Genomic DNA, 54,766 nt, shown 5'->3' with positions numbered 1-54,766 from the left:
CTCGTCGATGCTGCCGTACTGCAGGTCGGCGCGCAGGCGGCCCGCGCGCCGCACCGTCTCGCGCGACTGCTCGTTGGCGACCCGCCTCAGGTTCTCCAGCACCTCCTCGACGCAGGCCGCCAGCGAGCGCGGCATGTCCGAGCGCAGGATCAGCAACTCGGCCACCTTCTCCGGCTCGACCACCGAGCGGTAGACCTTGCGGTAGACCTCGAAGGCGGACACCGAGCGCAGGATCGCCGACCAGTGATAGAAGTCGTACTCGAGGTCCTTCTCGCTCGCGGCGCCGTAGAAGTCGGTCTGCAGCGCGTGGAACTTCACGTCGAGCAGCCGCGCGGTGTTGTCCGCGCGCTCGAGGAAGGTGCCCAGGCGCAGGAAGTGGAAGGACTCGTCCTGCAGCATCGTGCCGAGCGTGACGCCGCGCGACATGTGCGAGCGGAACTTCACCCACTCGAAGAATTCCGCCGGATCGCGCTGCAGGCTGCCGGAAGCGAGGCGGCGCCGGAAGTCGAGCCAGGTGTGGTTCTGCGTCTCCCAGACCTCGGTGGTGAGCGTGCCGCGCACCGCGCGGGCGTTCTCGCGCGCATGGCGCAGGCAGTTGTAGATGCTCGAGGGGTTGCGCTCGTCGCGCACCATGTAGTCCATCACGCCGCGCGCGCTCACCGCGCCGTAGCGCGAGGCGTAGTCGCCGCTGAGCTCGGAGATGCTCAGCAGCCCCTTCCAGCCGGCCTCGGCCACCGCGGCCGACTGCGGCAGCAGCGCGGTCTGGTAGTTGACGTCGAGCATGCGCGCGGTGTTCTCCGCCCGCTCCATGTAGCGGGCCATCCAGAACAGGTGGTCCGCGGTTCGTGAAAGCATTCAGGTCTCCGTGCAGCGTTCTCAGGCCTCGAGCACCCAGGTGTCCTTGGTGCCGCCGCCCTGCGAGGAATTGACCACCAGCGAACCCTCCTTGAGCGCGACGCGGGTCAGGCCGCCCGGCACCATCTGCACCTTGTCGCGGCCCGACAGCACGAAGGGCCGCAGGTCGATGTGGCGCGGCGCGATGCCGGACTCGACGAAGGTCGGGCAGCTGGAGAGCGCGAGCGTGGGCTGCGCGATGTAGCCGCCCGGGTTGCTCATCAGCTGCTCGCGGAAGCGGTCGATCTCGGCACGCGTCGCGGCCGGGCCGACCAGCATCCCGTAGCCGCCCGCGCCGTGCACCTCCTTGACCACCAGGTCCGGCAGGTGGTCGAGCACGTACCTCAGGTCCTCCGGTTCCCGGCACAGGTAGGTCGGCACGTTCTCGAGGATCGGCTTCTCGCCGAGGTAGAACTCGATCATCCTGGGCACGTAGGGGTAGATCGACTTGTCGTCGGCAATCCCGGTGCCGATCGCGTTGCACAGCGCGATGTTGCCGCCGCGGTAGGCGTCGAGCAGCCCGGCGCAGCCGAGCGTCGAGTCGGGCCGGAAGGCCTTCGGGTCGAGGAAGTCGTCGTCGACGCGGCGGTAGATCACGTCCACGCGCTTCGGGCCCTGCGTGGTGCGCATGTAGACGAAGCCGTCCCGCACGAACAGGTCCTGGCCCTCGACCAGCTCGACGCCCATCTGCTGCGCGAGGAAGGCGTGCTCGAAGTAGGCCGAGTTGTACATGCCGGGCGTGAGCACGACCACGGTCGGCTCGTTGACGCCGGCCGGCGCGACCGAGCGCAGTGTGTCGAGCAACAGGTCCGGGTAGTGGGCCACCGGCGCGACGCGGTGCTCGCCGAACAGCTCGGGAAAGAGTCGCATCATCATCTTGCGGTTCTCGAGCATGTAGCTCACGCCGCTCGGCACGCGCAGGTTGTCCTCCAGCACGTAATAGCTGCCGCTGCCGTCGGCGTTGGCCGCGCGCACGATGTCGATGCCGGCGATGTGCGAGTAGACGCCCCCGGGCACGTCCACGCCCATCATCTCGGGCCGGAACTGCGCGTTCTTCAGCACCTGCTCGGCCGGCACGATCCCGGCCTTGAGGATCTCCTGCCCGTGGTAGATGTCGTGCAGGAAGCGGTTGAGCGCGGTGACGCGCTGGCGCAGGCCCCTCTCCATCTCCCGCCACTCCTGCGCCGGGATGATGCGCGGGATCAGGTCGAAGGGGATGAGCCGCTCGGTGCCGGCCTCGTCGCCGTACACCGCGAAGGTGATGCCGACGCGACGGAAGATCATCTCGGCCTCGTCGCGTCGCGCCTGCATCAGCTCGCGCGGCTGTCGGCCCAGCCACTGGTCGTAGGTCTGGTAATGGTCGCGCACCGCGGTGCTGCTGGCCTGCATCTCGTCGAAGCTCTGTTTCATGGTTCGCTCTCCACGCCTGCCTGAAGAGCAACTTCCAGGCCAGTGCCACCGGTCGCCGGAACGGCCGCACCGGAGTGGTGCCAGTAGCGGCGCGCGCGCTCGCGCTCGCAGCGCCCCTGCCCGGCCGACCAGCGGTAGGCGCCGCAGCTGCTCGTCTCGACCACCGGCACGCCGCGCGCGCGCAGCCGCTCGAGCACCTCGCGGCTCGGGTGGCCGAAGCGGTTGCGGTAGCCGGCCTGCACCACCGCGACGCGCGGCCGCACCGCGTCGAGCCAGGCGGCGCTGCTCGACGTGCGGCTGCCATGGTGCGCGAGCAGCAGCCAGTCCGCGCGCAGGCTCGGCGCCGCGGAACGCACCAGCGCCAGCTCCTGCGCCGCCTCGATGTCGCCTGGCAGCAGCGCCGCGTGGCGTTCGTTGCTCACGCGCAGCACGCACGAGACCTGGTTCGGCGCGAGCGGCGGGCTGCGCTGCCCCTCGGCCGGGTGCAGCAGCTCGAAGCGCACGCCGTCCCACTCCCAGTGCCGGCCGGCGACGCAGGGCTGCTGGACGCGGCCGTCGAGCAGCGGGTGCCGGGGCTCCAGCGTGCCGTGCAGCGCCGCATGCGGCCAGGCGGCGAGGACGGCCGCGGCGCCGCCCGCATGGTCGCTGTCGCGGTGCGAGAGCATCAGCACGTCGAGCCGGCGCTCGCCGAGCGCGCGCAGCAGCGGCACCAGCACGCGCTGCCCCGCGTCGCTGCCGGGAGAGTAGCGCGGGCCGGCATCGAACAGCAGCGTGTGGCGCGCGGTGCGCACCAGCACCGCCGAGCCCTGCCCCACGTCGGCGGCGAGCAGCTCGAACTCGCCGGGCGCGGGCCGCGGCACCGGCGGCCACAGCAACGGCAGCATCAGGGGCAGCGCCAGCAGCCGCAGGCGCTGCGGCAGCGGCAGCACCGCGAGCGCGCCGCCGGCGAGCCCCGCGAGCACCGCCCACGGCGGCGCGGCGGCGGTGAGCCACTGCGCCATCGGCCAGCCCGCGAGCAGCTCCAGCCCCGCGGTGAGCGCCTCCACGCCGAGCGCCGCCACGTTCCACAGCGGCGGCAGCAGCACGCCGAGCAGCGCCAGCGGCGTGACCAGCAGCGTCACGACGGGAATCGCGACCAGGTTGGCGAGCAGCCCGACCAGCGAGACCTGGCGGAAGAACAGCAGCGTCAGCGGCGCGAGCCCGAGGGTGGCGCGCCACTGCGTGTGCAGGCCGCTGGCGGCGAGCGCGAGCAGCCGCGCACCCGCCTGGTGCAGCCGCGTGTCAGCAGGGCCGCCGGGCAAGACGGCGCCGACTGCGGCGCCCCAGTCCTGTGCGCCGTCCGAGGCCATCAGCAGCGCCACCGCCACGAAGGACAGCCAGAAACCGGGCTGCAGCAGCGCCCAGGGATCGAAGGCGAGCACGCAGGCAGCGGCGAGCAGCAGCGCCAGCGGCCAGGGCCAACGGCGGCCGAGCTGCGCGACCGCGGTGACGACGGCGAGCATCGCGACGGTGCGCTGCGCGGGCACGCCCCATCCGGCGAGCAGCGCATAGCCCGCGGCCAGCAGCAGCCCGCCCCAGCGCGCCGCCACCGGCGCCGGCAGCGCGAGCATCAGCCGCGCGTCGAGCCGCCACAGCCGGCGCAGCAGCGCCGCGCCGAGCCAGGCGAACATCGTCACGTGCAGCCCGCTGATCGCCATCAGGTGCGCGACGCCGGTGACGCGGAACACCTCCCAGTCCTCGCGCTCGATCGCTCCCTGGTCGCCGACCGCGAGCGCCGCGAGCACGCCCGCCGCGCGGGACTGCGGCACCTGCGCGAAGATCGCGTCGCGCACCTGCTGCCGCAGGCGGTCCACCGGCTGGCCGGCCCGATCGGACAGCCGCTGCGCCGGGCTGCGGGGCGAGGCGCGCACGTAGCCGCTCGCGCGCAGCCCCTGCTCGAACAGCCACAGCTCGTGATCGAAGCCGTGCGGGTTGAACAGCCCCTGCGGTCGGCGCAGCCGCACCGTGAAGCGCCAGCGCTCCCCCGCCCGCAGCGCGTCCATCGGCCCGGCCGCGCCCGCGTCCTCCCCCCAGCCCCGGTACCAACCGAGCGATACGCGCGGCGGCACCCGCACCGCGGCGCCCGCGCGCTGCGCCGACTCGACCTCGAAGTGGAAGCGCACGCCCGAGGGGCCCGGCTGCGGCAGGCTCGCGACGACGCCGGTGAGCTGAAGGTCCACGCCCTCCAGCGCCGGGTCGAGCGCCTGCGCGAGGCGCTCGCCGGCCCGCCAGCCGGTGAGCGCCCAGGCCGACAGGGCGGCCGCGGCGAACAGCAGCGCCGTCCCCGCCGCGCTGCGGCGCGCCCGGCGCCCCCCCGCCAGCAGGCCGAGCAGCAGCAGCGCGAGCGCGGCCGCCGCGGCATGCGCGAGCGGCGGCGGCAGCTCGCGCTGCTGCAGTTGCAGCGCGACGCCCGCGAGCCAGCCGAGCAGCCCCCAGAGCCACCATCCGCCCATCCCATCCCCCCGGACGCGTGTAGGATCGGCCGCGCCAGGCCGCCCCCGGCGGCCGGCCCGAACCCTCACGCAACTTTCCAGGAGAAGCCCGCATGTCCGTCTACGACCGGCTCAAGGAACTCGCCATCGAACTGCCGCCGGTGGCCACGCCCGCCGCCGCCTACCTGCCCTTCGTGCGCACCGGCAACCTCGTCTTCCTGTCCGGCCACATCGCGAAGAAGGACGGCAAGCCCTGGGTCGGCCAGCTCGGGCTGACGATGGACACCGCCGAGGGCCAGACGGCCGCGCGCGCGGTGGCGATCGACCTGATGGGGACGCTGCACGCCGCCGTCGGCGACCTGAACTGCGTGCGCCGCATCGTCAAGCTGATGAGCCTCGTCAACAGCACCGGCACCTTCACCGAGCAGCACCTGGTGACCAACGGTGCGTCCGAGCTGATCGGCCAGGTGTTCGGCGAGCGCGGCACGCACGCGCGCAGCGCCTTCGGCGTCGCGCAGATCCCGCTGGGCGCCTGCGTCGAGATCGAGCTGATCGCCGAGGTCGACTGACCCCCTCGTTCCGGGGTGCGGCAGGGCGCGCTGTGCCCGGCTGTTTCTGAAGTTCACACCCTCGGTCGCGCGCGCTGACATGATGGAGCGATGACCCTCCATGCTCCGTCGCGCACAGCCTCGCCGGACCGAGACCGCGCCGGGCCGCTGCGCGAGGCGCTCGCGGGGCGCTACCGGGCCTGCCGCGCGCTGACCGAGCGGCTGAGCGCGCCGCTCGGCGCCGAGGACCAGCAGCTGCAGTCGATGCCCGAGTGCAGCCCGACCAAGTGGCACCGGGCGCACACCACCTGGTTCTTCGAGACCTTCGTGCTCGCGCCGCAGGGCGTCGCGCCCTGGCACGAGGCCTTCGGCTTCCTGTTCAACTCCTACTACGAGGCGGCGGGCCCGCGCCACGAGCGGCCGCGCCGCGGCCTCGTGTCGCGGCCGGACGTGCAGACGGTCGGCGCCTACCGCCGGGCGGTCGACGAGCGCCTGCTCGAGCTGCTCGAGCGTTGCAGCGACGCCACGCTCGCCGACCTCGCGCCGGTGATCGAGCTCGGCATCGCGCACGAGCAGCAGCATCAGGAGCTGATCCTCTCCGACATCCTGCACGCCTTCTCGCTGAACCCGCTGCAGCCCGCCTACCGCGGTGCGGCGCTGCTGCCGGAGGCGGGCGACACGCCGGGGCCGCTGCAATGGACCGGGCATCTCGGCGGCGCGGTCGAGATCGGGCATGCCGGCGAGGGCTTCGCCTTCGACAACGAGGGGCCGCGCCACTGCGTCTGGCTGCAGCCCTTCGCGCTCGCGAACCGGCTCATCACCGTGGGCGAGCTCAAGGCCTTCATCAACGACGGCGGCTACCGCACGCCCTCGCTGTGGCTGTCCGACGGCATCGACTGGGTGCGCCGCGAGGGCATCGAGGCGCCGGGCCATGCGCGGCTCGACGGCGGGGAGCTGTTGGTGTTCGGCCTGGAGGGGCCGCGCGTGGCGTCCGACGACGAGCCCGCCGCGCACCTGAGCTTCTACGAGGCCGACGCGATCGCCACCTGGATGGACGCACGGCTGCCGACCGAGGCCGAGTGGGAGGTGGTCGCCGCCCGCGCCGACCCCGGCGCCCCGGGCCTCGACGACCCGGGCGGCGACCCGCTGCATCCGCTGCCCGCGCAAGGCAGCGCGCTGCAGCAGCTCCAGGGCTGCCTGTGGCAGTGGACGCGCTCGGCCTACGCGCCCTATCCCGGCTACCGGCCCGCGGCCGGCGCGCTGGGCGAATACAACGGCAAGTTCATGGCCAACCAGTTCGTGCTGCGCGGCGGCTCCTTCGCGACGCCGGCGGGGCACGTGCGCATCGGCTACCGCAACTTCTGGGCGCCGGCGACGCGCTTCCAGTTCAGCGGGCTGCGGCTGGCGAAGGACCTGTGAACGGCCCGCATCCCCACAACGAACCACGAACCAGGAACCGGAGGACCCGCGATGAATGCAGCCGCACTGAAGGCCGGCGCGGAGGCGGGGGCATGAGGGCCCCGCTGCGCGTCGACACGCAGCCGCTGTGGGACCCGGCGGTGATCGAGGCGGCGCGCCGCCTGCTGCACGAGCCCAAGTCGCTGCCCGCCTGGCTGTTCTACGACGCCGCGGGCTCGGCGCTGTTCGAGCGCATCACCGAGCTGCCCGAGTACTACCTGACGCGCACCGAGGAGGCGCTGCTGGAGGCCGAGGCCGAGGACATCCTCGCGCGCGCCTTCGCCGGGCCCGACCCGGGGCGCTATCCGCGCGCGTGGCCCGAGCGCGCGCCGGTGATCGCCGAGCTCGGCGCGGGCACCGCGCGCAAGACCGAGCGGCTGCTGCGCGCGGCGCTGCGCCGCGAGCCGGCGCCCGCCTACCTGCCCGGCGACGTGTCGGGCTCGGCGCTGCGCGCCGCGTGGGAGCGGCTCGCGGCGGGCTGCCCGGCGCTGCGCGTCGCGCCGGTGTGCGGGCCGCACGAGGCGCTGTTCGCCGCGCTCGCGCGGCTGCCGCAGCGCAAGCTGGTGCTGTTCATCGGCAGCTCGATCGGCAACTACGAGCCCGACGAGGCGCAGGCGCTGCTGCGCCGCCTGCACGAGGTGCTGCAGCCGGGCGACGCGCTGCTGCTCGGCACCGACATGTGCAAGCCGCTGGAGGTGCTGCTGCCGGCCTACGACGACGCGGCCCAGGTCACGGCGCAGTTCAACCTCAACATGCTCGCGCGGCTCAACCGCGAGGCCGGCGCCCGCTTCGACCCGGGCCGCTTCCGGCACATCGCCTTGTGGAACGCCGCGGCCTCGCGCATCGAGATGCATCTGGAGAGCCGCTGCTCGCAGCAGGTGCCGGTCGCGGCGCTCGGCATCGCGCTGCGCTTCCGCGAGGGCGAGCGCATCCACACCGAGAACAGCCACAAGTACGACGCCGCGTCCGTCGACCGGCTGCTCCACGGCGCCGGCTTCCGGCGCGAGCACAGCTGGCATGACGCGAAGCAGTGGTTCGGCCTGCACCTGGCGCGCGCCTGAGCCGCGTGCCGCGCAAGGAAGGCTGAAGGGGTCCGGGTCCGCCCGGCACTTCGGCCATACTTGCGCGCGATGAATCCGACCGCCCCGTCCTTCCTGAGCGCGCCGCGCCTGCTCGGCGCCGCCGCGCTGCTGAGCCTCGCCGCCGTCGGCGCCGCCCTCGTGACGCAGCACGCCTTCGGCATGCTGCCCTGCCCCTGGTGCATCCTGCAGCGCCTGATCTTCCTGCTGATCGCCGCGGTCTGCGGCCTCGCGCTGGCGTGGCGCGCGCCGTTGCCGCGCGCACTGCTTGCCGGCCTCGGCACGCTGCTCGCGCTCGGCGGCCTGGCGGCGGCCCTCTACCAGAATCGCGTCGCGTCGCAGTCCTCCTCCTGCGCGCTGACGCTGGCCGACCGCATCGTCGGCGCGCTCGGGCTGGAGTCGGCCGTGCCCTTCGTGTTCCGCATCGAGGCCTCCTGCGCGGACGCGGCGGTGGACCTGTTCGGGCTGCCCTACGAGGCCTGGAGCGGGGCGCTCTACCTGCTGCTCGCGCTGGCCTGCAGCGCCGCAGCGGTGCGCGCGCTGAAGCGCTGATCCGGAAATACCCGGGTTCCGCACGGCTGCCCGCCAAGTGCCCGCCCCTCCGGCGGGCATGCCCCCCGGGCGAACAGGGGGTCCTCGCTAAGCTCGTCCGCGCCGACTGCCACCTCATGTCGCAGCGGATCCACGCATGGCACCCACTCTGGACGTCCTCTTCTCCCCCTGGATCGATTTCTGGAACCGCTCGGCGCAACTCGCCGCGGTGCCGGCCCGGGTCGCAGGTCCCGGGCCGGATGCCTGCTTCATGCCCTGGGGCTGGGCGCCCTCGGACCTGCTCGAGTCGCAGCAGCAGCTGTGGGAGAAGACCTTCACGGCGAGCGAGATGTGGTGGACGCTGTGGATGAACACCTGCTCGCCGACGCTGCTGCTGAGCACGCGCGGCTGGGACGGCGAGGAAAGCCCGGCGCTGCGCCTCGTGCCGAAGACGGCAGAGACGGCGCAGGGCTCGAGCGGGACGCCGCTTCCGAAGCGGCTGCGCCAGGGCTGAGCCGGGCCGCCCTCCCATCCGGGCGCGGGCCACGGGGAGTCTTCAGGCGAGCGGGACCACCCGCTGCGCCTTGATCGGCAGCTCGACCGGCCGGCCCTTGCGGGCACGCTTGCCCACGTAGGACGCGAGCGCCGCGCCCTTGAGGTCCTCCTCCTTCGCCTTGCCGCCGCGCCCGGTGCCGAGCAGCTTCAGGCCCTGCGCGAACGAGGCGGCCGACAGCAGCGGGTCCTTGTCGTCGACCTCCATCAGCGTCAGGCCGCGCCCGCCCTTGGGCTGGTGCTTCAGCTCGGCGAGCTCGAACACCAGCAGCCGTCCGGCGAGGCTCAGGCACGCGACGCGCTGGTGCGAGGGCAGCACCGCCACCGGCGGCAGCAGCCGCTCGCCGGCTTCCAGGCTCAGGAAGGCCTTGCCGCCCTTCTGCCGCGCCACCAGGTCGCCGAGGCGCGCGAGCAGCCCGAAGCCGCCGGTGTTCGCCAGCAGCAGCATCGTGTCGGCCGCACCGGCGAGGTAGTGCTGCGGCTGCGTGCCGGACTCGAGGTCGATCAGCGTCGTGATCGGCTGGCCGTCGCCGCGCCCGCCCGGCAGCGCCGCCACGGGCACGCTGTAGCTGCGGCCGTTGCTGCCGAGCACGATCAACGCGTCCACCGTGCGGCACTCGAAGGTGCCGTGCAGCGCGTCGCCGGCCTTGAAGCCGAAGCTCGCCGGATCGTGGCCGTGGCCCTGGCGCGAGCGCACCCAGCCCTTCTGGCTGACGACCACCGTCACCGGCTCGTCGACCACGCGCACCTCGGCCACGGCGCGCTTGTCCTCCTGGATCAGCGTGCGGCGATCGTCGCCGAACTGCTTCGCGTCGGCCTCGATCTCCTTGACCACCGTGCGGCGCAGCACCGACGGGTTGGCGAGGATGTCCTCGAGCTTCTTCTGCTCGGTGCGCAGGGTGGCGAGCTCCTGCTCGATCTTGATCGCCTCGAGCCGCGCGAGCTGGCGCAGCCGGATCTCGAGGATGTCGTCCGCCTGGCGTTCGGAGAGCCGGAAGCGCTCGATCAGCGCCGCCTTGGGCTCGTCCGAGTGGCGGATGATGCGGATCACCTCGTCGATGTTGAGCAGCACCAGCTGCCGGCCCTCGAGCACGTGGATGCGGTCGAGCACCTTGCCGAGCCGGTGGCGCGTGCGGCGCTCGACGGTGCGCAGCCGGAACGCGAGCCACTCGGTCAGGACCTGGCGCAGCCCCTTCTGCGTCGGGCGGCCGTCGCCGCCGATCATCGTCAGGTTGATCGGCGCCGAGCCCTCGAGGCTCGTGTTCGCGAGCAGCGTCGTGACGAGCTCCTGCTGCGGGATGCGGCTGGTCTTGGGCTCGAAGACGAGCCGCACCGGCGCGTCCTTGCTCGACTCGTCGCGCACCGTGTCGAGCACGTTGAGCACGTTGGCCTTGAGCTGCTGCTGCTCGGCGGTCAGCGCCTTCTTGCCGGCCTTGACCTTCGGGTTGGTCAGCTCCTCGATCTCTTCCAGCACGCGCTGGCTGCTCGCGCCGGGCGGCAGCTCCGTGACGACGAGCTGCCACTGGCCGCGCGCGAGCTCCTCGATCTTCCAGCGCGCGCGCACCTTCAGGCTCCCGCGCCCGGTGCGGTAGGCCTCGCGGATGTCGGCCGCGCTGCTGATGATCTGGCCGCCGCCGGGATAGTCGGGGCCGGGCAGCAGCGCGTGCAGCTCGTCGTCGGTGAGCTTGTCGTTCTTCAGCAGCGCCACTGCCGCCGAAGCGACCTCGCGCAGGTTGTGGCTCGGCACCTCGGTGGCCAGGCCCACGGCGATGCCGCTGGCGCCGTTGAGCAGCACGAAGGGCAGCCGCGCCGGCAGCTGCCGCGGCTCCTCGGTCGAGCCGTCGTAGTTGGGCACGAACTCGACCGTGCCCTCGTCGATCTCGTCGAGCAGCAGCCGCGTGATCGGCGCCAGGCGCGCCTCGGTGTAGCGCATCGCCGCCGCGCCGTCGCCGTCGCGGCTGCCGAAGTTGCCCTGGCCGTCGACGAGCGGGTAGCGCTGCGAGAAGTCCTGCGCCATGCGCACCATCGCGTCGTACGCGGCGGTGTCGCCGTGCGGGTGGTAGCGGCCGAGCACGTCGCCGACGACGCGCGCGCTCTTGACCGGCTTCGGGCCGCCGGGCGTGGTGAAGGCCAGGCCCATGCGCTGCATCGCGTAGAGGATGCGGCGCTGCACCGGCTTCTGGCCGTCGCACACGTCGGGCAGCGCGCGGCCCTTGACGACGCTCAGCGCGTATTCGAGATAGGCACGCTCGGCGTAGTTCGCGAGCGTGAGCGAGTCGCCGGCCTCGTCGGCCGGCGCGGAGAAGTCGATCGTGGTCTGTGTCATGACAGGTCAGGCCGGTGCAGCGTCATTCCGCGCGGAAGACGGCGCACCGGCACGAAACGGGGAAGGCCGGACGGGCAGCGCGGCGCTCCCGGGCGCCGCGTGCGGCCCGCCGGCCGGAAACGGATCATCAGGCGGCGGCATTTTCCTGGCCGGCCGCGCTGCGCGCGTGGTACTCGGCCTGCAGCATCGACATCACGCGCAGCGACTCCCAGCCCTCGTCGGTCTTCACGCACTCGCGCAGCAGCCCCTCCTCGACGAAGCCCTCGCTGTCGTACAGAGCCTGCGCGCGGGTGTTGTGGAGGCGCACGTCGAGCCAGAAACGGTGCGCGCCGAGGTCCTCGAAGGCGACGCGCTTGAGCAGGCGCACGCAGGCGCGCCCGAGCCCGCGGCCCTTGGACTGGATCACCAGGCGCTTGAGCTCGATCGAGCGGTTCGGGTTGCGGCAGCCGATCAGGATCACGAAGCCGACCGGCTCGCTGCGCCCGGCATCGGTCGCCTCGACGACGAAGTGGCGGAAGTCGGGGAAGCGCACCGCGGCCTCGTGCTGCGTGCGCTCCCAGGGCGTGATCCAGGGCCGGTTGGCCTCGTCCTGCTCGATGCCGACGACGAAGTCCAGGTCGTCGATCAGCGTCGGGCGCAGACGGATGCGGGCATTGCCGATCATTCGGGGCTTTCAGTGAAGGAGGGGCGCGGCGCCGAGGCGGGCCTCAGACATCGATCTCGACCTCGTTGCCGTGCAATTCCATCAGCTCGCGGCGTGCCTGCGCCTCGCCCTTGCCCATCAGCTTCGTGAAGGAGCCCTCGGTGGCCCGGAAGTCGAAGGCGCCGTAGGCGACCTGCATCAGCCGGCGCGTGTCCGGGTTCAGCGTCGTCTCCCACAGCTGCTCGGCGTTCATCTCGCCGAGGCCCTTGAAGCGGCCGATCGACCAGCTGCCCTCGCGCGCGCCCTCCTTGCGCAGCTTGTCGAGGATCGCGGTGAGCTCGCCGTCGTCGAGCGCGTAGAGCTTCACGGCCGGCTTCTTGCCACGCGCCGGCGCGTCCACGCGGTACAGCGGCGGGCGCGCGACGTAGACGTGGCCGGTCTCGATCAGCTTCGGGAAGTGGCGGAAGAAGAGCGTGAGCAGCAGCACCTGGATGTGCGAGCCGTCGACGTCGGCGTCCGACAGGATGCAGATCTTGCCGTAGCGCAGGCCGGAGAGGTCGGGTGTGTCGGACGCGCCGTGCGGATCGACACCGATCGCGACCGCGATGTCGTGGATCTCGTTGTTGGCGAAGAGGCGATCGCGCTCGACCTCCCAGGAGTTCAGCACCTTGCCCCGCAGCGGCAGGACGGCCTGGAACTCCTTGTCGCGCCCCATCTTGGCGCTGCCGCCGGCGCTGTCGCCCTCGACCAGGAAGAGCTCGTTGTGCGAGAGGTCGCGGCTCTCGCAGTCGGTCAGCTTGCCCGGCAGCACCGCGACGCCCGAGCCCTTCTTCTTCTCGACCTTCTGGCTCGCGCGCTGGCGCGTCTGCGCCTGCTTGATGACCAGCTCGGCCAGCTTCCTGCCGTAGTCGACATGCTGGTGCAGCCACAGGTCGAGCGCCGGGCGCACGCAGAAGGACACCAGCCGCACCGCGTCGCGGCTGTTGAGCCGCTCCTTGGTCTGGCCCTGGAACTGCGGGTCGAGCACCTTGGCCGAGAGCACGAAGCTCGCGCGCGAGAACACGTCCTCGGGCAGCAGCTTCACGCCCTTCGGGAGCAGCGCGTGCATCTCGATGAAGCCCTTGACGGCCTGGAACAGGCCGTCGCGCAGGCCGCTCTCGTGCGTGCCGCCCGCCACCGTCGGGATCAGGTTGACGTAGCTCTCGCGCACCGGCGCGCCTTCCTCGGTGAAGGCCACGCACCAGGCCGCGCCCTCGCCCTCGGCGAAGTTCTCGACCTCGCCGGCGCCGGCGTAGTGCTCGCCCTCGAACAGCGGGATCAGCGGCTCGGTGGAGAGCGTCTGCTGCAGGTAGTCGCGCAGCCCGCCCTTGTAGGCCCAGGTCTGCACGTCGCCGGTCTTCTCGTTCGTGAGCGTCACCGTCACGCCCGGCATCAGCACCGCCTTGCTGCGCAGCAGGTGCACGAGCTCGTTCTTCGGCAGCTCGGCGCTCTCGAAGTACTTCGGGTCGGGCCAGACGCGCACGCTGGTGCCCTGCTTGCGCTCGCCCCGCGCCGCATCGCGCGTGGCGAGCGGCTCGATCACGTCGCCACCGCCGAAGGCGAGCGTCGCGACCTTGCCCTCGCGGTGCACGGTCACCTGCAGCCGGGTGGACAGCGCGTTGGTCACGCTCACGCCCACGCCGTGCAGGCCGCCCGAGAAGCTGTAGGCGCCGCCCGAGCCCTTGTCGAACTTGCCGCCGGCGTGCAGCCGCGTGAAGACGATCTCGACCACCGGCACCTTTTCCTCGGGGTGCAGGCCGAAGGGGATGCCGCGGCCGTCGTCGTCGACGCCGATCGAGCCGTCGGCGTGCAGCGTGACGGCGATGCGCCGGCCGTGCCCGGCCAGGGCCTCGTCGGCCGCGTTGTCGATCACCTCCTGCACGATGTGCAGCGGGTTGTCGGTTCGGGTGTACATGCCCGGTCGCTGCTTGACCGGCTCCAGGCCTTTCAGGACCCGGATCGATGCCTCGCCGTAGGCGGCGGAAGGCTTGCTGGAACTCGCTTTGGTAGCCATGGCGGGCGATTCTAGGGGCCCGCGCCCGCCCGTTTCGGCGCCGGGACAAGCCGCCGGGCCTGCCCCCGCCGCCCGGCAGGGACAGGGGCTTTCCGTTACAGTCCCCGCACCATGTCGCAAGCGCCCGCCTCCCCCGCCCCGACCCTCTCGATGACGCAGGTGCTGCTGTGCGGCGCGCTGATCGTCACGCTGTCGATGGGCATCCGCCACGGCTTCGGCCTGTGGCTGCAGCCGGTCACGATGGACCGGGGCTGGTCGCGCGAGACCTTCGCCTTCGCGATCGCGGTGCAGAACCTGATGTGGGGCGCGACCGGGCCGTTCGCCGGCATGCTCGCCGACCGCTTCGGCGCCTTCCGCGTGCTGATCGCCGGCAGCCTCCTCTACGCGCTCGGCCTGGTGCTGATGGGCCTCGCCACCTCGGGCCTGGCCTTCACCGGCAGCGCGGGCCTGCTGCTCGGCATGGCCCAGGCCGGCACCACCTACGCGATCGTCTACGGCGTCATAGGCCGCAACGTCGCGCCCGAGAAGCGCTCTTGGGCGATGGGCGTCGCCGCCGCGGCCGGCTCCTTCGGCCAGTTCCTGATGGTGCCGGTCGAGAACTGGCTGATCGCGGCCTTCGGCTGGCAGGAGGCACTGTTCGTGCTCGGCTGCGCGGCGCTCGCGATCATGCCGCTGGCCTTCGGGCTCAAGGAGCCGAAGGCGTCGGGCAACGCCGGGTCGCAGCAGAGCATCGGCCAGGCGCTGCGCGAGGCCTTCGGCTACCGCAGTTTTCAATTGCTGATGGCCGGCTACTTCGTCTGCGGCTTCCAGGTGGTGTTCATCGGCGTGCACATGCCGAGCTACCTGAAGGACCACGGCCTCGCGCCCCAGGTCGCGACCTACGCGCTGGCGCTGATCGGCCTGTTCAACGTCTTCGGCACCTACACCGCCGGCGTGCTCGGCCAGAAGATGGCAAAGCGCCACATCCTCGCCGCGATCTACGCGCTGCGCTCGGTCGCGATCGTCGCCTTCCTCGCGGTGCCGCTCACGCCCATGAGCGTCTACGTGTTCTCGGCCGTGATGGGCTTCCTGTGGCTGTCGACCGTGCCGCCGACCAACGCGACCGTGGCGCAGATCTTCGGCGTGCAGTACTTGTCGATGCTCGGCGGCTTCGTCTTCTTCAGCCACCAGATCGGCTCCTTCCTCGGCGTGTGGCTGGGCGGGCGTCTCTACGACATGACCGGCAGCTACGACATCGTCTGGTGGCTCGCGGTCGCGCTCGGCGTCGCCGCGGCGCTCGTGAACCTGCCGATCCGCGAGCAGGCGATCCAGCGCGCGCCGCTGGCGGCGACCGCCTGACGGGGATGCGGCATGCGCGGGCACTGGCGCACGGCGCTGATCTGGACGGCGGTCGCGCTCGCGCTCGCCGCGGTCTTCGCGCTCTACGCCGCGCCGGAGCTGGCGCGCGAGCTCGCCGACCAGGTCTGGGCCTGCTTCTGAACTCCTTCCATCTCCTGCCATGACGCACGGTCACGAAGACGTCTCCCCCTGGGTGCGGCGCTGGTCGCACCTCGTCCCCGAGCGCGCCGCGCTGCTCGACGTGGCCTGCGGCGGCGGGCGCCACCTGCGCTGGTTCGCGGAACGCGGCGCGAACGTCAGCGGCGTGGACCGCGACGCGGCGGCGGTCGAGCCGCTGCGCGCGCTCGGCGAGATCGTCGTCGCCGACATCGAGGCCGGCCCCTGGCCCTTCGCCGGGCGGCGCTTCGACGCGGTGGTGGTGACGAACTACCTGTGGCGCGCACGGCTGCCCGACATCGTCGCCGCCGTCGCCGAGGGCGGCGTGCTGGTCTACGAGACCTTCGCCGCCGGCAACGAAACGGTCGGCCGCCCCTCGCGCCCCGACTTCCTGCTGCGCCCGGGCGAGCTGCTCGACGCGGTGCGCGGCGAATTGCGCGTCATCGCCTACGAGGACGGCTTCCTCGACGGGCCGGCGCGCTTCGTGCAGCGCATCGTCGCGGTGCGCGAGCCGTCATCCGCCGCGCCGCCCGCGCGTTATCCCCTGTGACCCGGCCTTGACGCCGGCCCCGAGACGCCACGACCGGCTGGGTAGAATCGCCGGATCCAGAGGAACCACCGCATGAAACCGATTGTTGGCAGCATCGTCGCGCTCGTGACGCCGATGCACGAGGACGGCAGCGTCGACTACGAACGCCTGCGCGCACTGATCGACTGGCACATCGCCGAGGGCACCGACTGCATCGGCGTGGTCGGCACCACCGGCGAGTCGCCCACCGTGACGGTCGAGGAGCACTGCGAGGTGATCCGCGTCGCGGTCGAGCAGGCCCGGGGCCGCGTGCCGATCATGGCCGGCGCCGGCGCGAACTCCACGCGCGAGGCGATCGAGCTGTCGCGCTTCGCCAAGGAGGTCGGCGCCGACTGCACGCTGCAGGTGGTGCCCTACTACAACAAGCCGACGCAGGAAGGCATCTACCAGCACTTCCGCACCATCGCCGAAGCCGTGGACATCCCGGTGGTGCTCTACAACGTGCCCGGCCGCACCGTCGCCGACATGCAGCACGACACCGTGATGCGCCTGGCGCAGATCCCCGGCATCGTCGGCATCAAGGAGGCCACCGGCAACATCGAGCGCGCGATCTGGCTGATCCGCGAGGCGCCCGAGGGCTTCTCGGTCTACTCCGGCGACGATCCGACCGCGGTCGCGCTGATGCTGCTGGGCGGCCAGGGCAACGTGAGCGTGACGGCCAACGTCGCGCCGCGCGCGATGCACGAGCTGTGCATGGCGGCGATCAACGGCGACGCCAGGCGCGCGGCGGAGCTGCAGATGCAGCTGATGCCGCTGCACAAGCTGCTGTTCGTCGAGCCGAACCCCATTCCCGTGAAGTGGGCGCTGGCGCGCATGGGCCGCATCGGCCCGGCGCTGCGCCTGCCGCTCACCCCGCTGTCGAGCGCGTCCCAGGCCAGCCTGGAGCAGGCGCTGGGCCAGGCCGGCCTGCTGTAAAAGCATTGCGCGGGCCGCGCGCCCGCGCCGCGTCGCCGGGTGCCGTCCCGCCGCGCCCCCGAGAACCGGAGACCTCTTTCGTGACCGTGTCCCTGACCGCCCTCTCCCGCGCCCGTGGCCCGCGCCTGGCGCTGCTGTCGCTCGCCGTCGCCGCCGTGGCCGGCTGCTCCTCTGTGGGTTCTGCGCTGCAGGGCGACCGCGTCGACTACCGCAGCGCCGGCGCGAAGTCGGTGTCGCTCGAAGTCCCGCCCGACCTGACGCAACTCGCGAAGGAGCAGCGCTACCAGACCGATCCCGGCACCGGCGCCGTCAGCGCGAGCGCCTACCAGGCCGCGCCGGTCGGCATCCCCGGGGCGAGCCCGACGCAGCAGGTCGCGGTCCAGGCGCTCGGCAATGCCCGCATTGAGCGCGCCGGCAGCCAGCGCTGGCTCGTCACCGCGCTGCCGCCCGAGCAGCTGTGGCCGCAGGTGCGCGCCTTCTGGCTCGACAACGGCTTCGCGCTGAGCACCGAGCAGCCCGAGACCGGCGTGATGGAGACCGACTGGGCCGAGAACCGCGCGAAGGTCTCCGACGGTGCGATCCGCAACGCGCTCAGCCGCGTGCTGGGCTCGCTCTACTCGACCGGCGAGCGCGACCGCTTCCGCACCCGCATCGAGCGCGCCCCGGGCGGCGGCAGCGAGGTCTACATCAGCCATCGCGGCCTCGAGGAGGTCTACACCAACGCGCAGCGCGACACCACGCGCTGGCAGCCACGCGCGGCCGACCCGCAGCTCGAGGCCGAGATGCTGTCGCGCCTGCTGGTCAAGCTCGGCGCCAAGCCCGAACAGGCGCAGAGCGTCGTCGCCAACGCCCCGCAGCCGCCGCAGCGCGCGCGCGTCGTCAACACCGGCGGCCAGCCGGCGGTGCAGCTCGACGAGGGCTTCGACCGCGCCTGGCGCCGCGTCGGCCTCGCGCTCGACCGCAGCGGCTTCACGGTCGAGGACCGCAACCGCGCACAGGGCCTGTACTTCGTGCGCTACGTGGCGCCCGACGCCGCCGACGGCGAGAAGCCCGGAGTGATCGGCCGCCTGCTGGGACGCAAGGCCGGCGAGAACCAGGCCCAGCGCTACCGCATCGCGGTGCGCGGCGAAGGCGAGCGCAGCACCGTCACGGTGCTGGACGAGAAGGGCGGCACCGCGGCGGCCCGCGCCGCGCAGCGCATCGTCTCGCGCCTCGCCGACGACCTGAAGTGAAGCGCCGCGCCGCGGCGGGCAGCGACTGCCGTCGATGATGCGCTTTTGCAGCCTCGGCAGCGGCAGCACCGGCAACGCCACGCTGGTGGAGTGCCGCAGCGGCCGCACCGTCACCCGGGTGCTGGTCGACTGCGGGCTGTCGCTGCGCGAGCTGTCGCGGCGGCTCGGCGCGCTCGGGCTGGCGCCGGACGCGATCGACGCGGTCTTCATCACCCACGAGCACGGCGACCATGTCGGCTGTGCCGCGACGCTGGCGCGGCGCCACGGTACGGCGCTCTGGACCAGCCGGGGCACCTGGGAAGCGATCGGCGAACCCGAGTTGCCGACCGCGCCGAACTTCGCCGCGGACGGCGAGGAGATCGCGGTGGGCGACCTGAAGCTCTCCCCCTACGCGGTGCCGCACGACGCACGCGAGCCTCTGCAGTTGTGCATCGGCGACGGCGCGAGCAGGCTCGGGCTGCTGACGGACGCCGGCGAGAGCACTCCGCGCCTCGTCGAGGCACTGCAGCACTGCGACGCGCTGCTGCTCGAATGCAACCACGACCGCGCACTGCTCGCCGGCTCGCGCTACCCCGCCTTCCTGAAGGCCCGCATCGCCGGCAGCCACGGCCACCTGTCCAACGACAGCGCGGCGGAGATCCTCGGCGCCTGCCTCCACCCGGGCCTGCGGCACGTGCTGGCCGCGCACCTGAGCCGCGAGAACAACACGCCGGCGCTCGCCGCCGAGGCGCTGGCCGCGGTGCTCGGCTGCGCCGCCGGCGAGGTGCCGGTGGCCGATCCGATCACCGGCTCGGGCTGGCTGTCGCTGCGCTGAAGGTCCCGGGACCCCGGCCGGCGGCGCCCTTTCCCCCCGCAGAAACAAAAAAGCCGCCCGAGGGCGGCTTTCATGGCTTTCGCTGCAGGGCTTACTGCGAAGCGCCCGAAGCGGCCGGAGCAGCAGCGGCCGGCTCGGAGGCAGCGGCAGCCGGCTCGGAAGCGGCAGGAGCGGTGGTGTCGGCGGGGGCCGAAGCAGCCGGCGCCGGCGCGGGCTCGGGAGCAGCGGCCGGAGCAGCCGGTTCATTCTTGCCACAAGCGGCCAGGGCCAGGGCAGCGATCATGGAAGCCAACAGAAGCGACTTTTTCATTGCTTATTCCTCAAAAAGGTCTCGACCAAACCGGTTGTCTCGTGGAACCCTCCCTGAGGGTGCGGAGTTCCATCTAAAGACGGGGGACGACGAATTCACGCCCCAGCCTAGTGCGAAATTATATCTGCGGGTAAACCACAATTCATAGGCCGAGCACAAAGGCCGAAAACGTAGGGCTTGCCCGTTGCGAAAATACATCGCAACGCCCGCTCCATTCGCGCATCGCGTCGGGATCGGCATCGATCACGCCCCGGAAACGCGCGGAATCCAGCAGCCGCACCATTCGCAAGCCCGGTGCGAGCCACAGCGAGGGCAGCGCGCCCTCCTCGTCCTTCGGCCAGGCCCGGCACTCGACGATGTGCGACCACGAGCGGCGCCACGCCAGGAAGCGGGCATGCCGGCGGGGAAACATGTCGAAATGGTGTGCGACCAGCGTCAGGCGCCGGTGCGCGAGGCCCCAGCGACGCAGGCTGTCGTTCACGCCCGGCTCGCTCAGCGGCCAGTGCTCGAAGTCGGGATCGACCAGCCAGATCCGCGCGCAGCCCTCGCGCGCGGCGAGCGCGAAGGCACCGCGCAGCGCCTGCTCGAAGTCGACGCGCGAGGCGAAGGGCTGTGCGGGCACCCCCGCCCCTGCGCTCGAGCGGTGCTCAGTCGGCCCCACGCGGATGCAGCCAGCCGTCGTCCGCCCAGCGCGTCAGCAGCTCCCTCGCCTCCTCGCTCGCACGGGCCCAGTCGCGCGCATCGAGCGCGCGCTCGTCGGCGAGCTTGCGCATCAGCTTCGCGTCGCGGCCGCCGGCGCGCCAGGACTCGCCGTTGATGTAGACGTGACGCTCGTCGTAGAGCATGCGCGTGCGCCGGTCGAGCACCAGGCCGCCGTCGAGCGGCTGCTCCTCGCCGGGATCGAACCAGACCTGGGGCTTGGGCTCGCTCAGGTATTCGCCGAGCGCGACGTGCAGCAGCTCGCGGTCCTTCAGCAGCTGCTCGACCGCGTCGGCGGCGAAGGCCTGCAGCGCGGCCGGCACCGCGCCGGGCGTTCCGGTGGCGGGCTGCTTCGGGTCGCGGTAGATCGGCTCGTCCTCGTCGGGCTCGAGCGCCTCGAGCGTGCGCACCATCACCTCCTTGACGAGCTCGGTGCGCTGCGGCGAGCGGAAGCCCACCGAATAGGTCATGCACTCGCCCTCGGCGACGCCGTCGTGCGCCCAGCCCGGCGGCAGGTAGAGCATGTCGCCGGGCTCGAGCACCCACTCCTGCTCGGGCTCGAAGTTGGTGAGGATCTTCAGCGGCACGTCGGGCTGCAATTGCGGGTCGGCGAGCCGCCCAATGCGCCAGCGCCGGCGTCCCTGGGCCTGCAGCAGGAACACGTCGTAGGAGTCGAAGTGCGGGCCGACGCCGCCGCCGTCGCTGGCCCAGGAGATCATCAGGTCGTCGAGCCGTGCCTCCGGCACGAAGCGGAAGGGCGCGAGCAGCGCGTGCACCGCGTCGTCGTGCAGGTCCACGCCCTGCACCAGCACGGTCCAGCCGGGCTGCGAGATCTTCGGCAGGCTGCGGCGCGCAAGCGGCCCGCGCCTGAGCGTCCAGTCCTCGCCCTTGCGCACGATCAGGCGCGACTCGACCTCCTCGCGCTCGGCGAGCGCGAACAGCTCGCCGCGGTCGAGCAGCGGCTGCATGCCGGGCACCGCCTGGCGGATCAGCAGGGGTTTCTTGTGCCAGTGGCGGCGCATGAACTGCGCCGGGCTCAGGCCGCCGAGCAGCGGCAGGGCTTCATCAATGTCCATGGGGCAATTGTGCCCGCGCGGTGTCGGCCGGACGCCACGCGCGCGTGTGCGATCATCGGCGCATCATGCAAATCACGAATCCGTGCGTCGTCAGCCTGACCTGGCGACTCGAAGACGCCCAGGGCCAGTTCATCGACGAGCTGAGCGAGCCGGTGGAGTTCCTGTTCGGCGGCGAGGACCTGCTGCCCAAGGTCGAGGAGGCCCTCGAGGGCCAGGAGGCCGGCCACGAGGTGCAGTTGCACCTGGAGCCCGAGCACGCCTTCGGCGAGTACGACGCCGACCTGGTGTTCTTCGAGGAGCGCGGCCTCTTCCCCGAGGGGCTGCAGCCCGGCGTGCAGTTCGACGGCCTGCCCGAGGGCGCGACGACGCAGGGCATGCCCAACGACGCGATCTACACCGTCACCGAGGTCTACGAGAGCCACGTCGTGCTCGACGGCAACCACCCGCTCGCCGGCATCGCGCTGCGGCTGGCGATCAAGGTGCACGACGTGCGCGAGGCGCTGGAGGAGGAGATCGAGCAGGGCTCGGTCGGCCAGCCGGTGTTCACGGTGCTCAACACCGTGCCGAGCAGCCCGCACATGCACTGAGGGCCCCGCCCTCGCCTCGTCTTCCTCGTCGGCCGGGGGCTGCGCCCCTTCAGTGCTTGCCGGTCGAGCCGAAGCCGCCGGCGCCCCGCTCGGAGGCGCCGAACTCGTCCACCACGTTGAAGCGCGCCTGCACCACCGGCACGATCACGAGCTGCGCGATGCGCTCCATCGGCTGCACCGTGAACGCGGTGGCGCCGCGGTTCCAGCAGCTCACCATCAGCTGGCCCTGGTAGTCGGAGTCGATCAGGCCGACGAGGTTGCCGAGCACGATGCCGTGCTTGTGCCCGAGCCCCGAGCGCGGCAGGATCAGCGCCGCGAGGCCCGGGTCGGCGACATGGATCGCCAGGCCCGTGGGCAGCAGCTCGGTCTGGCCGGGCTGCAGCGTCAGCGGCGCGTCGAGGCAGGCGCGCAGGTCGAGCCCGGCACTGCCGGGCGTGGCGTAGGCGGGCAGCTGGTCGGCCATGCGCGGGTCCAGCACCTTCAGATCGATCGTGGTCATGCGGTCGGGAAAAGAAAAGGAATCAAGCGGTCTCGCTCGCGAGGCGGCGGGCGATCTCGCCCATCAGCCGGCGCGCGAGCGCGAGCTTGTCGGCGCGCGCGCCCTGCGAGGCGCCCTCTGGCAGCTCGGCGTGGCCGTTCGCGTCGACCAGCAGCAGCGCGTTGTCGTCGCGGCCGAAGGTGGCCGGGCCGAGGTTGCCGACCAGCAGCGGCACGCCCTTGCGCTCGCGCTTGGCGCGCGCGTGCGCGAGCAGGTCGTGGCTCTCGGCGGCGAAGCCGACGCAGAACGGCGGCCGGGGCAGCCGCGCGACGGCGGCGAGGATGTCCGGGTTCTCGGCGAAGCCGATGTCCGGGCAGCGGCCGCTGCCGTCCTTCTTGAGCTTCTGGTCGGAGGCGCTCGCCGGGCGCCAGTCGGCCACCGCGGCGGTCGCGATGAAGATCTCGTGCGCCGCGGCCCGCGGCACGACCGCGTCGTACATCTGCTGCGCGGTCTGCACGTCGATGCGCCGCACGCCGCGCGGCGTCGGCAGGTGCACGGGGCCGGCGACCAGCGTCACGTCGGCACCGGCCTCGCGCGCGGCGCGCGCCATCGCGAAGCCCATCTTGCCGCTGGAGTGGTTGGTGATGCCGCGCACCGGATCGATCGGCTCGAAGGTCGGCCCGGCGGTGATCAGCACCGTCTTGCCGGCCAGCACCTTGGGCTGGAAGAAGGCGACCAGCTCGTCGAGCAGCTCCTCGGGCTCGAGCATGCGGCCGTCGCCGGTCTCGCCGCAGGCCTGCTCGCCGCTGCCGACGCCGAGCACGCGCGCGCCGTCGGCAGCGACCTGCGCGACGTTGCGCTGCGTGGCCGGGTGCGCCCACATCTCGCGGTTCATCGCCGGCGCCAGCAGCAGCGGGCACAGCCCCGGCGGGCGCGCGAGGCACAGCAGGCTCAGCAGGTCGTCGGCGCGTCCCTGCGCGAGCCGCGCGATGAAGTCCGCGCTCGCCGGTGCGACGAGCAGCGCGTCGGCCTCGCGCGACAGGTTGATGTGCGCCATGTTGTTCGGCGCGCGCGCGTCCCAGGTCGAGAGGAAGACCTCGCGGTTCGACAGCGCCTGCATCGTCACCGGCGTGATGAACTGCGCCGCGCCCTCGGTCATCACCACCTGCACGTCGGCACCGGCCTTCACCAGCAGGCGCAGCAGCTCGGCCGACTTGTAGCAGGCGATGCCGCCCGAGAGGCCCAGCACCAGGCGGCGCCCGGCGAGCGCGCGGCGGGAGTCGTTGTCTGTGTTCATGGCCGGCACTGTAACCGCCTCACGCCGCGCTGCGCGCCGGCCGGGGCTCAGGCGATCTCGCGCGCCGAGATCGTGTAGTGGAAGCGGTCCGGGTCGAGCGGGTCGTAGCGGCCCTGCGGGTTCTCGGCCTGCGGGTACATCAGGAAGCCGAGCCGCTCGCCACTGGAGCCGGGCAGCGCGATGTCGTGCGCGGTGTTGTAGGCGAGCCAGTTGCCCTCCCAGCCTCCGAACAGGCCGCGGCGCACCGGCACGACGAGCGGATGGTCGGGGTCCTTGATCCATTCCGCGCTCTCCGCGCGCATCACCTTGCCGACGTCGGCCGGGTCCATCGCGACCCAGCCGTGGCCCCGGAGGTGCACCTCGGCGCGGCAGTGCTGCGCGCCGGTGAGGCGCTCGGAGTCGCTGCCGAGCTGCTTGTAGCCGAAGGCCGAGGGCGCGAGCCGGATGCCGTAGACGTCGCGCGCCGGCACGTCGACCGCGCGGCACAGGCCGACGAACAGCGCGTTGATGTCGCCGCACTTGCCGCCGAGGTTGCCGGTCTCGAGCATCGCCTTGATGTCGCCGGTGCCGCAGCCGCGCACCGTCGGCTCGCGGTGGGTGTTGACGACGATCCAGTCGTAGATGCGCTGCACGCGCTCGCGGTCGCCGCGCGCGCCGCGCGTGATCTCGAGCGCGGTCTCGCGCACGATGCCGTCGGTCGGGATCAGCTCGGTGGGCTGCTTCCAGAACTCCAGCACGCCGGGGTCGGCCGGCGGCGCGCCGGGCGACGACCAGTCGGTGGCGCGGTCGCGGGTGCGCACGCGGCTCGTGAGCTCGATCACCGGCAGCGGCGTGCCGGGCACGAAATCGGCCGCCAGCATGCGCGCGCCGTAGCGGGCGTCGGCCGTCACGCGGGCCTGCGCGGCATTGCCGCGCCAGCCGCTCTCGAGCGACTGCTGCCAGTCGGTGTCGAGCGAGGGCAGCGGCAGCCACACGCGCGTGGCGAGCTCCGGCTCGGAGATCTCGATGCGGGTGACGAGCTCGAAGGTGCGCCAGGCGCCGGGCCGCGGTGCGAAGCGTGCCGGCGTGGCGGAGGCCTTTGCGGCTGCGAGGCGGGGGACGGAGACTGCAGCCAGGCCGGCTGCGCCGAGTTTCAGGAGCGTGCGACGTGCGAAACGGGGGGAGTTCATCGGAGACCTCGGGAAAACGGGGGGCCGCCGGCGCCAGTGCCTTCGACGGAAAAACCCGCAATTATCGGTGCGGCTTGCCCGACAGCCAGGGTTCGAGCAGGCGCTGCGCCTCATCGCCGTCCCAGTCGAGCTCGCCGACCACGGTGAAGCGCGGCCGCCCCTGGGCGTCCACCAGCACCGTGCTCGGCAGCACGCGTGGCGTCCAGGCGCGCATCGCGGCGCCGTCGCTGTCGAGCAGCTGAGGGAAGTCGGTGCCCACCTGCTGCAGGAAGGCGCGCACGCGCTCGGGCGACTCGCGGAAGTTGACGCCCCGGACCTCCAGCCGGCCGGCATGGCCCTGCGCCAGCCGTTGCAACGAGGGCATCTCGGCCACGCAGGGCTCGCACCAGCTCGCCCAGAAGTTCAGCAGCACGGCCTGGCCGCGCGCATCGGCGAGCGACCAGCGCCCGCCCTCGAGCACGGGCAGCGACAGCGGCGGCACGGCTTGGCCGGCGGGCCAGGGCCGCACCCGGTGGCGCGGCTGAGCGGCGCGGCCCGGCAGCCACGCCAGCGTGGCGGCAGCCGTTACGGCCTGCAGCAGGCGACGGCGCGGCAGGCCGCGGTTCGGGGGCGGGGAAGCTTTCATGTCGGGGAGGAAAAAGGACGGGCTGCGGCCGACAGGAGCCGGTCCCGGCAGAACGACTGCGGGCAGGAGGCGCATTATCCGTCGTGCGTTCGGGCGCTGCCGGCCTCCGGCCAAGTCCCCTTCCCCCGCGTGCGGCCGGCGCACACCCCAGGCCGTCCGCGGGCACCGCCCCGCCCCTAACATGCACCGCTCATCACACCGTCCGGGAGGAAGATGGCGTCGCTCGACTGGTTGCCCGAAGGCTTGAGGGAATGGCTGCCGCTGCTCGGCACGGCGCTGGTGGCGGTGCTCGTGGCGCATCTGGCGTTCCGCATCGGCCAGCGCATCGTGCTGCACGCACTGCGCCGCTCCGAGTTCGCGCTGACGGTGGCGCGCGAGATCCGCCCGCCGGCACGGCTGCTGCTGCCGCTGGTGGCGCTGAACCTGGTGTGGCACGGTGCGCCGGCGGACGTCAACGGCCTCTCGCTCGTGCAGCACTACACCGGCATCCTGCTGATCGCGGCGCTGGCCTGGCTCGCGCTCAAGATCCTGGCCGGCATCGAGCGCGCGATCGTGCAGGCCCATCCCGCGACGGTGGCCGACAACCTGCAGGCGCGCCGCATCCACACGCAGGCGCGCGCGCTCGCCAAGACGCTGGAGGCGCTGGTGCTGATCGTCGCCGGCGCGATGATCCTGATGACCTTCCCCGGCGTGCGCCAGATCGGCGCGAGCCTGCTGGCCTCGGCCGGCCTCGTCGGCATCGTCGCCGGCTTCGCCGCGCGCCCGGTGCTCGGCAACATGATCGCGGGGCTGCAGATCGGGCTGACGCAGCCGATCCGCCTCGACGACGTCGTGATCGTGCAGGGCGAATGGGGCGTCATCGAGGAGATCACCGGCGCCTACGTGGTGGTGAAGATCTGGGACCAGCGCCGCCTGGTCGTGCCGCTGCAGTGGTGGATCGAGAACCCGTTCCAGAACTGGACCCGCTCCACCTCCGAGCTGATCGGCACCGTGTTCCTGTGGGTCGACTACCGCATGCCGCTCGCGCCGCTGCGCGAGCAGCTGCAACTCGCCTGCGAGGCCTCGAAGGACTGGGACGGGCGGCTCGCGCTGCTGCAGGTCTTCGAGGCCGGCGAGCGCTGCATGCAGCTGCGCGCGCTCGTCACCGCGGCCGACGCGGGCCGAGCCTGGGACCTGCGCTGCCACGTGCGCGAATGGCTGATCGACTACATCCAGCGCGAGCATCCCGACTGCCTGCCGCGGCTGCGCGCCGAGCTCGAAGGCGAGAAGGCCGGGCCCGGGCCCGCTGCCGCTGCCCCGCGGCATCCCGGCGAGCCGGGCTGAGGAGCCGAGGGGCCGGCTTCAGCGCCGCCGCCTCGGACGCACGGAACGGTCGTAGTACTCCGGCGGCTTGCCGGCCACCCAGCGCACGAAGGCGGCGATCTCGGGGTGGGCGCGCAACGCCTCCCAGGTGTGGAACTCGCGCGCCAGCTCCTTCTCGCTGAAGGTCGCGTGGATCTTGCGGTGGCAGATGCGGTGCACCAGTACCTTGTCGCGCCCGCCCTCGCTGACCGGCACGAGGTGGTGCTCGTCGGCGCTCGGGCCCGGCACGATCGGGCGGCCGCACAGCGGGCAGACCGGCGGCCCGGCCTTCGCCGCGGGGCCGAAGGGCTCGGCGCCGCGCACGGCGCGCCGCGCCACCATCTCAGCGGGCGACCGGCGTGATCGTCTCGGCCGGGCGCGTGCCCTCGACCGGCATGCTGCTCGCCCGGGCGGGCTGCAGCGGCGCCAGGTGCAGGGCCTGCGCCGCGGGGGATTCGGTCAGCGTGGTGACGGCGCCGAGCCGGTAGTCGCGGCTGCCGGGCACGGCGCGGAAGCGGTACTCCAGCTGGCGCCGCCAGGCGCCGGCCCGCTCGAGCGTGCGGTCGGTCTCGCGCCGCAGCTGCGCGCCGCGTGCGCCCATCGACTCGAGCGCCTTCACGAAGGCGTCCTGGGTGCTCGTGCCCGCGGCGCGCTCGGCCCAGACGGTGCAGGTGTTGTCCTGCGTGACGGCCAGCAGCACGCGGGTGGCGGCCTCCGGCGTCGCGAACACGACGCCCGGGCGACCGCCGAGCAGCGCGTGACCGTCGCTGCCGTCGCGCCCCTCGGGGTCGAGCGGCTCGAAGCCGTGGTTCAGCGCCCAGTCGATCGCGGGACCCACCTCGCCCCCCTGATCCACGCAGGCCTCGACGAAGGCGCGCACCACCTGCTCGCCGGCCGTCATCTTCACCGGCGGGCGCTGTTCTGCCGCAGATTCCGCCGGGAGGTCCCCGCCTGCGGGCGCGGCCTCCGTCCCCGCCGCCGCCGGCGGGACGGCGGACGGCAGCCCCTGGGCGGCGACGGCACTGCCCGCCAGCGTCCCGGCCAGCAGCAGGCCGGCGAGCGCATGCCGCCGCAGCGGCAGATCGAAGTGGAACCACGGTTTCATCGGCACTCCCCTGCTACCTCGGAGCGTCGGCCCGGCGGGACGCGGCGGCCGCGGAACCCGCGGCTCCGCTGCGCCCAGGCCGGGCAAGTTTCGCACCCGCTTGGGCAAATCGCGATCAAGCGGTCTCGGGCGTGAGGGGCGGCGTCAGACGCGCTCGGCGACCCAGCCCTGCACCGCGGCGAGCGCCGCAGGCAGCTTGGCCGGCTCGGTGCCGCCGGCCATCGCCATGTCGGGCTTGCCGCCGCCCTTGCCGCCGACCTGCTGCGCGACGAAGTTGACCAGCTCGCCGGCCTTGACCTTGCCCGTGCTGTCGGCAGTGACGCCCGCGGCGAGCTGCACCTTGCCGCCGTCCACCGCGGCGAGCACGATCGCGGCGCTCTTGAGCTTGTTCTTGAGCTGGTCCATGGTCTCGCGCAGCGTCCTGGCGTCGGCGCCCTCGAGCGTCGCGGCGAGCACCTTGATGCCGTTCACGTCCACCGCCTTCGCGAGCAGCTCGTCACCCTGCGCGGACGCGAGCCTGCCCTTGACGGCGGCGAGCTCCTTCTCGAGCGCGCGGACCTGGTCCAGCACGCCGGCAATGCGCGAGGGCAGCTCGGCGGGCGCCGCCTTGAGCGTGCCCGCGGCGCTGGCGACCGTGGCCTCCAGGCCCTGCAGATAGGCCAGCGCGTTGTCGCCGGTGACCGCCTCGACGCGGCGGATGCCGGCCGCGACGCCGCCCTCGGCGACGATCTTGAACAGGCCGATGTCGCCGGTGCGCTGCACGTGCGTGCCGCCGCAGAGCTCCTTGCTGGAGCCGATCGTCAGCACGCGCACCGTCTCGCCGTACTTCTCGCCGAACAGCATCATCGCGCCGGACTTCTGCGCATCGTCGAGCGCCATCACCGCGGCCTGCGCCGGCGCGTTGGCGAGGATCTCGGCGTTCACCAGCGCCTCGACCTTGCGGATCTCCTCCGCGGTCATCGGCGCGTTGTGCGCGAAGTCGAAACGGGTGCGCTCGGGCGTGACCAGCGAGCCCTTCTGCTGCACGTGCGCGCCCAGCACCTCGCGCAGCGCCTTGTGCATCAGGTGGGTCGCGCTGTGGTTGCGCACCGTGCGGGCGCGCTTCTCGGCGTCCACGCGGGCGTCGAACACGTCGCCGACCCGGACCTCGCCCTCGACGACGCGGCCGTGGTGGCCGAACACGTCGGCCTGGATCTTCACGGTGTCCTCGACCTCCACGCGCGTCGTCGCGTTGCGCAGCTCGCCGGTGTCGCCCACCTGACCGCCGCTCTCGGCATAGAACGGGGTGTGGTCGAGCACGATCACCGCGTCGTCGCCGGCCTTGGCCGATTCAGCCTGCACGCCGTCGACGTAGACCGCGACCACGGTCGCGGTGTCGTGCAGCAGCTTTTCATAGCCATGGAAGGTGGTCGCCGTGCCGGAATACTCCAGCCCCTGCGCCATCTTGAACTTGCCCGCGGCGCGCGCCTGCTCGCGCTGGCGGTTCATCGCGGTCTGGAAGCCGGCCTCGTCCACCGTCACGCCGCGCTCGCGGCAGACGTCGGCCGTGAGGTCCAGCGGGAAGCCGTAGGTGTCGTGCAGCTTGAAGGCGGTCTCGCCGTCGATCACGCCGGAGCCGCTGGAGAGCGCCGCTTCCAGGATCTGCATGCCGTTGTCGATGGTCTGGAAGAAACGCTCCTCTTCCTGCTTGAGCACCTCGGTGACGCGCGATTCGTTGGCGCGCAGCTCGGGATAGGCCTCGCCCATCTCCCGGACGAGCGCCGCCACCAGCTTGTGGAAGAACGGGGTGCGCGCGCCGAGCTTGTAGCCGTGACGGATCGCGCGGCGGGTGATGCGGCGCAGCACGTAGCCGCGTCCGGCGTTGCCGGGGATCACGCCGTCGGCGACCGTGAAGGCGCAGGCGCGGATGTGGTCGGCGATCACCTTCAGCGAGGGCGAGTCCTTGTCGCAGTCGCCGGCACCGGCTGCATCGACCGCCGACTTCGCCGCGGCCAGCAGGTTCACGAACAGGTCGATCTCGTAGTTCGAGTGCACGTGCTGCAGCACCGCCGCGATGCGCTCCAGGCCCATGCCGGTGTCCACGCTCGGCTTCGGGAGCTTGTGCATCACGCCCGCCTCGTCGCGGTTGAACTGCATGAAGACGTTGTTCCAGATCTCGATGTAGCGGTCGCCGTCCTCGTCGGGGCTGCCCGGGGGGCCGCCGGCGACCTCGGGGCCGTGGTCGTAGAAGATCTCGGTGCAGGGGCCGCAGGGGCCGGTGTCGCCCATCATCCAGAAGTTGTCCGAGGCGTAGCGCGCGCCCTTGTTGTCGCCGATGCGCACGATGCGCTCGGCGGGCACGCCCACCACCTTGTTCCAGATCTCGTAGGCCTCGTCGTCCTCGGCGTAGACCGTGACCCAGAGCTTCTCTTCCGGCAGCTTGAAGACCTTGGTCAGCAGCTCCCACGCGTACTGGATCGCGTCGTGCTTGAAGTAGTCCCCGAAGCTGAAGTTGCCCAGCATCTCGAAGAAGGTGTGGTGGCGCGCGGTGTAGCCGACGTTGTCGAGGTCGTTGTGCTTGCCGCCGGCGCGAATGCACTTCTGCGAGGTCGTCGCGCGGCTGTAGGGCCGCTTGTCGAAGCCGAGGAACACGTCCTTGAACTGGTTCATCCCCGCGTTGGTGAAGAGCAGCGTCGGGTCGTCGCCCGGCACCACCGGGCTCGAGGCCACGATCTGGTGGCCCTTGGACTCGAAGAACTTCAGGAACTGGGAACGGATTTCGGAGGCTTTCATGCGGAACCTGCTCTGAGGACGAGGGCAACGGAGGATGGCGGGCGGGAAGCGGCCGCAGCGGGCTCGGCTGCGTGTGGCGCCCGCGCCGGGCTGCGGACGGCGATTCCCTGCGGGAAACGCGGCCGGCGCATGGCGGGCGCCATCGCTCGGTTGAATCGGCGAATCTTAGCCGATCCGCCCCTGTCGCCCGGGGCTCCGCCTCGCGCGGGCGCGCAGCGCGCAGTAGAGTGCCCCCTTGCCCTGCCCCGCTGCGGGCGGCCCCTCCTGGAGACACCGAGATGGACATGAAGACCTCGCCGCTGGCCGCACTGGCCGATGCCGGCCTGCTGAAGACCGATGCGCTGATCGACGGCCGCTGGGTCGCCGGCGCTGTGCGCTTCGACGTGCACGACCCCGCCACGGGACAGAAACTCGCCGACGTCGCCAACCTGGGCGCGGCCGAGACCGGGGCGGCAATCGCCGCCGCGAACGCCGCCTGGCCTGCGTGGCGCGAGAAGACCGCCAAGGAGCGCGCCGCGATCCTGATGAAGTGGTTCCAGCTGCTGCACCAGCACGCCGAGGACCTCGCGCGCATCATGACCGCCGAGCAAGGGAAGCCGCTCGCCGAGGCCCGGGGCGAGGTCACCTACGGCGCGAGCTTCGTCGAGTGGTTCGCGGAAGAGGCCAAGCGCGTCGCGGGCGAGACGGTCGAGACCACCGACCCCGGCAAGCGCTACCTGGTGCTACGCCAGCCGATCGGCGTGTGCGCGGCGATCACACCGTGGAACTTCCCGATCGCGATGATCACGCGCAAGGTGGCGCCGGCGCTGGCGGCCGGCTGCCCGGTGGTGATCAAGCCGGCCGAGCAGACGCCGCTCTCCGCGCTGGCCTGCGCCGAGCTCGCGCAGCGCGCGGGCATGCCCCCCGGCGTGCTCAACGTCGTCACCGCCGACTCGGCCAACTCGATCGAGGTCGGCAAGGTCCTGTGCGACAGCGACGTGGTGCGCCACCTCTCCTTCACCGGCTCCACCGAGGTCGGCCGCATCCTGATGAAGCAGTGCGCGCCGACGATCAAGAAGCTCTCGCTCGAACTCGGCGGCAACGCGCCCTTCATCGTCTTCGACGACGCGGACATCGACAGCGCGGTCGAGGGCGCGATGGCGAGCAAGTACCGCAACGCCGGCCAGACCTGCGTCTGCGCCAACCGGATCTACGTGCAGGAGGGCGTGTACGACGCCTTCGTCGCGAAGCTCGCCGAGAAGGCGCGCGGCCTGAAGGTCGGCAACGGCTTCGAGCCGGGCGTGAGCCTCGGGCCGCTGATCGACGACGCGGCGCTGGAGAAGGTCGAGCGCCACGTGGCCGACGCGCTCGCCAAGGGCGCGTCGGTCGTCTCCGGCGGCAAGCGCCTGGGCGAACGCTTCTACGAGCCCACTGTGCTCGCTGGCGCGACCCCCGAGATGCTGTGCGCGCGCGAGGAGACCTTCGGGCCGGTCGCGCCGGTGTTCCGCTTCCGCACCGAGCAGGAGGCGATCGAGCTCGCCAACGCGACCGAGTTCGGGCTCGCCAGCTACTTCTACAGCCGCGACATCGGCCGCATCTTCCGCGTCGGCGAGGCGCTCGAGTACGGCATGGTCGGCATCAACACCGGCATCATCTCGACCGCCGAGGTGCCCTTCGGCGGCGTGAAGCAGTCGGGGCTCGGCCGCGAGGGCTCGCGCCATGGCATCGAGGAATATGTCGAGATGAAATACCTCTGCCTGGGCGACATCCTGAAATGAGGGAAGTACCGCCCCGCGGGAAACCGGTCAGCGCCTGAACCGAGGACCGGCTCGAATCACGGACGGGGCCGCGGGAAAATCGCCTGCCGGGCTCAGAAGGAATAGGAGGTCTGGAGCGTCAGGATGCTGCTGTCCCGCCCGGTGGTCCTGTTCTGCCTGTACACGTAGGTTGCATTGAGGCCGATGCCGTTTCTCGGCTTCAGTGCAAATGCGGCGCCCAGCAGCGGCGTCCATTCGCGGGGCCCCTCCCATTTCATGTGCTTGTACGCCACCCCGGTGCTGGCGCCGACGAGCATGCGCACGCCCGCAATGGATGCCACCTCCCGCAGCAGGGCGGCCTGCATGAACAGCGCCGGCTGATCGAAGCTGTCGTTCATCACGCTGACACTCAGCCGGCGCTCCCAGTAGAGCGAAGCGGCGAGCGGCGCCCGCTGCTCGATGCCGAGTCCCGAGTGCGCCTCGTTGTAGGGGCGCTTGGCATGGGTGCGCTGCTGGTGGTAGCTCAGCGCCGGCCCGAGCAGCGCGTAATCCGCCCGTCCCTCGACGGCCGACAGCGCGGAGATGCTCCGCTCCAGGGCGGAACTCCCCTGCTCGCTGGCGCCGGCCCAGCCACAGCATGCGACCAGCGCGAGGGCGGCCAGCGTTTTCGAGGGCAACTGAATATTTGTCATCTGTGGTTTACAGAAATATTTACGCATTCCCGCCCTCATTACTTCCTATCCGCTGCCGCGGATTCTTGAATGCCAAGTGTCATTTCATTGTGCATAGGCGACCTTTCGAGACAAGCGATAACAGCTGTGACGCGCCCTCCATTCAAGGGCACGCATTTGCAGGCGTTTGTTTCGGGGATTCAGGCACTCGATTCCGCCCTGTCATTTCGGAATTCCGAGGCAGCGGTCGGCCTGCCGTCCAGCGCGCAGGCGGCGGCGGATCAGGATGGGCGGGGCGTGATCGGGGCGGCTGCGCCGCTCTTCAAGGGGTGCCGGCGGGAGCTCGGGGCGTTGCCGGGGCGGGGAGCGCTCGGACGCGGGGATCGGGCGTGGAACCGCCTGACAACAGCCGGGCTTTCAGAGCAGTTCCTCGGGAGCGAGCGGCGCCATCAGCGGCACGCTCCAGCGCAGCCACCAGGGAGCATCCGGCTCGCGGCGGTGGACCTGCGGAGTCCCGGCCGGGCTCTCGCCGTGCCACTGCAGCCTGCCGTCCGCGCCGAGGCGCAGCCGGTAGCTGCTGTGCTCGGTGACCTCCTCGAAGAGCTCGAGCAACTGCGCGGCGATCTCGCGACTGCGGAACACCAGGCCGATCTCGGTGTTCAGCCGTGCCGAGCGCGGGTCCATGTTCATCGAGCCGACCAGCACGGTGCGCCCGTCCACCACCATCGCCTTGAGATGCAGGCTCGCGCGCGAGGAGCCGAAGGACTGCAGGCGGCCGCGCCGCACGGCGCCGAGGCGCGGCTCGAGCTCGTGCAGCTCGACGCCCTCGCGCAGCAGGGCCTCGCGGTAGCGGCGATAGCCGACATGCACCACAGGCGCATCGGTGGTGGCCAGGGAATTGGTCAGCACGCGCACCCGCACGCCGCGCGAGCGCAGCTCGCGCAGCAGCGCCACGCCCCGCTCCCCCGGCACGTAGTACGGCGAGACGATCACCAGCTCGCGCTGCGCCGAGCGCATCAGTCCGTTCACGCCGTCGGCGACCGTCTCCTCGAGGTTCCAGTTCGCGTCGCTGGCGATCTTCGACGGCAGGTCCGCGAGCAGCGTCGCCGGCACCCAGACCAGCGCGAGGCGGCGCTGCGCGATCTCGCGCGCCAGCGTGCCGCTGCCCACGGGCGGCCGCGGGCGGGGCGCAGCGATCAGCGAGGGCCGCTCGTCGGCCGGCGGCAGCCCGGCCGCGAGCGACTCCACCGGATAGGCGAGCGCATGGTTCCAGAACCGGTCGAAGGAAGCGGAGAGCTCGCGCACGATGGTGCCGGCGGCGACGACGTCGAGGTCGAGGAAATTGCTCGTCGGGCTCTGCACGAAGTAGGGGTCGCCGAGGTTGCGGCCCCCGGTGATCGCGAGCGCGTTGTCGGCCACCAGCATCTTGCTGTGCATGCGCTGGTTGATGCGCGCGATGTCGGTGAGCGACGCGATGAGGCGCGTCGCGAGCGACAGGCGCCCGGCCGGAAAGGGATTGAACAGCCGCACGTCGATGCGCGGGTGCGCGGCCAGCTCGAGCAGGTTGTGGTCCTCGCCCGCGGTGTGGATGTCGTCGAGCAGCACCCGCACGCGCACGCCGCGCTCGGCCGCGGCATGCACCCGCGACAGCACTGCGCGCGTCGAGTTGTCGTTGTGCAGCAGGTAGTACTGCAGGTCGAGCGTTCGCTCCGCCGCATCGACGAGCGCGATCAGCGAGCCGAGCGCCTCCTCGCCCGAGACCAGCAGCCGGAAGCCCGACAGGCGCGGGTGCGGGGCCTGGGCCGCCACGAGCCGCCCGAGCGCGGTGTCCTGCGGCCGGGCCAGCGCCTGCATGGGCGCGCGCTCCGGAAGGGGCGGGAGCCCCGCACAGCCGCCGAGCGCGAGCGCCAAGCCGAGCACCAGGCTGGCCGGCAGCCGCGATGGCCACCGGGCTCCGGCCCCCCCGGCCCGGACGCACGACAGGAGCAGGCGAGGCAGGGACATCGCCTTCCCTTTTATCGCAAGTCCGCGATGCCCGCGCCGCTCGGAAGGCCCCCATGTGCGGGGCCGGGGACACGGGACGCCTGCGCTGCCCCTATAATCGCGTTCCGCTGCGGGTGTAGTTCAATGGTAGAACGGCAGCTTCCCAAGCTTCATACGAGGGTTCGATTCCCTTCACCCGCTCCAAGAATCTCGCAAGCTGTTGATTCCTCTACAGGATCAAGGCTTCCAGTGCCCCTCTTGCGGCGCCCTGCCTCTCCAGGCATTCAAGCGGCCTCCACGTCCTGCGACTCGCAGTACTGGCGCATCCTCGTGATCGCGTTGGCGATTCGGAAATCCATCTGCCCACCCGCCTCCGTGCCCGGCGTTCCGCGCCGACGTCATCGCGAGGGATGATCCGTGAGCGATGGCGGCAGGTTTTCGTGGAGATGGATCGCCTGGACGCCTTCGGGATTCCCACGAGGCTCGCAGCGCCTCCCCGCATACGGGCTGCATCCTCTTCGAGACGCGGCAGCAGTGCTCGGCATGAACCCGCGGGGCCGAAGCGCGGCAAAGCGCCAGCCGGCTCTGCAGCCGGCGACAATGAGAAGGCTGGGCTCGAGCCCTCACCGCACATGCGCGATACAGACCTCCCCGAGATGGACGACGAAATCCCCCTCCAGCCATGATGACGCTGCCCGTTCCGCCGACAGGTCGCATCGGGCGGCTCAGGCACCTGCTCGTGGCGCTCGCCGCGATCGTGTCGCTGCCGGCAGCGGCCATCCGACCCAACCCGGCAGGGATCGATTGGGTGCGGCTCGGCACCTTCGGCATCGCACGTACCGAGACCACCGTCGTGCAGTTCCGGCGTTTTGCCGAAGCGACCCGTACCGTCACGCAGGCCGAGCGCGCCGGAGGGGGCCTGGTCTACGAGGCCGGCTGGACGCAGAAGCCGGGCTGGACCTGGGCTACACCGTTCGGCGGCAGCCGGCGTGCGGGGGATGACGAGCCGGCGGTGCACCTCACTTTCCATGAGGCACAGGCCTTCTGCCGCTGGGCCGGAGGTCGCTTGCCGACCGATAGGGAGTGGGTCACGGCGGCCTACACGGAGCAGCGGGCGAATCCGCCGGCACCGTTCATGCGCGGCAAGACCTATCCCTACCCGACGGGCGACAGCGCTGCGGGCGCGCAGTGCCTGGAGGACTGCGGCGAAGCTGCGCGACAGCGCGCGATCCGCCACGGCGCCGCGCTGTCACGCGGGGACGGACATGCGCGGGTGACGACGACACCGGCCGGCGTCAACGGCCTGCACGACATGGGCGGCAACGTCTGGGAATGGGTGGACGAGCCGCGAGGTGCGGCCGGGAATGCGGAGCGCCGCACCCGGGGCGGGTCCTGGTGGTACGGCACCGCGCAAATGCGAGCCGATCACCTGCAAGCCAAGCCGGCGGACACCGCCGTGGTCTACATCGGCTTCCGGTGCGCGCGCGACGAGCGAGGCTGACGCGAGGAGGAAGCGCCCGGTCCGCCGAGGATCAGGGTGCAGTCCCGAGAAGTGCTGCCGCGTCCTCGAGCATATCCAGCAGCACCCGCACTCGCGCCGGCACCATCCGGTGGGCCGGCATCACGGCATGGATCGGCAGCGCCGGAGGGCGATGCTGCGGCAGCAGCTCGACCAGCCTGCCGGAGGCGATCCCGTCCGCGGCCATGTAATCGGGCACCTGGGCCATGCCCATCCCGAGCACGGCGGCCTGCACCATCGCCTCGCCTTCGTCGAAGCGCATGCCCTTGGCCGGGTGCAGGGCCACCGCATGGCCCTCGACACTGAACTGCTGGGGCCGGTCGCTGCCCCGGTCCGGTATGCGGAAGACGATATGCCGGTGGGCCGCCAGATCCTGCAGCGCGCGCGGCGTGCCGTGGCGCTCCAGGTAGCCGGGGGAGGCGACGAGGACGAGTTCCTGGCTGGCGAAGCGGCGCGCCACCAGGGTCGAGTCCTGCAGGGCCCCGATCCGGATGGCGACATCGATGCCGTCCTTCACCAGATCGACATGGGTGTCCGAGAAGCGCACGTCGAGCTCCAGGGCAGGATGCCGCTGCACGAGCCGGGCCAGCAGCGGCAGCATCACTTGGCGTCCGAACACGGTCGGCATGTCGATGCGCAAGGTGCCGGTCGGCTCGGCCCGTGCGCCTGCCGCCTCGGACTGCATTTCCTCCAGCTCGGCCAGCAGGCGCTGGCAGCGCTGGAACAGCCGCTCGCCGTCGCTGGTCAAGGTGACCTGACGGGTGGTGCGGTGAAACAGCCGCACGCCCAGCGACTGCTCCAGGCGTGCGACCGCCTTGGGCAGCGTCGAGGGCGCCGTGCCGAGCACGCGTGCGGCAGCCGCGAAGCTGCCGTGCTTCGCCGTCTCGGCAAATGCGACGAGCTGCTGGAGGCCTTGCACAACGATCCTTCGATTGAGGAACCGATGTCGTCAATGTTACGGCGACAAGCCGTCTTCTCGAACCGATCGCCCGGCCCGACACTGACTCACGTCCCAGGCGCCGCGGACACCCTCCCCCTCCCCAACCTCAGGAGACCCGCATGTACGTGATCGAGCAAACCCGCCCGCAGACCACCCCCATTCCCGGCGTCGCCCATGTCACCTGGGCAGGACGGGACGACGGCCTTCAGGATCTCTCCGTGTGGCGCCAGTCACTCGCCCCCGGAGCAGCCACCCCGCCGCACCGACATGACTGCGACGAGGTGGTGCTGTGCCTGTCCGGCCGGGGCGAGGTGCACATCGAGGGCGAGGCCTACCGGTTCGGCGCCGACACCACCGTCGTGCTGCCCAAGGCCCGCGTGCACCAGATCTTCAATGTGGGCGCGCAGCCATTGGAAATCCTGGCTGTCTTCCCCAGCACGCCGGTGCAGGCGGTCTTGCCTGACGGCCAGGCGATGGAGCTGCCGTGGCGCAGTTGAGCCGGAGGGGTCTCTCCGCCCCGTGACGCCCTCGCAAGCCTTTCGCCGGGCGACCCCAGGGCCGGCCCGGCGGCGTGGTGAAGCGCTCTTCTCGCTGCAGTGAGCCTCCTCCCCTGCGGCGGCTCCGATCAATTCCTCCCGTTGCCGCACGGGAGCGGCACCGGCTGCCCTGCCCTCGACCTCAACTACAGGAACAGGGAGGTCTTCGAGAGGCCGGACGCCGCCGCTCAGCGGTCGCCCTCCCGGCCCGGCAGCGGCACCATGACGGGCTGCCCGGGTCGCGTGCAGCCCTGGTCGCAGCAGCGCCCGGGCTGACGGTTGCGGGTGATGGCCCGGTCCCCGTCGGCGAGCACGCCGCGCTCGAGCAGCCGCTCCACCAGCGCGACCTTGTCGCCGACCGGATAGTGGCGCCAGATCTCCTGCTTCATCGCCGCCGGCGAGCCGCCGCCGTGCAGGCTGATGACGGAGTACCAGCCGGCCTGGTAGGAGGCGGTCAGGTCCTCGACGAAGCGGGCCACCTCGATGCGCTTGTCGTAGGGCACGTCCGGGTTGGCGCGCAGCACCTCGGACAGCGTCGCGGCGGTGGCCGGGTTGTGGTCCTCGTCGGGGCCCGGCAGCGTCACGATCAGGCCACCCGAGACCTCGTGCGCGAGGCGGTGCATGTCGTAGATCTGCGTCGCGAGCAGCAGCTTGCCGATGTTCGAGAACACCGGCTCGGGCATGTAGTTGCCGGCATGCGGGTCGCGCGTGCCGTAGACGCTCGCCGCGACGCCGCAGGCGAAGAAGCCCTCGACGATCTTGATGAGCTCCACCATCGGCTCGCGCAGGCTGGCGCGCTCGCCCGGATCGAAGCCGTTGGCCTCGCACATCAGCGCACCGGCGCCGATCAGCAGGTCGCCGAAACCCGCGCGCGCCGCGATGCAGCTGTGCCGGTGGTGCGTCGCGTAGCTGTAGGTGAGCACCGAGGAATGCTCCCATTCGCCGGCATAGAACACGCGCTCCCAGGGCACGAAGACGCGGTCGAAGACGACCACGCCGGTGGCCTGCCCGTAGCGGCGCGAGAACAGCGCCGCGCCGTGCTCGGTCTTCTCGCCGGGACGGCCCGCCGGGCGCGAGACGATCGTCACGCCCGCGGCGTCCACCGGCACCGCGCAGCACACCGCGAAGTCCGCATCCTCGCGGCCCATGCTGCGGCAGGGCATCACCAGGAACTCGTGCACGTAGGGCGCACCGGTGACGATCGCCTTGGTGCCCGAGAGGACGATGCCTCGCGCGTTGCGCTCGACCACGTGCACGTAGGTGTCCGGATTCGCCTGCTCGTGCGGGCGCTTCGAGCGGTCGCCCTTGGCATCGGTCATCGCCACCGCGAGCGACAGGTCCTGCGACTGGACGTGGTCGAGGTAGGCCTCGAAGCGGGCGCGGTGCTCGCTGCCGCCGCGCGCGTCGTCGATGCGGGCGGTGACCTGCGCGAGCGCGTTCATCGCGTCGTGCACCAGGTAGCGCTGCGCGCAGCCCGTCTCCTGGCACAGCAGGCGCACCGCCTCGAGCTTGTTGAGCAGGTCGCCGGCGGACTCGTTGATGTGCAGCATCCGGTTGACGGTCCTGCCGTTGGCGGAGCGCTGCGCGAGCATCAGCGGCGCGAGCGCTGCATCGTGCGCGGCGTCGTAGGTGTAGGCGAGCGCGTTGATGCCCGGCTGCAGCGCCGGCTCGTCGGCCACCGACTCGACGCGGCGGCCGTCCACGTAGACCACCGGGCGCAGTCGCCGCAGCGACTCGCGGTAGTCGGCGCCCGTCATCAGCGAGGACGGCGAGAGGACGGGGGGAACGGCATCGAGCGGTGCATTCATCGCGGATCTCCTCAACAGGAGGAGAAAATTTGAACGCCGTTCATTTTTTCGTCATCCGTACAATCCCTGCATGAACCCTGGCCAAGAAGACGAAGCGGCGCAGGCCGTGCCCACGCCGCGCGAGCGTCGGCAGCGGGCGGTGAGCGAGGCGCGCCGCGACCTGATCCTCGACGCGGCCCGCTCGGCCTTCCTCGAATCGGGCCTCGAAGGCGTCAGCATGCGCGAGATCGCCAGGCGCGCCGGCTACACCGCCGGGGCGCTCTACACCTACTTCGCCAGCAAGGAGGAGGTGTACGCGGCGCTGCTCGACGAGTCGCTGGAGCGCCTGCTGCGCCGCGTGGCGCCCGCGGCAGGCGCGGCACCGGCCGGCCGGATGCCGGCCGCGGCCCGCCGGGAGGCGGCCGAGGCCGCGCTGCGCTCGAGCGCGCGCGCCTTCTTCGAGTTCTATGCCGAGAACCCGCGCGATCTCGACCTCGGCTTCTACCTCTTTCACGGCATGCGCCCGCGCGGGCTGACGCCGGGCCTGAACGAGCGGCTGAACGCACGGCTGCGCGACGCGCTGGCACCGGCGCGAGCCGCGATGGAGGCGCTCGGGCTCGACGAGGAGGAGGCCCAGACCGAGCTGACCGCGCTGTTCGCGCACATCGTCGGGCTGCTCGTGCTCAGCCACACGGGACGCATCCGCATGTTCCGGCGCGAATCGGCGGCCCTCTTCGAGCGCTACCTGGAGGCCTTGGTCGTCCGCTGCCGGGCCCGGCACCCTCGCGACGCGCGCTGAGCGAGGCTTCCTGCGCGCGCCGGGAGTGAGGAGGCGCGCTCCGGAGCCGGGGACGAGCGCCGCCGCGGCCGGAAGCGGCAGGCGGCAATCACCGGGATTGGCGGAAACGATTGGCCGGCGCCGGCGCTGCCGTTCAGACTCTCCTCGACTGCAGCACGGCGACGCCTCCCCCGGGGCCCGGCAGCCGGCGCGCGAAGTCCCCGTCCCATCAGCCCTTTCCCGCAGGAGCCCGGCATGACCGACGCGAACGTCGCCCCCACCCTTCCAGCCCCGGCCGAATTGCGCGGCGCCCCGCGGTCCCGCCTGCTGCACTGCCTCGATCTCCTGGGGCGGCTGGAGCGACGAGGCCCGCAGCCACCGGCCGGCGACCTGTTCGCGCCGAGCCAGGAGGTCCGGTGCCGCCAGCCCGAGGCGCGAGCTCCCGGCATCCCTGCGGCGCGGCAGCGGCGCGAGGCATCATGAGCCGTCACGCCGACGAGCGACACCTGCTCACCCCGGGCGAGGTGGTGCTGACGCTGGGCATCTTCGCCCACAGCCCGCCGCAGTTCGCCACCGACGAGGGCATCGAGATCGCACGCCGGACCTTCACGCAGTTCATCGCTGCGGCCGAGGAAGGCGGCTTCGGCGAAGCCGGGCTGCTGGCCGGGCTGCTGAGCGAGCGCCGCCTGAGCGCGAGAACGCTGCGGCTGGCGGAGTCGGCGGTGCGGGCCGCCGGCGACAAGGGCCGTCGCATCTTCACCGCGCTCGAGCGCCTCGGGGACGGAGATCGGCCGCTGCCGCTGCACTGAGACTCGCCCCGATCCCGGCGGCGCGGTGGGCGTCCGTGCGGACGGCGGCTGCATCGACGCGACGCGCGAGTCGCCGCGCCCGCGCCCTGGTGCGCCGCCTGAGCCGAGCGGCGGCGGCGATCGCTTAAAATCCGCGCCCTCGGGAGTCCGGTCGTCGGGTGCGGCAAGCATCGCGGCCGCGCACCGGGAAGCCCCCGAGGCGGTGCAGCCCCTGCGCCCGCTTTTCGAGGAAACGACGACGACGGCCCCTGCACGGGGCCGTTTTCCTTGGGACGGCCTGCCTTGCCGGCGCGCCGCCCGCCACGAGAGACTGGCGCATGAGCACCGAAGACCCCCGTCCCGCAGACAGCCCCGAAGACAGCCCGGCCGGCGGCCGCGTCGAGCATCCCCGCGCGATCCGCAGCTTCGTGCTGCGCGCCGGCCGCATGGGCACCGGCCAGCAGCGCGCGCTCGCCGATCTGGGCCCGAAGTTCGTGCTGCCCTACGCCGCCGAGCTGCTGGACTTCGCGGCGGTGTTCGGCCGCGAGGCGCCGGTGGTGCTGGAGATCGGCTTCGGCATGGGCGACGCGACCGCGACGATCGCGCAGACGCTGCCCGGCACCGACTTCCTCGGCGTCGAGGTGCACACGCCGGGCGTCGGCGCGCTGCTCAAGCACATCGGCGAGCGCGGGCTGACGAACATCCGCATCGTGCAGCACGACGCGGTGGAGGTGCTTGAGCACATGGTGCCGCCCGCATCGCTCGCCGGCGTGCACGTCTTCTTCCCCGATCCCTGGCACAAGAAGAAGCACCACAAGCGCCGGCTGATCCAGCCGGCCTTCGTCGCGCGGCTCGCGGCGCACCTGCGGCCGGGCGGCTACCTGCACTGCGCGACCGACTGGCAGCCCTACGCCGAGCAGATGCTGGAGGTGCTGTCGGCCGAGCCGGCGCTCGAGAACACCGCCGAGGGCTACGCGCCCAAGCCCGACTACCGGCCGCTGACGAAGTTCGAGAACCGCGGCCTGAAGCTCGGCCACGGCGTGTGGGACCTGGTGTTCAGCAAGCGCTGAACGTGCCGGCGGGGGTCCGGCGACGCCTGTCCGCCGGCGGTCCTCGCATTCAGGCCGACCAGTTCACCCAGCCGGTGTGCCAGCTCAGCAGCACCAGCCCGCCGAACAGCAGCCGGTAGTAGGCGAAGATGCGGAAGTCGTGCGTGGAGACGTAGCGGATCAGCCAGCGGATGCAGACGAGCGCGCTGATGAAGGCGAACGCCAGCCCGACCGCGAACATCGGCAGGTCCGAGAGGCTCAGCAGGTCCCGCTGCTTGTAGAGCGAGTAGGCGCCGGCGCCGACCAGCGTCGGGATGCCGAGGAAGAAGCTGAACTCGGTGGCCGCCTTGCGCGAGAAGCCGAACATCATCGAGCCGATGATGGTCGCGCCCGAGCGGCTGGTGCCCGGCAGCAGCGCGGCGCACTGCACGAGGCCCACCTTCAGCGCGTCGAGCGCCGTCATGTCGTCCACCGTCTCGACGCGCGCGCGCCGCTCCCCCTGGAGGTCGCGCGCCCCGTACTCGCTGCGGTGGCCGCGCTCGACCCACAGGATGATCAGGCCGCCGATCACGAAGGCGGTGGCCACCGGCACCGGGTGGAACAGGTGGCTCTTGATCAGCGAGCCGAGCGCGAGGCCGAGCACGACCGCAGGGACGAAGGCGATCAGCACGTTGCGTGCGAAGCGCTGCGCAACCGCCTCGCTGCCGATGCCGCGCATCGTCGCGAGCAGCCGCGTGCGGTACTCCCACATCACCGCGAACATCGCCCCGGTCTGGATCGCGATCTCGAAGACCTTGACCTTGTCGCCGGTGAACTGCAGGAGCGATCCGGCGAGGATCAGGTGGCCGGTGGACGAGATGGGCAGGAACTCGGTGAGTCCCTCGACGATGCCCATGATCGCCGCCTTGATCAGTAGCGCGAATTCCAAACCAACTTCCCTGTGAAGTGATGAAAACCCCGGGGATGATACCGAGGGGCCCCGGCGCTCAGAGCACCGGCTGGGGCTCGAGCGTGATCGAAACGCCCGAATGGGTGACGGCGATTCCCGCGGGCACGAAACGCAGCCCCTGCAGCCCGCGCAGCTGCTCGGGCCTGAAGCGGTAGACCGGGAAGTCGTGCAGCAGTTGCTCGGCCAGCGGCACCGCGATGCGCCCGAGCTGGCTCTCCATCGCGCTCGGCACGCCGGAGACGTCGAGCCGGTCCACGCGCAGCTCCGTGACGCGCACGCTCGCGTCGCTGCGCTCGAAGCGCAAGCCGTGGCTCAGGCCGAAGGTGCCGCGCCAGCCGCGGTTGAGCAGCAGCTCGCTCGCGGTCAGCTGCAGCTCGGTGCCGATGCGGTTGCTCTGCGGCAGCATCCTCAGGCGCGGCGCGCTCACCGCGACCTCGATCGTCTGCAGGTAGCGGTTGCGGTAGGGGAAGCGGCTGCCGATCACCCGCGCCAGCTCCTCGCTGGACAGCGAGACGGTGCGCGGGCCGATCATGCCGGCGCAGCCGCCGAGCAGCGCCCCGGCTGTGCCGCCGGCCAGCGCCAGCGCCGTCCTCGTCATCCAGGCCCGCCGGCCTTGGTCCGTACTGTCTTGCATGGCTCCTCCTGCCACTTCAATGGTTTTCGACTATTCGTGGCGCAGGGCCTGGATGGGCAGCAGCGCGGCGGCCCGGCGCGCCGGATACCAGCCGAAGAACAGGCCCACCGCGCCCGAGAAGCCCACCGCCAGCAGCACCGCGTCCCAGCCGAGCGCGACCGGCCAGCCCGCGAGCGCCGCGATCAGCGCGGTGGCGGCGCCCCCCAGCAGCACGCCGATCGCGCCGCCGAGCAGGCACAGCGCCAGCGCCTCGATCAGGAACTGCGCCAGGATGTCGCGTCCGCGCGCGCCGACCGCCATGCGCAGGCCGATCTCGCGCGTGCGCTCGGTGACGCTCACCAGCATGATGTTCATGATGCCGATGCCGCCCACCAGCAGGCTCACCCCCGCGACCGCCGCCAGCAGCAGCGCGAGCACCCGGCCCGCCGCCTCCTGCGCCTGCAGCACCTCGGTCAGGTTGCGCAGGTTGAAGCTGTCGTCCTGCCCGGGCTGGAGGCGGTGGCGCTGGCGCAGCAACTCGCGGATGCCGTCCTCGGCAGCCTGCATGCTCTGCCCCTCGTGTACCTTGATACTGATCGAACCGATGCGCCGCACCAGCCCGCCGCCGCCCTGGAGGCGCTTGCGGAAGGTCGACAGCGGCACGATCACCAGGTCGTCCTGGTCCTGGCCGGTCGCGTTCTGCCCCTTGCCCTCGAGCACGCCGACCACCGTCAGCGGCACGCGCCGCACGCGGATCACCTGGTCGAGCGGGTCGGCGTCGCCGAAGAGCTGCTGCGCCACGGTGCGGCCGATCAGCGCCACCTTGCCGGCCGAGGCGAGCTCGCCGGGCTCGAAGTCCCGCCCGGCAGCGAGCGCCCAGTCGCGCGCCACCAGGTAGTCGTTGGTCGTGCCGAACACCGAGGTGCTCCAGTTCGCGTTGCCGGCCACTGCCTGCGCGCCAGTGCGCGACGAGGGCGCCGCCACCTGCACCTCGGGCACCTCGCGCGCGATCGCGGCGGCGTCCTCGTCGGTGAGCGTCTGAGCGGTCTGCGCACCGAGCCGCGCGCCGCCCGAGCTCTGCGAGCCGGGCGTCACGAGCAGCACGTTGGAACCGAGCGCCTTGATCTGCTCGTCGACGCGCTGCTGCGCGCCGCTGCCGACCGCGATCATCGTGATCACCGCCGCGACGCCGATGATGATGCCGAGCATCGTCAGCAGGCTGCGCATCGGCTTGGCGGCGAGCGAGCGCGCCGCCGAGCGCAGCGCCACGGTGAGGTTCATGCCGCCTCCTCGCCGGCCGGCAGCGGCGGCGGGCGGTGCGGCGCCTGCCGCAGGTCCTCGACGATGCGCCCGTCGCGGAAGGTGAGGCGCCGCCCGGCCCAGGCCGCGACATCGCCCTCGTGCGTGACCAGCACCACCGTGATGCCCTGCGCGTTCAGCCCGGCCAGCAGCCGCATGATCTCGTCGGAGGTGCGCGAGTCGAGCGCGCCGGTCGGTTCGTCGGCGAGGATCAGCCGCGGCCGGTTCACGAGCGCCCGCGCGATCGCCACGCGCTGCTGCTGGCCGCCCGACAGCTCGGCCGGCGTGTGCCCGGCGCGCTCGGCGAGGCCGACGCGGCGCAGGCTCTCGAGCGCGCGCTCGCGCCGCTCGGCCGGCTTCACGCCGGCGTAGACCATCGGCAGCTCGACGTTCTCGAGCGCGCTCGTGCGCGGCAGCAGGTTGAACTGCTGGAACACGAAGCCGATGCGCCGGTTGCGGATCGACGCGAGCGCGTCGCGGTCCATCGCCTCGACCGGCTCGCCGGCAAGCCGGTAGCTGCCCGACGTGGGCTGGTCGAGGCAGCCGAGGATGTTCATCAGCGTGCTCTTGCCGGAGCCGGACGCGCCCATGATCGACACGAACTCGCCCTCGCCGATGTCGAGCGACACGCCGCGCAGCGCGTGCACGGTGTGGCCGCCCCGCCCGTAGGTCTTGACGAGCTCGCGCGCCTCGACGAGGGGCGGCGGCGGCACGGTCGCGGTCGGCATGCGGACTCCCGTCTCAGAGCGGCAGGCGCGGGCCGGACGGAGCGCGGTTGCGCGCCGCGCCGCCCGCGGGCACGCCGGTGATGACGGCCGTTCCCGGCTGCAGCAGCGCCGCCTCCGGCGAGCCGGGCGCCACGATCAGCTCGGTCATGCTGCCGTCGCTCAGCCCCAGCCGCACCTCCACCACCTGCGGCCGGCCGTCGCTGCCGGGCAGGTAGACGCGGCCGCGCGCAGCGCCGGCGGCGGCCGGCTTGCCGCCCTTCGCCGGGCCGTCGTCGGCCGCGGCGGAGCGAGCCGATGCCGCGCTGCCGACCGGCTCGGCCTGCGGCAGCCGCACGCGCAGCGCCGCGTTCGGCAGCTTCAGCACGTCCTCGCGACGCGCGGTGAGGATGCGCACGTTGGCCGTCATGCCCGGCAGCAGCGCCGTGCCGGGATTGTCGAAGCCCACCACCACGGTGTAGGTCACGACGTTCTGCGAGCTGCCCGCCGCCTTGCGCATCTGGCGCACCGTGCCCTCGAACTGCCGGCTCGGGAAGGCATCGACCGTGAAGCCCGCGGTCTGCCCCAGGCTCACGCGGCCGATGTCGGCCTCGTCCACCAGCGCCTCGACCTGCATGTCGCTCAGGTTGCGCGCGATCACGAACAGCTCCGGCGCCTGCAGGCTCGCCGCCACCGTCTGGCCGGGCTCGATGCTGCGCTTGATCACGATGCCGTCCACCGGCGCGCGGATCTGCGTGCGCTGCAGGTCGACGCGCGCCTGCGCGAGCTGCGCCTCGCGCTGGCGCACCACCGCCTCGGCGTTTCGCTCCTGCGCCCCGGCGACCGCCAGCTGCGCCTGTGCCACCTTCACCCCCTCGCCGAGCGTCGCGACTGCGGCGCGTGCGCGCTCGGCCTCGGCCGGCGAGACGAAGTCCAGCGCGACGAGGCCCTGCTTGCGCTCGAGGTCACGTCCCGCCTCGGCGAGCTCGACCCGCGCGCGCGACAGCGAAGCCTGCGCCGCCTGCACGTTCGCCTGCGCGGTCAGCACCGAGGCGCGCGCCGCGTCGACATCGGCCTCGGCCTGGCGCACCCGGTACTCGAAGGTCTCCGGATCGAGCCGCGCGAGCAGCTGCCCCCGCTTCACCTCGCTGTTGAAGTCGACCAGCACCTCGCGCATCTGCCCCGAGACCTGCGAGCCGACCTGCACCTGTGCCACGGGCGTGACGGTGCCGGACGCCGACACGCTCGCGAGCAGGCGCCCGCGCTCGAGCGGGGCGGTGCGGTAGGCAGCGGCCTCCTCGGCGTCGCGGCCGAGCCACCATGCGGCCGCGCCCAGCGCGAGCAGCAGCAAGGCGACGAGGGCGGCGATCCATTTCCTGTTCATGCGCGGCGATTCTAGGGATGCGGGCTCCCCTCCCCCGGCCGGCACGCAAGCGAGACGCGCGCCGGTGCGCAATCTTCCCGTCCCGGCCTTCGCCCCTGCGCTTGACCCGACTTGTCCCGCCCCCTACATTACTGACCAGTCAGTCAGTATGAACAACGATCTTCTTCCCCCCCAGGATCCCCCCGCACCGCGTCGCCGCCGCAAGGAGGCGCGGCCCCAGGAGCTGCTCGACGCCGCGCTCGACCTCTTCGTCGAGAAGGGCTTCGCCGCCACGCGTGCCGAGGAGGTCGCCGCGCGCGCCGGCGTGTCCAAGGGCACGCTCTACCTCTATTACCCCAGCAAGGAAGAGTTGCTGAAGGCAGTGGTGCGCCAGAACGTCGCGTCGAAGATCGCCGAGGGCATGGCGCTGGTCGACTGCTTCGAGGGCAGCGCCTCGGAGCTGCTCGCGCTGGTGCTGCGCGGCTGGTGGGAGCGCATCGGCGAGACCAAGGCCTCCGGCATCCTGAAGCTGATGATGGCCGAGGTCGGCAACTTCCCGGATCTCGCGCAGTTCTACCTGCGGGAGGTGATCGAGCCCTCGCATGCGCTGCTGCAGCGCGTGCTGCGCATGGGCGTGGAGCGCGGCGAGTTCCGGGCGACGGACCCGGAGTACACCGTGCACGCGCTGGTGGCGCCGATGCTGTTCGTGTCGATGCAGATGCACAGCATCGGCCCCTGCATGGGCACCGAGCGGCAGATCGATCCCTGCCGCTTCGTCGAGGTGCAGATCGACCTGATGCTGCGCGGCCTGCGGGGCGACGCCCCGCCCCTGACGCTTTCCGCCTGCAGCCCCCCGGCCTGCGCCTGAAGGACACGGACATGAAACGCCGCTCGCTCGCCTGGCTCGTGCTGTCGCTGCTCGTCGTCGCGGCGCTCGGGACGGCCGTCGTGCGCGCGGTCCACAAGCGCCAGGCGCAGCAGCAGGCGGCGAGCACGGCGCCAGCGGCCGTCGCGCTCGAGCTGACCCCCGCCGACCTGCTGGGCGCGACGCGCGGCGAGCTCAGCCGCACGCTGGAGGTCTCCGGCGGGCTGCGCGCGGTGAATTCCGCGCTCGTGAAGGCGCGCGTCGCCGGCGAGGTGCGCGAGATCACGGTGCGCGAGGGCGACGCGGTGCAGGCCGGCCAGGTGCTGGTGCGCCTGGACCCGAGCGAGCACGAGGCGCGGCTGCGCCAGGCGCAGCAGAACGCCGCGGCCGCGCGCGCGCAGGCCGAGATCGCGCGCCGCACGCTGCAGAACAACCAGGCGCTGGTGGCGCAGGGCTTCATCTCGCGCAACGCGCTGGAGACGGCCGAGTCGAACGCCGCCGCCGCGCGCGCCAGCGCCGAGGCGGCCGACGCGGCCGCGGACCTCGCGCGCAAGGTGCTCGCCGACACGGTGCTGCGCGCACCGCTCGCCGGCCGGGTCTCGCAGCGTCTGGTGCAGCCGGGCGAGCGCGTCGGCGTCGACGCGCGGCTCGTCGAGCTGCTCGACGTGTCGCGGCTCGAGCTCGAGGCGGCGCTGCCGCCGCAGGACGCGCTGCAGCTGCGCCCCGGCGCCGCCGCGCGGCTGACGGTGGAGGGCTGGCCCGAGCCGCTGCCGGCGCGCGTGGCGCGCATCAACCCGGCGACGCTGCCGGGCAGCCGCGCGGTGCCGGCCTACCTGACGCTCGACAACCCCGGCCCGCTGCGCGCGGGGCTGTTCGCGCGCGGCGTGATCGAGCTCGAGCGCCGCGAGGTGCTGCACGTGCCGCTCGCCGCGGTGCGCAGCGACCAGCCCCGGCCCTACGTGCTGCTGATCGAGGACGGCCGCGTGCAGCAGCGCGGCGTGCGCCTGGGCCTGCGCGGCGAGGCCGGTGGCGAGGCGGCGGTCGAGATCGTCGAGGGGCTGCAGGGCGGCGAGCGGCTGCTGCGCGGCTCGCTCGGCAGCCTGCGCCCCGGCACGCCGGTGCGGCTCGTCGAGGCCGCCCGCGCCCCCGCCGACCCGCGCTGACGCGCCGCACCACGACCCCGCGCCCCCGGAGCCCGCCCCATGTGGTTCACCCGCGTCTCGATCCAGAACCCGGTGTTCGCGACGATGATGATGCTCGCGCTCGTCGTGCTCGGGCTGTTCTCGCTGCAGCGCCTGAAGGTCGACCAGTTCCCGGACATCGAGTTCCCGACCGTCGTCGTGCAGATGGACTATCCGGGCGCCTCGCCCGAGATCGTCGAGGCCGAGGTCACGCGCAAGGTCGAGGAGGCGGTCAACACGATCGCCGGCATCAACCAGATCAACTCGCGCTCCTACGAGGGCACCTCGCTCGTGATCGTGCAGTTCGACCTGCGCATGGACGGCCGCCGCGCGGCCGAGGACGTGCGCGAGAAGCTGTCGATCATGCGCCCGACGCTGCGCGAGGAGGTCGAGGAGGCGCGCGTGCTGCGCTTCGACCCCGCGAGCCGCCCGATCTACACGCTCGCGCTCACGAGCCCTGACGGCCGCCAGAGCCAGCTCGAGCTGACCCGCTACGCCGACCAGGTGCTGAGGAAGCGCCTGGAGAACGTGCGTGGCGTGGGCTCGGTGGCGCTCGTCGGCGGCGTCAAGCGCGAGGTGCGCATCCAGATGCGCCCCGACGCGATGGAGGCCTTCGGCATCGGCGTGGATCAGGTGATCGCGGCGGTGCGCAGCGAGAACCAGGAGCTGCCCGCGGGCAGCCTGCGCTCGGCCGAACGCGAACGCGTGGTGCAGATCGAAGGCCGGATCGCGCGCCCCGAGGATTTCGAGCGGCTCGTCGTCGCGCGTCGCGGCGGCGTGCCGGTGCATCTCGCGCAGGTGGCCGAGGTCGTCGACGGCGCGCAGGAGACCGAGACGCTCGCGCTGCACAACGGCCAGCGCACGCTCGCGCTCGACGTGCAGAAGGCGCAGGGCCAGAACACGATCGAGGTCATCGACGGCCTGAACCGCGCGGTGGCCGAGATCGCGCCGGAGCTGCCCCCCGGCATGAAGCTCGACGTGGTGCGCGACGCGTCGCGGCCGATCCGCGTCGGCGTCGCCAATGTGCGGCAGACGATGATCGAGGGCGCGCTGCTGACGGTGGCGATCGTGTTCCTGTTCCTGAACTCCTGGCGCTCGACCGTCATCACGGGCCTGGCGCTGCCGATCGCGCTCATCGGCACCTTCGGCTTCATGCACGCCTTCGGCTTCTCGATCAACATGGTCACGCTGATGGCGCTGAGCCTGTGCGTGGGCCTGCTGATCGACGACGCGATCGTCGTGCGCGAGAACATCGTGCGGCACGCGCAGATGGGCCGGGGCGCGCGCGAGGCCTCGCTCGCCGGCACGCAGGAGATCGGCCTGGCGGTGCTCGCGACCACGCTGTCGATCGTCGCGGTGTTCCTGCCGATCGGCTTCATGGGCGGCATCATCGGCAAGTTCTTCCACGAGTTCGGGCTGACGATCGTCGTCGCGGTGCTGATCTCGATGTTCGTGAGCTTCACGCTCGACCCGATGCTGTCGAGCGTCTGGCACGACCCGGCGATCCACCCCGAGAGAGAAGGCGGGCGGCGCACGCTCTACGACCGCACGCTCGGGCGCGTCACCGGCGCGGTGGACCGCTTCTCGCACGCGCTCGGCGACGGCTACCAGTCGCTGCTCGCGTGGTCGCTGCGGCACAAGCTCGCCACGCTCGGCGTCGCGCTCGCCACCTTCGCCGGCAGCTTCGCCCTGATCCCGCTGCTCGGCAGCGAGTTCGTGCCGAAGGCCGACTTCTCCGAGACCTTCGTCAGCTTCCACACGCCGGTCGGCTCCTCGCTCGAGGTGACCGAGGAGCGCGCGCGCCGCGTCGACGCGCTCATCCGGCAGATGCCGGAGGTGCGCTACACCGTCACGACGATCAACAGCGGCGCCGCGCAGGGCCGCAACCAGGCCTCGATCTACGTGCGCCTGGTCGACCGCGCCGACCGCGCGCTGAACCAGGAGCAGCTCACCGGCCCGCTGCGCGAGCGGCTCGCCGCGGTGCCGGGCATCACCGTGACCCACGTCGGCATGCTCGATGCGGTCGGCGGCCAGAAGCCGGTCCAGCTCTCGATCCAGGGACCGGATCTCGCCGAGCTCGAGCGGATCAACCGCGAGGTGCAGGAGCGGCTGCGCGCCGTCCCGGGCCTCGTGGACCTCGACAGCAGCATGAGGGCGGCGCGCCCGACGGTGGCGATCGACGTGAGGCGCGACGCCGCGTCGGACCTCGGGCTCGGCGTCGGCAGCATCACGAGCGCGCTGCGCGCGCTGGTGGCGGGCCAGGCGGTCGGCAACTGGCGCGCGAGCGACGGCGAGAACTACGACGTGCGGGTGCAGCTCGCGCCCGGCGCGCGCGACTCGGCCGAGGACCTGCGCCGGCTCGGCCTCTCGGTCGGCAGCAACGCCGACGGCAGCCCGCGCATCGTGCGCCTGTCGCAGGTGGCCGACGTGCGCGAGGCGAGCGGCGCCAACCAGATCAACCGCCGCGACATGAACCGCGAGGTCGAGATCACCGCCAACGCCGCCGGCCGCTCGCTCGGCGAGGTCTCGGCCGACATCCGCCGCGTGCTCGAGGAGCAGCCGCTGCCGGGCGGCTACCGCTGGCGCTTCGGCGGCTCGACCAAGGACATGCAGGAATCCTTCGGCCACGCGATCTCGGCGCTGGCGATGGCGGTGATCTTCATCTACATGATCCTCGCGTCGCAGTTCCGCAGCTTCCTGCAGCCGGTGGCACTGATGTCCTCGCTGCCGCTGACACTGATCGGCGTCGTGACGATGCTGCTCGTGTTCGGCTCGACGCTGAACCTGTTCTCGATCATCGGCATCGTGATGCTGATGGGCCTGGTGACGAAGAACGCGATCCTGCTGGTCGACTTCGCGAACCGCGCCCGCGCGGGCCTTGCCGGCGACGGCCTCGACGGAACACCGATGGGGCGCGAGGAGGCGCTGCTGCGCGCGGCGCGCGTGCGGCTGCGGCCGATCCTGATGACGACGCTGGCGATGATCTTCGGCATGGTGCCGCTCGCCTTCGCGCTCAGCGAAGGCTCCGAGCAGCGCGCGCCGATGGGCCAGGCCGTGATCGGCGGCGTGATCGCCTCCTCGCTGCTGACGCTGGTGGTGGTGCCGGTGGTCTACTGCTGGCTCGACGACCTCGGCGCCTGGCTGCGCCGGCGCTTCGGCGCGCGCGCCACACCCGACCCGCTCGTGTCAGGGGAGGCGAAATAAAATGCAAGTCTTTGCCAACGCCACGTTTTCCCCTAGGACGGTCGCCATGAACATCGAACAAGCCCGCTTCAACATGATCGAACAGCAGATCCGGCCGTGGGACGTGCTGGACCCGGGCGTGCTGTCGCTGCTGGCCGTGGTCAAGCGCGAGGACTTCGTGCCCGAGGCCTACCGCTCAATGGCCTTCGTCGACATGATGATCCCGCTGCCCGGCGGCGAGTCGATGCTCGAGCCCAAGCAGGAGGCCCGGCTGCTGCAGGAGCTCGACGTGCACAAGCACGAGAAGGTGCTCGAGATCGGCGCCGGCTCCGGCTACATGGCCGCGCTGCTCGCGCACAAGGCGCAGCAGGTGCTGACGCTCGAGATCCACCCTGAGCTCGCGAAGTTCGCCGCCGACAACCTGCGCCGCGCCGGCATCTCCAACGCCCAGGTGCGCCAGGCCGACGGCTCCAGGGGCGCGCAGGCCGAGGGCCCCTTCGACGTGATCCTCGCGTCTGGCTCGGTCGCCGCGGTGCCGCAGGTGCTGCTCGACCAGCTCAAGGTCGGCGGGCGCCTGGCCACCATCGTCGGCAGCGAGCCGGTGATGCGCGCCACCATCGTCACCCGCACCGGCGAGCGCGAGTTCCGCAGCGTCGAGGTCTTCGACACCCTGGCGCCGCGCCTGCACGGCTTCCAGGAACCCACCCGATTCCGCTTCTGAACGCCATGCAACTCCCGGTCCGCGACGTCCACGCCCTGCTCCAGTCCGCCGACCCGTCCGCAGCGCCCGTGCTGCTGGACGTGCGCGAGGCGTGGGAGGTGCAGCTCGCGGCGATCCGCTCGCCCGCGGCGCCGACGCTGCACATCCCGATGCAGGAGATCCCGGCGCGGCTCGCGGAGCTGCCGCGCGACCGGCCCATCCTCTGCTACTGCCACCACGGCATGCGCAGCATGCAGGTGGTGCGCTTCCTGCACCAGCAGGGCTACGACGAGGCGCTCAACGTCGCCGGCGGCATCGAGGCCTGGTCGCTGCAGGTCGACCCTGGCGTGCCGAGGTACTGAGGTTTTTTCCGCCCCCCGGCGGGCGCTGCCGACGCCGGCGCCGCCAGAATCAGAAGAGGAAGGCCCATGTCCGCACCGAGAACGCACCTGCCGTCGCTGCTGCCGCGACGCCCCGCCCTGCTGGCCGCCGTCGCGGCCGGGCTCGGCCTCTGGCTCGCCGGTCCCGCCCAGGCGCAGAGCCTGCTCGAGCTCTACCAGGCCGCACGCGACTACGACGCGAGCTACCTGAGCCTGCGCGCGCAGGCCGAGTCCGCCGAGCACCGCGCCGCGCAGGCACGCGCGCTGCTGCGGCCGAACCTCGGGCTCACGGCCAGCGCCGCGCGCAGCGAGACCGATCCCCCCCGCGGCGGCAACTTCCCGAACGACAGCCGCCAGCTCGCGCTGTCGGGCCGGCAGCCGCTCTTCAACCGCGCCAACAGCGTGACGATCGAGCAGGCCGAGCGCTCGCTCGAGGCCGCCCGCGCGCGGCTCCAGGCGGCCGAGCAGGAACTGATCGTGCGGATCTCGCAGGCCTACTTCGCGGTGCTCGCGGCGCAGGACACGCTCGCGACGGTGCGCACCAGCAAGGCCGCGATCTCGGAGCAGCTCGCCGCGGCGAAGCGCAACTTCGAGGTCGGCACCGCGACGATCACCGACACGCGCGAGGCTCAGGCGCGCTTCGACCTCGCGAGCGCCCAGGAGATCGCCGCCGAGAACGAGCTGCGCGTGCAGCGCGTCGCGCTCGACCAGCTCGTCGGCCGTCCCAATGTCGAGCCGCGCCCGCTCGCCGTGCCGGTGACGCTGTCTGCGCTCGCCCCTGCCGAGCTGAGCGACTGGGTGCAGCGCGCCGAGACCGGGCATCCGAACGTGCGCCAGGCGGCGCTGGCGCTCGACGTCGCGCAGCTCGAGATCCGCAAGGCGCGCGCCGGCCACCTGCCGACCGTCGACCTGGTCGGCAACGTCGGCCGCAGCCGCAACGACTACGGCGCGGGCGCCCCGGCCGCCACCCAGCTGCAGAACGGCACCGCCGGCTCCAGCAGCGTCGGCGTGCAGCTCAACATGCCGCTGTTCTCGGGCTTCTCGGTGCAGAACCGCGTGCGCGAGACGGTCGCGCTCGAGGAGGCCGCGCGCAACGACCTCGACGCCGCGCGGCGCACCGTCGCGCAGGCCACGCGCCAGGCCTACTTCGGCGTGCAGTCCGGCCAGGCGCAGGTGCGGGCGCTGGAGGCCGCCGAGGCCTCCAGCCAGCTCGCGCTGGAGGCGACGCAGCTCGGCTACAAGGTCGGCGTGCGCGTGAACCTCGACGTGCTCAA

50 protein-coding genes and 1 tRNA gene (2 of these 51 running past the window's edge) are annotated in these 54,766 nt (G+C 72.1%); 27 read left to right on the top strand and 24 right to left on the bottom strand.

Annotated elements, in window-relative coordinates; translation table 11 throughout:
• The 3 genes in view from D3A59_RS10265 to D3A59_RS10255 are tightly spaced (at most 21 nt apart) and all read right to left on the bottom strand, a layout consistent with a single transcriptional unit that may run on beyond the window.
• Positions 1-855, bottom strand: the 5' portion of a protein-coding gene (locus tag D3A59_RS10265) for an alpha-E domain-containing protein (RefSeq protein ID WP_119154825.1). 102 nt of this gene lie to the left of the window's left edge; 855 of the gene's 957 nt are visible here — the first part of the coding sequence; its start codon is at positions 853-855; its stop codon lies beyond the left edge, outside the window.
• Between the two features lie 21 nt (positions 856-876).
• Positions 877-2,304, bottom strand: a complete 1,428-nt coding sequence (locus tag D3A59_RS10260; RefSeq protein WP_119154824.1) for a circularly permuted type 2 ATP-grasp protein — start codon at positions 2,302-2,304, stop codon at positions 877-879.
• The gene (locus tag D3A59_RS10255; RefSeq protein ID WP_119154823.1) at positions 2,301-4,796 is read right to left on the bottom strand and encodes a DNA internalization-related competence protein ComEC/Rec2; all 2,496 of its coding nucleotides are present in this window, start codon (positions 4,794-4,796) and stop codon (positions 2,301-2,303) included. The genes D3A59_RS10260 and D3A59_RS10255 overlap by 4 nt, the downstream gene beginning before the upstream one ends.
• A 92-nt stretch (positions 4,797-4,888) precedes the next feature.
• Between D3A59_RS10255 and D3A59_RS10250 the strand changes: the two genes are divergently transcribed.
• The 5 genes from D3A59_RS10250 (at position 4,889) to D3A59_RS10230 (ending at position 8,905) form a co-directional block, all read left to right on the top strand.
• Positions 4,889-5,344 (top strand): RidA family protein, encoded by a 456-nt coding sequence (locus D3A59_RS10250; RefSeq protein WP_119154822.1) that lies wholly within the window; start codon positions 4,889-4,891, stop codon positions 5,342-5,344.
• A 90-nt stretch (positions 5,345-5,434) separates the two neighbouring features.
• Complete coding sequence (gene egtB / locus D3A59_RS10245; RefSeq protein WP_119154821.1) at positions 5,435-6,742, top strand: ergothioneine biosynthesis protein EgtB; 1,308 nt, start codon at positions 5,435-5,437, stop codon at positions 6,740-6,742.
• Positions 6,743-6,834: 92 nt separating this feature from the next.
• Positions 6,835-7,842, top strand: a complete 1,008-nt coding sequence (egtD, locus tag D3A59_RS10240) for an L-histidine N(alpha)-methyltransferase (protein WP_119154820.1) — start codon at positions 6,835-6,837, stop codon at positions 7,840-7,842.
• 69 nt (positions 7,843-7,911) lie between these two features.
• A complete protein-coding gene (locus tag D3A59_RS10235; RefSeq protein WP_119154841.1) occupies positions 7,912-8,412 on the top strand; it encodes a disulfide bond formation protein B in 501 nt (166 codons plus the stop codon).
• Positions 8,413-8,548: 136 nt separating this feature from the next.
• Entirely contained in the window at positions 8,549-8,905 is a 357-nt protein-coding gene (locus tag D3A59_RS10230; protein ID WP_119154819.1) for a hypothetical protein, read from the top strand.
• Between the two features lie 42 nt (positions 8,906-8,947).
• Here D3A59_RS10230 and parC read toward each other — a convergent pair whose 3' ends face one another.
• The 3 genes from parC to D3A59_RS10215 all read right to left on the bottom strand — a co-directional run bounded on the left by parC (position 8,948) and on the right by D3A59_RS10215 (position 13,965).
• Positions 8,948-11,269, bottom strand: coding sequence for a DNA topoisomerase IV subunit A (gene parC, locus D3A59_RS10225; RefSeq protein WP_119154818.1), 2,322 nt, complete (start codon positions 11,267-11,269; stop codon positions 8,948-8,950).
• A gap of 127 nt (positions 11,270-11,396) precedes the next feature.
• The gene (locus tag D3A59_RS10220; protein WP_119154817.1) at positions 11,397-11,933 is read right to left on the bottom strand and encodes a GNAT family N-acetyltransferase; all 537 of its coding nucleotides are present in this window, start codon (positions 11,931-11,933) and stop codon (positions 11,397-11,399) included.
• A gap of 43 nt (positions 11,934-11,976) precedes the next feature.
• The gene (locus D3A59_RS10215) at positions 11,977-13,965 is read right to left on the bottom strand and encodes a DNA topoisomerase IV subunit B (RefSeq protein ID WP_119154816.1); all 1,989 of its coding nucleotides are present in this window, start codon (positions 13,963-13,965) and stop codon (positions 11,977-11,979) included.
• A gap of 111 nt (positions 13,966-14,076) precedes the next feature.
• Between D3A59_RS10215 and D3A59_RS10210 the strand changes: the two genes are divergently transcribed.
• The 6 genes from D3A59_RS10210 (at position 14,077) to D3A59_RS10190 (ending at position 19,009) form a co-directional block, all read left to right on the top strand.
• Positions 14,077-15,303: an MFS transporter gene (locus D3A59_RS10210; RefSeq protein WP_240636017.1), complete on the top strand. Its 1,227-nt coding sequence runs from the start codon at positions 14,077-14,079 to the stop codon at positions 15,301-15,303.
• Positions 15,304-15,315: 12 nt separating this feature from the next.
• Positions 15,316-15,444 (top strand): hypothetical protein, encoded by a 129-nt coding sequence (locus tag D3A59_RS26670; RefSeq protein WP_272868066.1) that lies wholly within the window; start codon positions 15,316-15,318, stop codon positions 15,442-15,444.
• Between the two features lie 19 nt (positions 15,445-15,463).
• A complete protein-coding gene (locus tag D3A59_RS10205; protein WP_119154814.1) occupies positions 15,464-16,009 on the top strand; it encodes a class I SAM-dependent methyltransferase in 546 nt (181 codons plus the stop codon).
• A gap of 72 nt (positions 16,010-16,081) precedes the next feature.
• The gene (gene dapA / locus D3A59_RS10200; protein ID WP_119154813.1) at positions 16,082-16,963 is read left to right on the top strand and encodes a 4-hydroxy-tetrahydrodipicolinate synthase; all 882 of its coding nucleotides are present in this window, start codon (positions 16,082-16,084) and stop codon (positions 16,961-16,963) included.
• A gap of 86 nt (positions 16,964-17,049) precedes the next feature.
• Positions 17,050-18,195, top strand: a complete 1,146-nt coding sequence (gene bamC, locus D3A59_RS10195; RefSeq protein ID WP_419187247.1) for an outer membrane protein assembly factor BamC — start codon at positions 17,050-17,052, stop codon at positions 18,193-18,195.
• Positions 18,196-18,232: 37 nt separating this feature from the next.
• Complete coding sequence (locus D3A59_RS10190) at positions 18,233-19,009, top strand: MBL fold metallo-hydrolase (protein ID WP_119154839.1); 777 nt, start codon at positions 18,233-18,235, stop codon at positions 19,007-19,009.
• 452 nt (positions 19,010-19,461) lie between these two features.
• Here the strand turns inward: D3A59_RS10190 and D3A59_RS10180 are convergent, their stop codons facing one another.
• Together D3A59_RS10180 and D3A59_RS10175 are read right to left on the bottom strand one after the other, a co-directional pair.
• Positions 19,462-19,941, bottom strand: a complete 480-nt coding sequence (locus D3A59_RS10180; RefSeq protein ID WP_119154811.1) for a hypothetical protein — start codon at positions 19,939-19,941, stop codon at positions 19,462-19,464.
• Positions 19,942-19,966: 25 nt separating this feature from the next.
• Positions 19,967-21,094 (bottom strand): JmjC domain-containing protein, encoded by a 1,128-nt coding sequence (locus tag D3A59_RS10175; protein ID WP_119154810.1) that lies wholly within the window; start codon positions 21,092-21,094, stop codon positions 19,967-19,969.
• A gap of 65 nt (positions 21,095-21,159) precedes the next feature.
• Between D3A59_RS10175 and D3A59_RS10170 the strand changes: the two genes are divergently transcribed.
• Positions 21,160-21,681, top strand: coding sequence for an FKBP-type peptidyl-prolyl cis-trans isomerase (locus D3A59_RS10170; RefSeq protein ID WP_119154809.1), 522 nt, complete (start codon positions 21,160-21,162; stop codon positions 21,679-21,681).
• 49 nt (positions 21,682-21,730) lie between these two features.
• On the opposite strand, the gene dut is transcribed toward D3A59_RS10170, so the two are convergent.
• The 4 genes from dut to D3A59_RS10150 form a co-directional block, all read right to left on the bottom strand.
• Positions 21,731-22,180, bottom strand: a complete 450-nt coding sequence (gene dut / locus D3A59_RS10165) for a dUTP diphosphatase (protein ID WP_119154808.1) — start codon at positions 22,178-22,180, stop codon at positions 21,731-21,733.
• 22 nt (positions 22,181-22,202) lie between these two features.
• A complete protein-coding gene (gene coaBC / locus D3A59_RS10160; protein WP_119154807.1) occupies positions 22,203-23,456 on the bottom strand; it encodes a bifunctional phosphopantothenoylcysteine decarboxylase/phosphopantothenate--cysteine ligase CoaBC in 1,254 nt (417 codons plus the stop codon).
• A 47-nt stretch (positions 23,457-23,503) separates the two neighbouring features.
• Positions 23,504-24,625, bottom strand: a complete 1,122-nt coding sequence (locus D3A59_RS10155; RefSeq protein WP_119154806.1) for a transglutaminase-like domain-containing protein — start codon at positions 24,623-24,625, stop codon at positions 23,504-23,506.
• Between the two features lie 61 nt (positions 24,626-24,686).
• Entirely contained in the window at positions 24,687-25,250 is a 564-nt protein-coding gene (locus D3A59_RS10150; RefSeq protein WP_157991470.1) for a TlpA family protein disulfide reductase, read from the bottom strand.
• Positions 25,251-25,463: 213 nt separating this feature from the next.
• Here D3A59_RS10150 and D3A59_RS10145 point away from each other — a divergent pair, with 213 nt between their 5' ends.
• Positions 25,464-26,573: a mechanosensitive ion channel family protein gene (locus D3A59_RS10145; RefSeq protein ID WP_119154805.1), complete on the top strand. Its 1,110-nt coding sequence runs from the start codon at positions 25,464-25,466 to the stop codon at positions 26,571-26,573.
• 18 nt (positions 26,574-26,591) lie between these two features.
• Here D3A59_RS10145 and D3A59_RS10140 read toward each other — a convergent pair whose 3' ends face one another.
• The 3 genes from D3A59_RS10140 to alaS form a co-directional block, all read right to left on the bottom strand.
• Positions 26,592-26,933, bottom strand: a complete 342-nt coding sequence (locus D3A59_RS10140; RefSeq protein WP_119154804.1) for an HNH endonuclease signature motif containing protein — start codon at positions 26,931-26,933, stop codon at positions 26,592-26,594.
• Between the two features lies 1 nt (position 26,934).
• Positions 26,935-27,696 carry an NMCC_0638 family (lipo)protein gene (locus D3A59_RS10135; protein ID WP_119154803.1) on the bottom strand — a complete coding sequence of 254 codons (762 nt, stop codon included), beginning with the start codon at positions 27,694-27,696 and terminating at the stop codon, positions 26,935-26,937.
• 144 nt (positions 27,697-27,840) lie between these two features.
• The gene (gene alaS / locus D3A59_RS10130; RefSeq protein WP_119154802.1) at positions 27,841-30,468 is read right to left on the bottom strand and encodes an alanine--tRNA ligase; all 2,628 of its coding nucleotides are present in this window, start codon (positions 30,466-30,468) and stop codon (positions 27,841-27,843) included.
• Between the two features lie 278 nt (positions 30,469-30,746).
• On the opposite strand from alaS, the gene D3A59_RS10125 reads away from it, so the two are divergent.
• Positions 30,747-32,225: an NAD-dependent succinate-semialdehyde dehydrogenase gene (locus D3A59_RS10125; protein WP_119154801.1), complete on the top strand. Its 1,479-nt coding sequence runs from the start codon at positions 30,747-30,749 to the stop codon at positions 32,223-32,225.
• A 92-nt stretch (positions 32,226-32,317) separates the two neighbouring features.
• Here the strand turns inward: D3A59_RS10125 and D3A59_RS10120 are convergent, their stop codons facing one another.
• Together D3A59_RS10120 and D3A59_RS10115 are read right to left on the bottom strand one after the other, a co-directional pair.
• On the bottom strand, positions 32,318-32,923 hold the full coding sequence (locus D3A59_RS10120) for a hypothetical protein (protein WP_157991469.1): 606 nt from the start codon (positions 32,921-32,923) through the stop codon (positions 32,318-32,320).
• A 369-nt stretch (positions 32,924-33,292) separates the two neighbouring features.
• On the bottom strand, positions 33,293-34,729 hold the full coding sequence (locus D3A59_RS10115) for a phospholipase D family protein (RefSeq protein WP_119154799.1): 1,437 nt from the start codon (positions 34,727-34,729) through the stop codon (positions 33,293-33,295).
• A 259-nt stretch (positions 34,730-34,988) separates the two neighbouring features.
• Between D3A59_RS10115 and D3A59_RS10110 the strand changes: the two genes are divergently transcribed.
• Together D3A59_RS10110 and D3A59_RS10105 are read left to right on the top strand one after the other, a co-directional pair.
• A tRNA-Gly gene (locus tag D3A59_RS10110) sits at positions 34,989-35,062 on the top strand.
• 478 nt (positions 35,063-35,540) lie between these two features.
• Positions 35,541-36,359 (top strand): formylglycine-generating enzyme family protein, encoded by an 819-nt coding sequence (locus tag D3A59_RS10105; RefSeq protein ID WP_240636015.1) that lies wholly within the window; start codon positions 35,541-35,543, stop codon positions 36,357-36,359.
• Positions 36,360-36,390: 31 nt separating this feature from the next.
• On the opposite strand, the gene D3A59_RS10100 is transcribed toward D3A59_RS10105, so the two are convergent.
• A complete protein-coding gene (locus D3A59_RS10100; protein ID WP_119154798.1) occupies positions 36,391-37,296 on the bottom strand; it encodes a LysR family transcriptional regulator in 906 nt (301 codons plus the stop codon).
• 140 nt (positions 37,297-37,436) lie between these two features.
• Here D3A59_RS10100 and D3A59_RS10095 point away from each other — a divergent pair, with 140 nt between their 5' ends.
• The gene (locus tag D3A59_RS10095; RefSeq protein ID WP_119154797.1) at positions 37,437-37,814 is read left to right on the top strand and encodes a cupin domain-containing protein; all 378 of its coding nucleotides are present in this window, start codon (positions 37,437-37,439) and stop codon (positions 37,812-37,814) included.
• Positions 37,815-38,041: 227 nt separating this feature from the next.
• On the opposite strand, the gene D3A59_RS10090 is transcribed toward D3A59_RS10095, so the two are convergent.
• Positions 38,042-39,661, bottom strand: coding sequence for a 4-hydroxyphenylacetate 3-hydroxylase family protein (locus tag D3A59_RS10090; protein ID WP_119154796.1), 1,620 nt, complete (start codon positions 39,659-39,661; stop codon positions 38,042-38,044).
• Positions 39,662-39,731: 70 nt separating this feature from the next.
• Between D3A59_RS10090 and D3A59_RS10085 the strand changes: the two genes are divergently transcribed.
• The 4 genes from D3A59_RS10085 to trmB all read left to right on the top strand — a co-directional run bounded on the left by D3A59_RS10085 (position 39,732) and on the right by trmB (position 42,276).
• Complete coding sequence (locus tag D3A59_RS10085; protein WP_119154795.1) at positions 39,732-40,439, top strand: TetR/AcrR family transcriptional regulator; 708 nt, start codon at positions 39,732-39,734, stop codon at positions 40,437-40,439.
• A gap of 234 nt (positions 40,440-40,673) precedes the next feature.
• Entirely contained in the window at positions 40,674-40,901 is a 228-nt protein-coding gene (locus D3A59_RS25330; protein ID WP_157991468.1) for a hypothetical protein, read from the top strand.
• Entirely contained in the window at positions 40,898-41,227 is a 330-nt protein-coding gene (locus D3A59_RS10080) for a hypothetical protein (protein ID WP_119154794.1), read from the top strand. The genes D3A59_RS25330 and D3A59_RS10080 overlap by 4 nt, the downstream gene beginning before the upstream one ends.
• Positions 41,228-41,544: 317 nt before the next feature.
• Positions 41,545-42,276: a tRNA (guanosine(46)-N7)-methyltransferase TrmB gene (gene trmB, locus D3A59_RS10075; protein WP_119154793.1), complete on the top strand. Its 732-nt coding sequence runs from the start codon at positions 41,545-41,547 to the stop codon at positions 42,274-42,276.
• A 49-nt stretch (positions 42,277-42,325) separates the two neighbouring features.
• On the opposite strand, the gene D3A59_RS10070 is transcribed toward trmB, so the two are convergent.
• From D3A59_RS10070 to D3A59_RS10050, 5 genes are read right to left on the bottom strand one after another with little or no spacing between them, the layout of a single operon-like run.
• Positions 42,326-43,183 carry an undecaprenyl-diphosphate phosphatase gene (locus D3A59_RS10070; RefSeq protein ID WP_119154792.1) on the bottom strand — a complete coding sequence of 286 codons (858 nt, stop codon included), beginning with the start codon at positions 43,181-43,183 and terminating at the stop codon, positions 42,326-42,328.
• Positions 43,184-43,241: 58 nt separating this feature from the next.
• Positions 43,242-43,838 (bottom strand): DUF1439 domain-containing protein, encoded by a 597-nt coding sequence (locus D3A59_RS10065; protein WP_119154791.1) that lies wholly within the window; start codon positions 43,836-43,838, stop codon positions 43,242-43,244.
• 30 nt (positions 43,839-43,868) lie between these two features.
• A complete protein-coding gene (locus tag D3A59_RS10060; protein WP_119154790.1) occupies positions 43,869-45,098 on the bottom strand; it encodes an ABC transporter permease in 1,230 nt (409 codons plus the stop codon).
• Entirely contained in the window at positions 45,095-45,844 is a 750-nt protein-coding gene (locus D3A59_RS10055) for an ABC transporter ATP-binding protein (protein ID WP_119154789.1), read from the bottom strand. The genes D3A59_RS10060 and D3A59_RS10055 overlap by 4 nt, the downstream gene beginning before the upstream one ends.
• A 13-nt stretch (positions 45,845-45,857) precedes the next feature.
• A complete protein-coding gene (locus D3A59_RS10050) occupies positions 45,858-47,204 on the bottom strand; it encodes an efflux RND transporter periplasmic adaptor subunit (RefSeq protein WP_119154788.1) in 1,347 nt (448 codons plus the stop codon).
• A gap of 148 nt (positions 47,205-47,352) precedes the next feature.
• On the opposite strand from D3A59_RS10050, the gene D3A59_RS10045 reads away from it, so the two are divergent.
• From D3A59_RS10045 to D3A59_RS10020, 6 genes are all read left to right on the top strand, one after another.
• Positions 47,353-48,051 carry a TetR/AcrR family transcriptional regulator gene (locus D3A59_RS10045; protein WP_119154787.1) on the top strand — a complete coding sequence of 233 codons (699 nt, stop codon included), beginning with the start codon at positions 47,353-47,355 and terminating at the stop codon, positions 48,049-48,051.
• An 11-nt stretch (positions 48,052-48,062) separates the two neighbouring features.
• Complete coding sequence (locus tag D3A59_RS10040) at positions 48,063-49,211, top strand: efflux RND transporter periplasmic adaptor subunit (RefSeq protein ID WP_119154786.1); 1,149 nt, start codon at positions 48,063-48,065, stop codon at positions 49,209-49,211.
• Between the two features lie 39 nt (positions 49,212-49,250).
• Positions 49,251-52,433: an efflux RND transporter permease subunit gene (locus tag D3A59_RS10035; RefSeq protein ID WP_119154785.1), complete on the top strand. Its 3,183-nt coding sequence runs from the start codon at positions 49,251-49,253 to the stop codon at positions 52,431-52,433.
• Positions 52,434-52,479: 46 nt separating this feature from the next.
• Positions 52,480-53,133: a protein-L-isoaspartate O-methyltransferase family protein gene (locus D3A59_RS10030; protein WP_119154784.1), complete on the top strand. Its 654-nt coding sequence runs from the start codon at positions 52,480-52,482 to the stop codon at positions 53,131-53,133.
• Positions 53,134-53,138: 5 nt separating this feature from the next.
• Positions 53,139-53,474 carry a rhodanese-like domain-containing protein gene (locus tag D3A59_RS10025; RefSeq protein ID WP_119154783.1) on the top strand — a complete coding sequence of 112 codons (336 nt, stop codon included), beginning with the start codon at positions 53,139-53,141 and terminating at the stop codon, positions 53,472-53,474.
• Positions 53,475-53,540: 66 nt separating this feature from the next.
• A protein-coding gene (locus D3A59_RS10020) for a TolC family outer membrane protein (protein WP_119154782.1) crosses the window boundary here: on the top strand, positions 53,541-54,766 show its 5' portion. The gene runs 145 nt beyond the window's last position; the window shows 1,226 of its 1,371 coding nt (coding positions 1-1,226); the start codon lies at positions 53,541-53,543; its stop codon lies beyond the right edge, outside the window.

Source organism: Caldimonas tepidiphila, assembly GCF_003569765.1.
GTDB lineage: Bacteria > Pseudomonadota > Gammaproteobacteria > Burkholderiales > Burkholderiaceae_C > Caldimonas > Caldimonas tepidiphila.
The sequence above is the reverse complement of the archived record's forward strand: the minus strand, read 5'-3'. Positions and strand labels throughout refer to the sequence as shown.

What these genes read in the sequence shown, in the direction of transcription:
- D3A59_RS10105 (WP_240636015.1), top strand. Translation starts at nt 35,541, where the DNA reads ATGATGACGCTGCCCGTTCCGCCGACAGGTCGCATCGGGCGGCTCAGG.
- D3A59_RS10090 (WP_119154796.1), bottom strand. Translation starts at nt 39,661, where the DNA reads ATGAATGCACCGCTCGATGCCGTTCCCCCCGTCCTCTCGCCGTCCTCG.
- D3A59_RS10060 (WP_119154790.1), bottom strand. Translation starts at nt 45,098, where the DNA reads ATGAACCTCACCGTGGCGCTGCGCTCGGCGGCGCGCTCGCTCGCCGCC.
- D3A59_RS10030 (WP_119154784.1), top strand. Translation starts at nt 52,480, where the DNA reads ATGAACATCGAACAAGCCCGCTTCAACATGATCGAACAGCAGATCCGG.
- D3A59_RS26670 (WP_272868066.1), top strand. Translation starts at nt 15,316, where the DNA reads ATGCGCGGGCACTGGCGCACGGCGCTGATCTGGACGGCGGTCGCGCTC.
- parC (WP_119154818.1), bottom strand. Translation starts at nt 11,269, where the DNA reads ATGACACAGACCACGATCGACTTCTCCGCGCCGGCCGACGAGGCCGGC.
- D3A59_RS10115 (WP_119154799.1), bottom strand. Translation starts at nt 34,729, where the DNA reads ATGCAGGCGCTGGCCCGGCCGCAGGACACCGCGCTCGGGCGGCTCGTG.
- D3A59_RS10260 (WP_119154824.1), bottom strand. Translation starts at nt 2,304, where the DNA reads ATGAAACAGAGCTTCGACGAGATGCAGGCCAGCAGCACCGCGGTGCGC.
- coaBC (WP_119154807.1), bottom strand. Translation starts at nt 23,456, where the DNA reads ATGAACACAGACAACGACTCCCGCCGCGCGCTCGCCGGGCGCCGCCTG.
- dapA (WP_119154813.1), top strand. Translation starts at nt 16,082, where the DNA reads ATGAAACCGATTGTTGGCAGCATCGTCGCGCTCGTGACGCCGATGCAC.
- D3A59_RS10065 (WP_119154791.1), bottom strand. Translation starts at nt 43,838, where the DNA reads ATGCAAGACAGTACGGACCAAGGCCGGCGGGCCTGGATGACGAGGACG.
- D3A59_RS10125 (WP_119154801.1), top strand. Translation starts at nt 30,747, where the DNA reads ATGGACATGAAGACCTCGCCGCTGGCCGCACTGGCCGATGCCGGCCTG.
- D3A59_RS10140 (WP_119154804.1), bottom strand. Translation starts at nt 26,933, where the DNA reads ATGGTGGCGCGGCGCGCCGTGCGCGGCGCCGAGCCCTTCGGCCCCGCG.
- D3A59_RS10095 (WP_119154797.1), top strand. Translation starts at nt 37,437, where the DNA reads ATGTACGTGATCGAGCAAACCCGCCCGCAGACCACCCCCATTCCCGGC.
- D3A59_RS10055 (WP_119154789.1), bottom strand. Translation starts at nt 45,844, where the DNA reads ATGCCGACCGCGACCGTGCCGCCGCCGCCCCTCGTCGAGGCGCGCGAG.
- D3A59_RS10255 (WP_119154823.1), bottom strand. Translation starts at nt 4,796, where the DNA reads ATGGGCGGATGGTGGCTCTGGGGGCTGCTCGGCTGGCTCGCGGGCGTC.
- D3A59_RS10170 (WP_119154809.1), top strand. Translation starts at nt 21,160, where the DNA reads ATGCAAATCACGAATCCGTGCGTCGTCAGCCTGACCTGGCGACTCGAA.
- D3A59_RS10085 (WP_119154795.1), top strand. Translation starts at nt 39,732, where the DNA reads ATGAACCCTGGCCAAGAAGACGAAGCGGCGCAGGCCGTGCCCACGCCG.
- D3A59_RS10045 (WP_119154787.1), top strand. Translation starts at nt 47,353, where the DNA reads ATGAACAACGATCTTCTTCCCCCCCAGGATCCCCCCGCACCGCGTCGC.
- egtB (WP_119154821.1), top strand. Translation starts at nt 5,435, where the DNA reads ATGACCCTCCATGCTCCGTCGCGCACAGCCTCGCCGGACCGAGACCGC.
- D3A59_RS10175 (WP_119154810.1), bottom strand. Translation starts at nt 21,094, where the DNA reads ATGGACATTGATGAAGCCCTGCCGCTGCTCGGCGGCCTGAGCCCGGCG.
- D3A59_RS10250 (WP_119154822.1), top strand. Translation starts at nt 4,889, where the DNA reads ATGTCCGTCTACGACCGGCTCAAGGAACTCGCCATCGAACTGCCGCCG.
- D3A59_RS10080 (WP_119154794.1), top strand. Translation starts at nt 40,898, where the DNA reads ATGAGCCGTCACGCCGACGAGCGACACCTGCTCACCCCGGGCGAGGTG.
- D3A59_RS10205 (WP_119154814.1), top strand. Translation starts at nt 15,464, where the DNA reads ATGACGCACGGTCACGAAGACGTCTCCCCCTGGGTGCGGCGCTGGTCG.
- dut (WP_119154808.1), bottom strand. Translation starts at nt 22,180, where the DNA reads ATGACCACGATCGATCTGAAGGTGCTGGACCCGCGCATGGCCGACCAG.
- D3A59_RS10025 (WP_119154783.1), top strand. Translation starts at nt 53,139, where the DNA reads ATGCAACTCCCGGTCCGCGACGTCCACGCCCTGCTCCAGTCCGCCGAC.
- D3A59_RS10155 (WP_119154806.1), bottom strand. Translation starts at nt 24,625, where the DNA reads ATGAACTCCCCCCGTTTCGCACGTCGCACGCTCCTGAAACTCGGCGCA.
- trmB (WP_119154793.1), top strand. Translation starts at nt 41,545, where the DNA reads ATGAGCACCGAAGACCCCCGTCCCGCAGACAGCCCCGAAGACAGCCCG.
- D3A59_RS10120 (WP_157991469.1), bottom strand. Translation starts at nt 32,923, where the DNA reads ATGCGTAAATATTTCTGTAAACCACAGATGACAAATATTCAGTTGCCC.
- egtD (WP_119154820.1), top strand. Translation starts at nt 6,835, where the DNA reads ATGAGGGCCCCGCTGCGCGTCGACACGCAGCCGCTGTGGGACCCGGCG.
- D3A59_RS10220 (WP_119154817.1), bottom strand. Translation starts at nt 11,933, where the DNA reads ATGATCGGCAATGCCCGCATCCGTCTGCGCCCGACGCTGATCGACGAC.
- D3A59_RS10050 (WP_119154788.1), bottom strand. Translation starts at nt 47,204, where the DNA reads ATGAACAGGAAATGGATCGCCGCCCTCGTCGCCTTGCTGCTGCTCGCG.
- D3A59_RS10150 (WP_157991470.1), bottom strand. Translation starts at nt 25,250, where the DNA reads ATGAAAGCTTCCCCGCCCCCGAACCGCGGCCTGCCGCGCCGTCGCCTG.
- D3A59_RS10230 (WP_119154819.1), top strand. Translation starts at nt 8,549, where the DNA reads ATGGCACCCACTCTGGACGTCCTCTTCTCCCCCTGGATCGATTTCTGG.
- D3A59_RS10135 (WP_119154803.1), bottom strand. Translation starts at nt 27,696, where the DNA reads ATGAAACCGTGGTTCCACTTCGATCTGCCGCTGCGGCGGCATGCGCTC.
- D3A59_RS25330 (WP_157991468.1), top strand. Translation starts at nt 40,674, where the DNA reads ATGACCGACGCGAACGTCGCCCCCACCCTTCCAGCCCCGGCCGAATTG.
- alaS (WP_119154802.1), bottom strand. Translation starts at nt 30,468, where the DNA reads ATGAAAGCCTCCGAAATCCGTTCCCAGTTCCTGAAGTTCTTCGAGTCC.
- D3A59_RS10235 (WP_119154841.1), top strand. Translation starts at nt 7,912, where the DNA reads ATGAATCCGACCGCCCCGTCCTTCCTGAGCGCGCCGCGCCTGCTCGGC.
- D3A59_RS10145 (WP_119154805.1), top strand. Translation starts at nt 25,464, where the DNA reads ATGGCGTCGCTCGACTGGTTGCCCGAAGGCTTGAGGGAATGGCTGCCG.
- D3A59_RS10215 (WP_119154816.1), bottom strand. Translation starts at nt 13,965, where the DNA reads ATGGCTACCAAAGCGAGTTCCAGCAAGCCTTCCGCCGCCTACGGCGAG.
- D3A59_RS10040 (WP_119154786.1), top strand. Translation starts at nt 48,063, where the DNA reads ATGAAACGCCGCTCGCTCGCCTGGCTCGTGCTGTCGCTGCTCGTCGTC.
- D3A59_RS10210 (WP_240636017.1), top strand. Translation starts at nt 14,077, where the DNA reads ATGTCGCAAGCGCCCGCCTCCCCCGCCCCGACCCTCTCGATGACGCAG.
- D3A59_RS10035 (WP_119154785.1), top strand. Translation starts at nt 49,251, where the DNA reads ATGTGGTTCACCCGCGTCTCGATCCAGAACCCGGTGTTCGCGACGATG.
- D3A59_RS10190 (WP_119154839.1), top strand. Translation starts at nt 18,233, where the DNA reads ATGCGCTTTTGCAGCCTCGGCAGCGGCAGCACCGGCAACGCCACGCTG.